Raw genomic sequence first — 41,323 nt, forward strand, 5'->3', positions numbered from 1 at the left:
AAGAAACGGACGCTTCCTTTGTACTCACCCTCTCGGGCTTTCCTCCGGGCGCTTCCCTTTCGGTGTCTCCGACTCTATCAGATCCGTTTCCCGGCCGTTTCCGGCCGAAATCCGATTCCGACTTTCCCCTGTCGGCGGGGCCGCTTCTCTTTCGAATTCCCGGAGAACCGAGTCTCGTTTTTCCGAAGCGATGAAGAGACTAACTGTTGCTTGCGAGTTCGTCCAACTCGGGGCAACCGTTCGAATCTACTGCCCTGAAATCCCGCTGTCAACGCTTTTCCAGGGCGGCGAGAACAGTAACAGGTCCGCACGGGTGCATGCACATCAAGCCGCCGTAGGCACCTCGGCAGCGCGGTCCGCAGCACCCACATCACCCGTCTCTCCCGCCTTCGCCGCCCGTCCTCCGAGCACGTACACGTAGGCCAGGAAGGCGAGTTCGGCGACGACGCCGATGGTGACGCGGGCCCACGTAGGAAGGCCCGAAGGGGTCACGAAGCCCTCGATGACGCCGGAGACGAAGAGGACGGCGGCAAGGCCGATGGCCATGCCGATGGCGGCGCGGCCCTCCTCGGCCAGGGCGGTGCGGCGGCTCCGGGGGCCCGGGTCGATGACCGTCCAGCCGAGTCGCAGGCCCGTACCCGCCGCGACGAAGACTGCCGTCAGCTCCAGCAGACCGTGCGGGAGGAGCAGGCCGAGGAAGATGTCCAGGCGTCCCGCGGACTCCATCAGGCCGATGCCGATGCCGAGGTTGAGCAGATTCTGGAACAGCACCCACAGCACCGGGATGCCGAGAAAGGCGCCGAAGGCGAGGCAGATGGCGGTGGCCTGGGCGTTGTTCGTCCAGACCTGGGCCGCGAAGGACGAGGCGGGGTGGCTGGAGTAGTACGACTCGTACTGGCCGCCGGGGCGGGTCATCTCGCGCAGCTCGTCAGGGGCGCCGATCGACGCCTGGACTTCGGGGTGGGTGCCTATCCACCAGGCGATGAGCGCGGTTATGACGACCGAGAGGAGCGTCGTCGGCACCCACCAGTGGCGGCTGCGGTAGACGGCCGCGGGGAAGCCCGCGACGAAGAAGCGCCCCGCGTCGCGCCAGGAGGCCGTACGAGGGCCCGTCACGGCGCTGCGGGCGCGCGCGACCAGAGCGGTGAGGCGGCCGGTGAGGGCCGGGTCGGGGGCGCTCGACTGGACCTGGGAGAGGTGGGTGGCGGTGCGCTGGTAGAGGGTGACCAGCTCGTCGGCCTCGGCGCCCGTCAGTCGGCGGCGCCGGTGCAGCAGTTCTTCCAGCCGGTCCCACTCCGCGCGGTGGGCGGAGACGAAGACATCCAGGTCCATGGGGAGAGCTTGGCAGACAGCAGCGGGCTGGCGGCAGACTGTTCATGGTGCGCTTCAGCGCCAGAGGCACGGATCTGTGGGGCGGGGCCATCAAACAGCGGGGCCGCGAAAGGCCATGAGGGAGGACGCGCCGGTGAGTGAACTTGTGACGGGGGACGCGGTCGTACTGGGGCTGCGCCCCGCTCGGCTGCCGTCCAGGGCTCTGGCCGTCTTTCTCGACCTGCTGCTGGCCTGGACCCTCTACGTGCTGCTGTCCCTCGTGCTGCTCGCCGCTACGGCCTCGCTCGACGCGGCTGCTGTGGCCGCCGTCCAGGTCGCGCTGTTTCTGCTGGTGCTGGTCGGAGTGCCGATAGCCGTGGAGACGCTGAGCCGGGGGCGTTCCGTGGGGAAACTGGTGTGCGGGATGCGGGTGGTGCGCGAGGACGGAGGGCCGGTGCGGTTCCGGCACGCGTTGGTACGCGGCGCGATCGGGGTCGTCGAGATCCAGCTCTCCTTCGGTGTATTGGCCTGTGCCGCGTCGCTGGTGTCCGCGCGTGGCCGTCGGGTGGGCGATGTCTTCGCGGGGACCCTGGTCGTGCGGGAGCGCGTGCCCGTCGCGCAGGGGGCGCCGGTGCCGCCTCCGCCGCCGTGGCTGGCGGGCCGGTTCGGGGAACTGGATCTGTCGCGCGTGCCGGACGGGCTGTGGCTGGCCGTACGGCAGTACCTGATGCGGGCCGGGCAGCTCGATGAGGCGGTGAGCCTGTCGATGGCCCAGCGGCTCGCCTCGGACGTCGCCGCCTGGACCGGGGCTCCGGTGCCCGAGGGGGTGCCGCCGACCGCTTATCTGGCCGGTGTGGTCGCTGAGCGGCAGACGCGGGAGTCGCAGCGTGCCTTCGGCGCGGGGGCCGCTGCCGCGCCTCCTGGCGCGCCGGGCGGCTACGCAGCGCCGTCGGAGCCCGCCCCGGGTTCCGGTGCCGCGACGGGCTGGGTGACGGAGCCGGGGGACGGTGCGGCGACGACCGGTTCGCAGGCTGTGCCCGGGGCCGCCTCCGCGGAGATCGCGGGCGGACAGGGGCAGGTGCCCGCGGAGCCTCCGCGGGCGCCCGCGTCCGAGCGGCCGGGTACCGGGTTCGTGCCGCCGACCTGAGTGGCCGCGGCCCGGCGCGTACGGGGTGCCCTGAGCGGGTGCGGGCGCTGAGGGCTCAGCCGAACGTCGAGGGCGGGGATTCGAGGTCTTCCAGCTCGATTCCCGGGGCCGCGAGGACGACGTCGCCGGCGAGGTGGACGTCGTGCGTCTCCCCCGTCTCCAGGTCGCTGACCTGGTAATTCTCCACCGTCAGAGGGCCGTTGTCAGTGGCGTGTGCTTCAGTTTTCAGCAGCGCCCAGGACTGGTCGAGAGTGCGGGGAGCGAGGACGGGGGGTGTGAGGGCGACGAGGCGGACGCGGGTGGCCGGGGCTCCGGGGGCCGGTCGCAGCAGCCGTGAGGTCGCGATGAGAAACGCCGGGGACGCGCCCGTGAAGGAGTGCGCGGGGACGTTGCCCTCTTGAGCGAACTCGCCCGTGGGGTCGCTACGGACCCAGGTGACGCCGTCCAGCGCCGCACCGCGGACCTGCCAGCTGGCGGCGTGGAGTTCGAGCCTGATGGGGCGGCCGAGATCGTCGAGGGTGAGGTCGACGGAGCCCGCGTGGTCGCCGGAGGGGGTGGTGATCTGGGAGACGTAACGCCAGCCGGAGGGGCCGGTGGCGCAGTGGAAGTGTTCTTCTCCGAGGGGGGTGTGGTCGTGCGGATCATGGAGCGAATACCGGCCGCGGGGCATGGGGCGACTCTACGTGCGGGGGCGCGGCGGTAAGCCGAAGACCCCCCGCCACGGGGGCGGGGGGCCTTCTTCCGCGAGCTGTCGGCTCAGCGCTCGCCGGTCACGGGGCCATCAGGCCGCAGGGGCGGGCGAGCGGGGTGCCGCTCAGTAGCGGTAGTGGTCCGGCTTGTACGGGCCCTCGACGGGGACACCGATGTAGTCGGCCTGGTCCTGGCGCAGCGTGGTCAGCTTGACCCCGAGTGCGTCCAGGTGGAGGCGGGCGACCTTCTCGTCGAGGTGCTTCGGAAGCACGTAGACGTCGGTCGGGTACGACTCCGGCTTCGTGAACAGCTCGATCTGGGCGATGGTCTGGTTCGCGAAGCTGTTGGACATCACGAACGACGGGTGCCCGGTGGCGTTGCCGAGGTTCAGCAGACGGCCCTCGGACAGGACGATGAGGGTCTTGCCGTCCTTGAAGGTCCAGGTGTGGACCTGCGGCTTGACCTCGTCCTTGACGATGCCGGGGATCTCGGCGAGACCGGCCATGTCGATCTCGTTGTCGAAGTGACCGATGTTCCCGACGATCGCCTGGTGCTTCATCTTGGCCATGTCCGAGGCCATGATGATGTCCTTGTTGCCCGTGGTGGTGACGAAGATGTCGGCGGTCTCGACGACATCGTCCAGCGTCACGACCTGGTAGCCGTCCATGGCCGCCTGGAGGGCGCAGATCGGGTCGATCTCCGTGATCAGGACGCGGGCGCCCTGGCCGCGGAGGGACTCGGCGCAGCCCTTGCCGACGTCGCCGTAGCCGAAGACGACCGCGACCTTGCCGCCGATCAGGACGTCGGTGGCGCGGTTGATGCCGTCGATCAGCGAGTGGCGGCAGCCGTACTTGTTGTCGAACTTCGACTTGGTGACGGAGTCGTTGACGTTGATCGCCGGGAAGAGGAGGGAGCCCGCCTGCTGCATCTCGTACAGCCGGTGGACGCCGGTCGTGGTCTCCTCGGTGACGCCGCGGATCTCGGACGCGAGCTGCGTCCACTTCTGCGGGCTCTCGCTGAGGGTGCGGTTGAGGAGCTGGAGGATGACGCGGTGCTCGTCGTTCTCGGCGGTGTCGACCGAGGGCGCCGCACCCGCCTTCTCGTACTCCACGCCCTTGTGGACGAGGAGGGTGGCGTCACCGCCGTCGTCCAGGATCATGTTCGGGCCGCCGGTGGGGGTGTTCGGCCAGGTCAGAGCCTGCTCCGTGCACCACCAGTACTCCTCCAGGGTCTCGCCCTTCCAGGCGAAGACCGGGACGCCCTGCGGGCTGTCCGGGGTGCCGTTCGGGCCGACGGCCACCGCGGCGGCGGCGTGGTCCTGGGTGGAGAAGATGTTGCAGGAGGCCCAGCGGACCTCCGCACCGAGGGCGACGAGGGTCTCGATCAGCACGGCCGTCTGCACGGTCATGTGGAGCGAGCCGGTGACGCGGGCGCCGGTGAGGGGCTTGGCGGCCGCGTACTCCTCACGGATCGCCATCAGGCCGGGCATCTCGTGCTCGGCGAGCTTGATTTCCTTGCGTCCGAAGGCTGCCAGAGAGAGGTCCGCGACCTTGAAGTCCTGGCCGTTGGAGGTCGTGGAGGTCGTCGTCATGCGAGCTGCTCTCCTCGAGGGGTTGTGGCTTCTGGTCCGTGCTGCGGCGCATGGGCACTCGTATGCGAAGCGATGCGCGAGTGGCAAATACCGCCGCCCTCGCGCACCCGCATGGACATACGGGTCCCCGGGTCGCAGCCCAGTCCGTCGGAGGCCCTCTCTCCCTCGGTGGCCCGTCGTGCGGGCCAGCCGACCGCCATCAGCAGCGACGTCTGTGCTCTACGAATCTACACCGCCCGTCCAGTCGAGCGGATTGCTTAGGGTGTGGGCAAGGGTGACACTGGGTCGGTTTTCGGCCGCCCGAGAGGTCGGCTGGGGAGGTCCGGTTCGCGCCAATCCCCGTATGTCCCCCACATCCCCCCACGCAAAGCTGGACAAGCAAGGAGAAACGACGTGACCAGTTCTGCCGACCCCCGCGACGAGGCGGGGAAGGCGGCCGAGTCGGGGCTGAAACTGCTCGCCGTGACCGCGTGCCCCACGGGCATCGCCCATACGTACATGGCCGCCGAGAAGCTGACGCAGGCCGCGGAGGCGCGCGGCATCGGCATGAAGGTGGAGACCCAGGGATCCATCGGGGCCGAGAACGTCTTGACCGACAACGATGTCAACCAGGCGGACGGGATCATCATCGCCGCCGACAAGGACGTCGACCGCAGCCGTTTCACCGGCAAGAGAGTGCTGGCCGTCGGGGTGTCCGAGGGGATCAGCGATCCGGACGGGCTGATCGACAGGGTGCGCGAGGCACCCGTGCACGGGGGCGAAGCGGACGGCGACGGTCCGGGCTCCGGGGCCGGGTCCGCCGGTGCCGGGGCCGGGGCCGGTGGAGGCGGGGGCGGGGGCAAGGAGCGCAGCGCCGTGTACAAGGCGCTGATGAACGGGGTCTCGTACATGATTCCGTTCGTCGTGGTCGGCGGGCTGCTGATCGCGGTGTCGCTCGCGCTCGGCGGTACGCCGCAGGCCGACGGCGGCCTCGTCATCCCCGACGGCTCCTTCTGGAAGCACGTCAACGACGTCGGCACCATCGGCTTCACGCTCATGGTGCCGATCCTGTCCGGCTATATCGCCTACGCGCTCGGGGACCGGCCCGCGCTCGTGCCCGGCATGATCGGCGGCTGGATCGCGAACACCGGTGAGCTGTACGACTCCAAGTCGGGCGCGGGCTTCATCGGGGCCATCGTGACCGGTTTCCTGGCGGGCTATCTGGTCCAGTGGATCAAGAAGGTCCGGGTACCGAAGTTCGTCCAGCCGATCATGCCGATCATCGTGATTCCGATCCTGTCGACGACGGTGCTCGGGCTGTTCTTCATCTACGTCATCGGGCGGCCCATCTCCTGGCTCTTCGAGAACCTCACCGAGTGGCTGGGCGGCATGACCGGGGCCAGTGCGGCGGGGCTCGGCATCATCCTCGGGCTGATGATCGCCTTCGACATGGGCGGGCCCGTCAACAAGACCGCGTTCCTGTTCGGCACCGGCCTCGTCTCCAAGAACCCCGAGGTCATGGGCATGTGCGCCGCGGCCATCCCCGTACCGCCGCTCGGTCAGGGGCTGGCCACGCTCATCCGGCGGCGGTTCTTCAGCGAGCAGGAGCGGGAGACGGGCTACGCGGCGCTGTTCATGGGCTTCTTCGGCATCACGGAGGGCGCGATCCCGTTCGCCGCGGCCCGTCCGGCGCGGGTGATCCCCGCGAACATGCTGGGCGGCGCCGTCGCCGGTGCCGTCGCCGGGCTCGCGGCGGTCAAGGACAACGTGCCGCACGGCGGGCCGATCGTGGCCGTGCTGGGCGCGGTCGACGGGGTGGCGATGTTCTTCGTCGCCGTGGTGATCGGTACGGCCGTGACGGGGCTGGCGACCGTCGCGCTGCTGTCGCTGGGCAAGGGTGCGGGCGCGGGCGCGAAGGCCCCCGCCCCCGCCTCGGCTGCGGCTGCCGCTCCCGCGAAGGCCGAGCCCGCGCTCGTGGGTGCGGGTGCTGGTGCTGGTGCTGATACGGGTGCCGGTACGGGTGCGGGCGCGGGGCCCGTCGGCGCTGCGTCTCCGTCTCCGTCCGTGTCTCCGTCGGACTCCGTCGGCGCGCCGGACGGGGAGCCCGAGGTGCTCTCCGGCTACCTCACCGGGCAGACCGTCAAGGAGCGGCTGAACGCGGACGGGAGGGCGGACGAGGACGGGAAGGTGGCGGCCATCCGGGAGATGGCGGAACTCCTCGCCGGCACCGGCAAGGTGACCGACACCGACGAGCTGGTCCGTGTCGCGCTCGCCCGCGAGGAGCAGGGCACCACGGGGCTCGGTGAGGAGATCGCGATCCCGCACGCCAAGACGGACGCGGTGTCCGCGCCGGTCGTGGGCTTCGCGCGGGCGCCCGAGGGCATCGAGTGGGGCGCGCTGGACGGTACGAAGGCCAAGCTGGTCTTCATGATCTCCGTGCCCGAGGCGGCGGCGGGCGACGAGCATCTGCGCATCCTCGCGCTGCTGTCCAGGAAGCTGATGGACCCCGGCTTCCGGCAGCGGCTCCAGGACGCCGAGGGCAAGGCCGCGATCCTGGAGATCCTCGCCGAGATCCAGTGACCCGGTGACCCGGTGACCGGTGCGACACCGCAACGCGAGAGGGGCCCGCCGTCCGGTCGGACGGCGGGCCCCCTCGTCGGTCACAGCTCCGGTGTCCCCGGACCGGACCTCAGTCCCGCTTCTCCGACGGACCCGACGGACCCGACGGCACGGCCGTGGACCCCGGAGGCGTGCGGAGGATGTCCGGCTCCAGGTAGATCGCGCGGGCGATCGGCACCGCCGCGCGGATGCGGTCCTCCGCCGCGTCGATCGCGCGGGCGACCTCCCCGGCCGTGTCGTCGTGCTGGACGGCCACCTTCGCGGCGACGAGCAGTTCCTCGGGCCCGAGGTGCAGCGTCCGCATGTGGATGATGCCCGTCACCGTCTCACCGTCGACGAGCGCGGAGCGGATCTTGTCCCGCTCGGCGGGGTCGGCCGACTCGCCCAGGAGCAGCGACTTCGTCTCGGCCGCGAGCACGATCGCGATCAGCACCAGCAGTACGCCGATGCAGAGGGTGCCGATGCCGTCCCAGACGCCGTCGCCCGTCGCCAGCGCCATGCCGACGCCGCCGAGCGCCAGGATGAGGCCGACCAGCGCGCCCAGGTCCTCCAGGAGGACGACGGGCAGCTCGGGCGCCTTCGCGCGGCGGATGAACTGGCCCCAGCTCAGCTTGCCGCGTACCTCGTTGGACTCCTTTATCGCGGTACGGAACGAGAACGCCTCCGCGATGATCGCGAAGACGAGCACGCCCACCGGCCAGTACCAGTGCTCCAGCGAGTGCGGGTGCTTGATCTTCTCGTAGCCCTCGTAGAGCGCGAAGACGCCGCCGATGGTGAAGAGGACGATGGAGACGAGGAAGCCGTAGATGTAGCGCTCACGGCCGTAGCCGAAGGGGTGCTCCTCGCTCGCCTCCTTCTTGGCCTTCTTGCCGCCGAGCAGCAGCAGTCCCTGGTTGCCCGAGTCGGCGAGCGAGTGGACGCCCTCCGCCAGCATCGAGGACGAGCCACTGAAGGCGAAGGCCACGAACTTGGCCACCGCGATGGCCAGATTGGCTCCGAGCGCGGCGACGATCGCCTTGGTTCCCCCTGATGCACTCACTGACGAAACACTCCTCCGTTGTCCGTGGGGCGGGCGCCCCGTACCGCCCTGTCAGACGGCCACTGTGGCGCGGAAGAGCGTACCGTCACCCGAGACCCGGACCTGCTCCCCGGCCGGTACGAACACGGACTGCCCCTTCTCCAGGACGAGTTGCCCGGCCTCCTCCCCCGTAGGCGCGGCCAGCACGCTGCCCTCCGTACAGAGGAGGATCTGGGGCGTGCGGGCACCGAGCGCGCGGGGCTCGGCGCCGGGGGCGAGGACATAGCGGGAGAGCGCGAACTCGTCGGTCGGCGTCTCGTAGCGCTCGGCGCCGTCCGGGCCCGCCTCCGGGCGCAGCACGGCGGGCGGCGTGGCCTCGAAGCGGACGACGCGCAGCAGTTCGGGCACGTCGACGTGCTTCGGGGTGAGGCCGCAGCGCAGCACGTTGTCGGAGTTGGCCATGATCTCGACGCCGAGGCCGTCGAGGTAGGCGTGCGGGACGCCCGCGCCGAGGTAGAGGGCCTCGCCCGGCTGGAGCCGCACGTAGTTGAGGAGCATGGCGGCGATGACGCCGGGGTCGCCGGGGTAGTGGCGGGCGACGGAGGCGTAGGCGGCGTACGCGCGCGCATGCGGGTTGCCCTGACCAGGCTCGCGGCCGTCGGCCGCGCCGCCGTCAGCGAGCTTCGACGCCGCGGCGGCGGCCTCCGCGACCGTGCGGGCCATCTCCTCGCGCTCGGCGGTGAGCACCGCCGTCAGCACCTCGCGCAGCGCCTCGCCCTCCGGGCGGGCGCGCAGGATGTCGACGAACGGCTTCAGGCCGTTCACCTCCAGCCCCGCGAGCAGGTCAGCGGCCTCCTCGGCCGGGCGGAAGCCGCACAGGCCGTCGAAGGGGGTGAGGGCGCAGAGGAGTTCGGGCTTGTGGTTGGCGTCCTTGTAGTTGCGGTGCGGTGCGTCGGCCGGGACGCCGCGTGCCTCCTCGTCCGCGTAGCCCTCCTTCGCCTGCGACAGGTCCGGGTGCACCTGGAGCGAGAGGGGCGAGGCGGCGGCGAGCACCTTCAGCAGGAAGGGCAGCCGGGGGCCGAAGGCGCGTACCGACTCGGGGCCCAGCTCGCCCTCCGGATCGGCCCCGATGACGTCCGACAGCGCGACGTACGCGCCGCCGCCCGACCGGTCCGCGACGCGCGAGGGCGCGCCGGGGTGGGCGCCCATCCACATCTCGGCCTGCGGCTCGCCCGTGGGCTCGGTGCCGAGCAGTTCCGGGATGGCGGTGGTGGATCCCCAGGCGTAGGGACGGACGGTGTTGGTGAGGCGGTCCATAGGGTGCTGCTTCGCTTCCTCGGGGTCTGCGGGGCCTGCTGGGTCTGCGGGGCCTGCGGGTCAGCAGGGTCAGGATCAGGTCAGGATCAGGTCAGGCCCATGATGACTCGCCGCCGGCGAGCGCGAGGTAAACGGCCGCGAAATCGGTGGTGGCGATCAGCTCGGCCGCCGTCTCCAGCGGCCCGCTCCCCTCCGTCGCCTCCAGCTCGCTGAGGGGCGCGTCGTGCGCGTACGCGAGGTCCCGTGCCGCGACGAGCGCGGAGTCACCCGTCAGGCCCTGTTCGCGGAGCAGGACGACGCGCACGTGCAGCGCTTCCGGATCCTCGACGCGGTCCCGGAAGAAGTCGTCGGGGTCGGCACCGGCCGAGAACGTGCCCTTGAGCAGCGCCCCGTGCGCCGTCATCGCCTCCGGCAGTTCGGCGGCGAGTGCCGGGCGGCCGGCGAGCGCGGTCAGCGCGGTCGAGGCGTGCCGTGCCACGGCTCCCGCGACCGCGCCCTCGCTCCACAGCAGCGGGAGCGCGCCCGCCAGTTCGGCGGCGAGCGTCTTCGCGGTGTTGCCGAACGTCTCGACGGCGGGCCCGCAGCGCTCGGCGACGCGGTCGAGGCGGTCGGCGACCTCCGACAGCGCGGCGTGGTCGGCGGCGACGAGCCCGAGCCTGTCGGTGAGGACGAGCAGCGGGGTGAGCAGTCCCCACAGGGTGCTGGGCGCCATGGGGAGGGGCGCGCGGGGTGCCGGAGCGGCCGGAATGTCCAGCTCGTGCTCCGAAGGCGGCCCGGAGAGGCCGGCGAGCCCGGGGCCGAGCCCGTCGGCGGGCTTTTCGGGGTGGGCGAGGGGCGCGGGCAGCGACTCCTCGACGGTCTCGTACGCGTCGTAGGGGCCGGGCGCGAGCGGGACGGACAGGCCGCGGGTCTCCCCCACGGCCGCGCCGAGCGGCGTGGCGGGCGGCGCGACCGCGACGACGGTGCAGCCGCGCCGGTACGCCTGCTCGACGAGCAGGGAGAGCCCGGCCTCGGCGCCGTCGGGCGTCACGAGGAGGAGCAGGTCGAGCGGTCCCGCCCAGCCGGGCAGCGACCAGCTCAGCGCGCCGGGCGCGGCGAGCGGCCCCGTGGGGCGGAGCGCGGTGACGGGGGCCGCGCCGTTGCCGAGCGCGCCGAGCAGGTCGGCGACGCAGGCGGCGACGGGTCCAGGGCCCGCGACGAGGACCGCGCGGGGACGTCCGTCGGGGCGCAGTTCCGTCAGGCCCGAATCGGCGGCCTGCCGCAGTCCCGTGCGGACCCGCGCGCCCGCTCCGGCCGCGCCGCGCAGCAGGCCGCGGGCGTCGGCGCGTGCGAGTGCGTCGGGAGCGTCGAGGAGTGACTCGTCGAGCATCTTCCGGAGCCTCCGATCGGAGCTGCTGCTGCCGTGGCGATGGGTGGTGCGGTGCGGCTGTGGCTCGGGATGCGGGCTTGCCGGCTCAGCGGCCTCGGCCGGGGCGGGAGCGGGCGCCGGGGCGAGGGCGAGGGAGGGGCCCGGTCAGGCGGGGCGGCGTGCCTCGTCGACGAGGAGGACGGGGATGCCGTCGCGCACGGGGTACGCGAGGCCGCACTCCTTGCCGCCGGTGCAGATCAGCTCCTCGCCCTCCTCGCGGAGCGGCGAGTGGCACGCCGGGCAGGCGAGAATCTCCAGGAGACCGGCTTCGAGCGGCATTGACGTCCCTTTCAGACTTCCAGATCCAGGCTTTCAGCGGCAGGCGCGGCTGTGCGGTCAGCGTACCGCCGGGTGCGGCGCGCCGGACGGCCGAGGCCGCGCGCCCCGCCGCATGCGCCGCGACGGGGCACGGCTCGACGGGCACGGCTCGACGGACGCGGCGGCGGCCAGGGCACCGGAGCCGGGGCGCCCGTCCCAGGGCCGCGCCCAGCGCACCCGTGTCCCGAGAGCCCCGCGCCCCGCGCCCCCGCCCCCGCGCCGAACCGGACCCGGACCCAGGCCGGGACCAGAGCCGGGACCCGGGCCCGGGCCCGGCCCAGAACCAGTACCGGGGCCAAGCGCCCCGCTACCCCCGCACCAGCGCGAGCACCTCGTCCCGCACCCGCTCCATCGTCGCCGTGTCGCGGGCCTCGACGTTCAGCCGCAGCAGGGGCTCGGTGTTGGAGGCGCGGAGGTTGAACCACCAGTCGGCAGCGGTGACCGTCAGGCCGTCCAGTTCGTCGAGTTCCACGTCGTCGCGGCCCTCGTAGGCGGCCCTGACGGCGGCGGCGCGCGCGGTCTGGTCGTCGACGGTGCTGTTGATCTCGCCCGAGGCGGCGTAGCGGTCGTACTGCGCGACCAGCGACGAGAGCGGCCCGTCCTGGCCGCCGAGGGCCGCGAGGACGTGGAGCGCGGCCAGCATGCCGGTGTCGGCGTTCCAGAAGTCGCGGAAGTAGTAGTGCGCCGAGTGCTCGCCGCCGAAGATCGCGCCGGTCCTGGCCATCTCGGCCTTGATGAAGGAGTGGCCCACGCGGGTGCGGACGGGCGTGCCGCCGTTCTCCTTGACGACCTCGGGCACGGACCAGGAGGTGATGCAGTTGTGGATGACGGTGGCGCCGGGGTCCTTGGCCAGCTCGCGGGCCGCGACGAGCGCGGTGATCGCCGACGGGGCGACCGGCTCGCCCTTCTCGTCGACGACGAAGCAGCGGTCGGCGTCGCCGTCGAAGGCCAGGCCGATGTCGGCGCCCGTCTCCTTGACCCGCTTCTGGAGGTCCACGATGTTCTTCGGGTCGAGCGGGTTGGCCTCGTGGTTCGGGAAGGTGCCGTCCAGCTCGAAGTACATGGGGTCCAGCTCGACGGGCAGCCCCTCGAAGACCGTGGGCACGGTGTGGCCGCCCATGCCGTTGCCCGCGTCGACGACGGCCTTCAGCGGCCTGATGGACGTGAGGTCGACGAGGGAGCGCAGGTGGGCCGCGTAGTCGGTGAGGACGTCGCGCCGGGTGAGGGTGCCTTCGGGCGCGTCCGTCGCGGGCGGCGCGCCCGCCGGGCTCCACTCCTCGGCCAGGGCGCGGATCTCGGCGAGCCCGGTGTCCTGGCCGACGGGCGCGGCGCCCGCGCGGCACATCTTGATGCCGTTGTACCGGGCGGGGTTGTGGCTCGCGGTGAACATCGCGCCCGGCATGTCCAGGTCGCCGCTGGCGAAGTAGAGCTGGTCCGTCGAGCACAGCCCGATCTCGGTGACGTCGGCGCCGCGCCCGGCCGCGCCCCGCCCGAAGGCCCGCGCGAGTCCCGGCGACGAGGGCCGCATGTCGTGCCCGATCACGATGGCGCTCGCGCCGGTGACCTGGACGAAGGCGGCGCCGAACAGCTCGGCCAGCGCTTCGTCCCACTGGTCAGGTACGACGCCGCGCACGTCGTACGCCTTCACGATCTCCGACAGATCAGCCACGGCCAGCCCTCTCATGGAGTCCTTGGGGTCCTCGGGGTCCTCATCGGCCCGATGGGGCCCCAAATCTACCCGCCGAGCCTGGCAGGACTCTTGGCGGACGCTGTGTCTCGCGGAGTGGCGGGGAGAGAGGGCAGGAGGAGAGAGCAGAGGGAGGGAGCGGGGAGGGCCGGGGCCGGGGCTCAGGACTCGGGCGAGCGGAGGACCCGCAGATGGCCGCGCCTGGCGACCTCCATCGGATCGGCGTCCCGCCCGTTCGGCCCGCCGACGGCGTCCGAGGGCGCGGGGGACGACGGGTCCTGACGGCGCCGCTGGGGTGTACGGGCCGCCTCGCGCACGGCGTTGGCCAGTGCCTCCAGATCGTCCCCGCTGGGACGGGCAGGACCCGTGTCCACGGCGAGCCGGACGACCTCCCAGCCCCGGGGGGCCGTCAGCCGCTCCGAGTGCTCGGAGCACAGGTCGTAGCAGTGGGGCTCGGCGTAGGTGGCGAGGGGTCCGAGAACGGCGGTGGAGTCCGCGTAGACGTACGTCAGCGTCGCGACGGCGGGACGGCCGCATGCGGTGCGCGAACAGCGACGTACAGGGCTCACGACGTTGGACCGTACCGCACTCTTGAGCGGGCTGCGACGACTCGCCCTGACGTCACTCAGTCGTGTCGTCCCGGTTCGCCGGGAACGCCTGATCTGCGGGAAGACCGGTATGCCCTCACTCGTCCGCGTGCGGCGTGTGGCGGAACCGGTGAAAAGCGGTCCTCGGGCCGGTCATACACGGTCAGGGAGAGCGTGTCCGGCGGTCCTCGCCTGGTCAGGAACGAACAGGAAGCCAATCGGATCCACATCGGAAGCCGTCGGCACCGATCATCCGGCGACATCGCGGGGAATGCCCGGCAGCCGCATGCGGAGGCCGCGCGGCGGCTACGCTCAGAGGTGATGAGCACCCCCGTACCGCCTCGCCGGACCGACCAGGCCGCCGAGCCCGAACGGTCCGACGCGCGGCCACGACGCCGCGACCGGCACGGCCGCGGCATGCGCGGCCCCGTGGCACCGCCGCAGGTGCCGCTCGCCGTGAGCAGGGCCGATGCCTTCGACGACCTGGTGCGCGATTCCGTCAGCCGCCTGGAGCGGCACTGGCCGCAGCTCACGGCGGTCGATTTCGCCGTCCAGGAGGTCCCCCGCGCGGACAGCGGCGAACTGGACGGCGAGGACGCCGTCGTACCGCTGGGCCGGGTGGCCTACGCGGAGGGCTCCGGGCACGACCGCGTCATCGTCTACCGGCGCCCGGTCGAGATCCGCACACGCAACCGCGACGAACGGGCACTGCTCGTGCACGAGGTCGTGGTGGAGCAGGTCGCCGAACTTCTCGGGCTCGCTCCGGAGTCGGTCGATCCGCGCTACGGGCAGGACTGACGGGGCGGGACGGCCATCGCGTCGGACCGAAACCGCCCGGCTGGCCTGTTACGGACGGGTACGCGCTGACGGGCGGCCAGGCAGGCAGGCGCCCACCCGACCGCCCGTCAGCGGCTCAGCGGATCAGCGGATCAGCGCTTGTCCGTCAGCACCGACAGGTCCTGGCCCGACTGCGGCACGGGCACCGTGCCCCGGTCGTCAGGGAGCGTCTGGACGGTGAAGGCGGGCACCCCGTCCTGCTTCTCGTCCAGCATCCGCGACCCGTACACCGGGCCGCCCGAGATCCGCTCGACGGTCACCGCGTACGTGCCCTTGACGCCCTCCGGTTGCGGCGGCGCGAAGGAGCTGGTCGTGCCGCCCTTGACCGTGTACGTCTCGCTCTTGGGGCTGCCGCCCTCGCTGCCGGCCGACGAGGTCACCCGGACCTTCGCGCTCTTGCCGGGCGCGGTCAGGGAGAGGGTGGAGCCCTTGGTGCTGTTGTCGGCGGCGGTCGCGCGCTCGTCGATGGGCGCGGTGGACGGGATGAACGCCGTCTCCTGGTCGGCGCCCTTGCCGCGCGTGACGCGGACGGCGGCGACCACGGGGGTGGCGTCGGAGCCGCCCTCGGACGGGGAGAGGACGAGCGAGCCCGCCTCGCCCTTGGTGAGGTCCTTCAGGTCGACGGCCGTGGTCATGCCGCCGCGCACGTGCAGGGTCTCGTAACCGGCAGGCGTGATCTGGCCCGACTTGCCCGCGAGCCTGACCTTGAGGTCCGCGTCGTTCTCGCCGGGCGCGAAGACGACGAGGCGCACCGAGGTCGCGTCGGCGGGGATGCCGGGCAGCACGGCGCTCGCGTTGGCGTCGGCCGCCGACCGCAGCCAGTCGCCGCCCAGTTCCTTGTCGACGGCCTGCACCTGCGCGCCCACCCTGCCCGTGCGGGCGAGGACGTGCAGCGCCACGTTGGCCGTCGGCTCGGTGGCCAGGGTGGAGAGCAGCACGGGGACCGTGGAGCGGGGCGGGATGGTGATGCCCTCTCCGGCGCCGGACTTCTCGCGGCCGTCCTTGCCGTACATCTCCAGGTCGACGACGGCCGTGGTGCTGTCGGGGTTGGTCAGGTGGACGTAGTCCTGGCGGTCCTCCGACGTGCTGGCGCCGGGGAACCAGAAGCTGGTGTCGGCAGCGCCGCAGGACGTGCCCTGGAGGCCGCGTCCAGCGCCCGCGCTCACCGTCGTGGTCTGCTGCACGGTCCAGCCGGGCGCGAACTTCCCGTCGGCCGAACCGAACAGGGCCGGTGCGTCGCTGCGTTCCGTGCTCTCCGTGACGGGCTTCCCGGGCTCGTCGAGCGGGAGGAAGGGCTTGGCGTCCTTCTCCGCGCCCTCCTCGTCCCCGGCGTCCTTGTCCTTCTCCTTGTCCTTGGCCTCTTCGTCCTTCTTCTCCTTGTCGCCTTCCCCGGCGCCCTTGGTGTCCTCCTCCGCCGGGTACAGCGCGGCGCTGCCCTTGCCGCCCTTGCCGCTGTCCTCGCCCTTCGGCGTGAAGGCGGTGTAGTCGGTCTCGGCCACGTCGGAGACGGTCGGGCGCGGGCAGACGAGCGTGGAGCGCTCGACGGGCTTCCTGGCGGCGGCCGTCGCGCTCCGGGAGGCGTCCTCGCCCGGCGCCGCCACGGCGGCGACACCGGTCACGGCGGCCAGCGCGGTGACGGCTCCGATCAGGGTCAGGGTGCTGCGGTTCACTGCTCGCTCCTGTTGCCGTACGGGGCGCCGCCCGGCTCCGTGCCGGTCGTGCCGCCCGTTCCGCCCGTGCCGTCGTAGCCGTACGGATCGGCGGGCCCGGTGTACTGGCCGTACTCGTCGTACTGGCCGTACTGCTGCGGGTACCCCTGCTGTTGCGGCGGCTGCTGCTGTTGTTGCTGCTGCTGCGCGTTCCAGTCCGCGTACGGGTCGGCGGCGTACGGGTCACCGCCGTAGGTCTCGCCGTACTGCTGGGGGTCGTAGGGCTGGCCGCCGTACGGGTCCTGGGCCTGGTACGGGTCCTGCGGGTACTGCTGCCCCTGCCCGTACCCCACCGCCGCCGCGTCGTACTGCGGCTGCGGCTGCGGCTGCGGCTGCGGTTCGTACCCCGGCTCGTACGAGGGCTGCCCCGGCACCTCCGGAGCAGGCGGCGGAGCCGCGCCCTCGGGGTCCTCCGCGTCCCCCGCGTCACCGGCCGAAGCCGAGGCAGCCGCCTCGGCCTCCGCCGCGGCACGCAGCCTGCGCGCCCTGCGCCCCTCGCCCTCGACGGGCTGCGCGGGGACCGTCGCGGCCTCCGGCAGGTCGTCGTCGATCTCGCGGCGGCGGCCCGGCAGCGCGAGCACGACCACCACGAGCCCGAGGAAGCCCTGCACCCACACCCACGCGGTGTGCGCCACGCTCGTCCCGTACGTCAGCTCCAGACGGCCGCCGCTGGTGGGCAGTTCGAAGCCCTGGGCCCAGCCGTCGACGGTGACCGGGGTCAGCGGTTCGCCGTCCAGCGTCGCCTCCCAGCCGTCGCTCGCCGCGTCCGCGACGCGCAGCAGGCGCCCCGACGGGCCCGAGGGGAGGTCCGTGTGGGCCTCGACGGGCCCGGCGGCCACCGGGACGGGCGCGGTCACGGCACCCGCGGCGCCGTTCTCCTCGCCGCCCGGCACGATGCTGACCCGCGAGACCTGCCGGTCCACGCGCCACAGCGCGCTGCCGTCCTCCTGGCTGAGCCGGGTCAGCCCCGGCGTCGCGTCCAGCACCCGGCTCATCTGGCGCGGGGCACCGTCGCGTACGAGGACGTAGCGCACCGCGTAGTCGCCGAGCTGGGCCGTCTGGTCGGCGCCCGAGCCCGCGACGAGGTTGGCGACCACGCCGCCGAGCCTGGTGTTCTCGCCGCCCGTCGCCGCGAGGTCGGCGTCGCCCAGGCGGGCGCCCGAGCCGCGCACCAGGGAGTACGAGACTCCGGTGGCCGACTCCGAGCTGCCGTCCGTCTCCCCCGCGAGGACGAGGGTGCGGGCCTGGTCCCGGGTGCTGGACTCCTCGGCGACGAACGCGGGCACCTGGACGGGGTCGCGCCGCGAGAGCGGCCCGTCGGCGCCGCCGATCATCCAGCCGAAGGCCGCGAAGAGGGGCGCCACGACGGCCGCCACCGCGATGAGCGCGGCGACGGGCTGCCGCCAGCCGAAGCTCTGCGCGGCGACCCGCTCCTTCGCCCCCTCCGCGCCCACGGCCGCCGCGCTCAGCAGCGCGATCCCGTAGACGAGGGTGGCGGGGCCCGCCCACGCCGAGCCGTTGGACAGCGCGGCGAAGAGCAGCCCGGACAGCGCCACGACCCACGCCGCGCGGATGGGCAGTTGCCGCTCCCCGCGCAGCAGCGCCGCCAGCGCGGCGAGTACGACGCCCGCGAGCAGCAGCCCGCCGGTGGCACCCGGACCGCCCGGGTTGAGGGTGAGCAGGTCGAGCGGGGTGGCCGAGCCCTCCCCGTAGGAGAGGCCGACCTCCTTGAGGAAGGCGTCGGGGCTCGTCAGCAGCGACAGCGACCAGGGCGCCAGCAGCACCATCGGGGTCACCAGCGCGATGCCGCCGCGCGCGGCGGCCGACCGGAAGAACTCGCCCTGCCGCCAGCGCAGCACGAGCAGCGCGAGGGTCAGCAGCAGCGCCAGCGGCCACACCACGGGCGTGAAGGCGGTCGTCAGGGTGAGCAGCAGCGCGCAGGCCCACGCGGCGCGCCAGCTCGGCTTGGAGCGCAGCCCGCTCGCCGCGACGGCGGCGCGGGCCAGCAGCGGCAGCACGATGGCCAGCACGGCGGTGCCGATGCGCCCGCCCGCGAGCGCGCCCGTTGCGGCGGGCAGGAAGGCGTAGGCGACGCTCGCCCAGGCGCGCAGCAGCCGGGACTCGACGAGCGGCCTGGAGCAGAAGTACGCGGTCAGCCCGGCCAGCGGCACGGAGCAGACCAGCAGCAGCGTCAGCGCGAAGCCCGTGCTGCCGAGGAAGACGGTGGCCACCAGCGCGACGAGCGCCAGGTAGGGCGGCGCGGTCTGGGTGCCGCCGGTGCCGACGGGGTGCCAGCTGTCGAAGTAGCGCGCCCACAGGTCTGAGACGTCGGCGGGCGCGGGCAGCAGCGCGCCGCCCGCCAGCGCGCCGCCGCCCAGCAGGGCGCGGCAGGCGATGAGCGAGACGACGAGGAGGACGGCGAAGAGGACGGGCCCCGGCTTCTGGGCGATCTGCTTCAGCCGCGCGAACTGCTCGACCTGGAGAAAGTCGGCGTCATCGTCCCCGGGCCCGGACTCGACGGCGCCGTGCCTGCCGCCCGCGGACAGCTCGGGCTCTGAGCGCCCGCCGAAGTTGCTGGTGACCTGCTCGAAGGTGGCACGCAACGTGGCGCCGGGGGGCGGGAAGAGGGGCCGCAGATCGCTGTACGCGACGACCGGTCTGCCGCGTCCGCGCCGTGCGGCGGCGATGCGCCCCGGGCGCAGCAGCGTCGCGAAGAGCCCGGCGATCTCGTCGAGCGCCTGTCCTGGGACCTTGCCGACGAGGTAGGCGAGGGTGCGCAGCAGGGTGCCGACGACCATGCGCGCCAGGACCCACGGCAGTTTGCCCGTGGGCACGTTGGCCAGCAGCGTGTAGACGGCGCCCGCCTTGTCGACGCGGTGCGGGCTGGCGCCCCCGCGTCCGGCGCGCCCCACGCAGTCGACGGGGCGCCGCTCGCGCGATGCGGCCTCCGCGTGCCGCATGGACGCGTCGGGTGCCACCAGCACGCGGTGGCCCGCCGCCTGGGCCCGCCAGCACAGGTCCACGTCGTCGCGCATCAGGGGCAGCCGGCGGTCGAAGCCGCCGAGCTGCTCGAAGACGTCGCGGCGGATGAGCATGCCGGCGGTGGAGACGGACAGCACGGGCCGCACCTGGTCGTGCTGGCCCTGGTCCTGCTCGCGGCGCTCCACGCCGGTCCAGCGGCGCCCGCTGTTGGCGATGGAGACGCCCGCTTCGAGCAGTTGCCTGCGGTCGTACCAACTGCGCAGCTTGGGGCCGACGATGGTGACGGAGGGGTCGGCGTCGACGATCCGCAGGAGCTGCGCCAGCGCGTCGGCCTCGGGCGCGCAGTCGTCGTGCAGCAGCCACAGCCAGTGCACGGGCTCGCCGTGCGGCAGCTCCGGCATGTCGTACGCCTCGTCGCGCCAGGTGCGGCTGACGGGGTCCCAGCCGCTGGGGCGCTTCAGATACGGGAGGTCGTCGGGGGTGAGGACGCGCGCGGTGCGCGCCGCCTCGTCGACGGCCGCGCCGAAGCCGGAGCGCCGCGCCATGTGCAGCACGCGCTCGGCGCCGAGGGCTTCGGTGACCAGTCGGGCGGATTCGTCTGCGCTGCCGGTGTCGGCCGCGATGACGTCCTGTACGGGGCGTTCCTGCCCGAGCAGGCCCGACAGTGCCTCGGGGAGCCACCGCGCGCCGTCATGGGAGACGAGCACGGCGGTGACGACGTGCCGAGGGAACTCTGGTGCGGCCGCCTCGTATGGGGCCGCCGAATGACTGTGCACGGACATCGAGGTACGGGCCCTCCCCGGGGGTACGGGGGCGTCCCCCGGAAGATGCTGTGTAGGACTGCGGTGGACGCACGCGCCTCATGCGAGGGGTGATGCGTCTCGGACGGCAGCCCACACTAACGGCTCGACACGCGCCGCTTACCGGGTCCGTACAAGTGCGGGCCTCAACTGCCCTGGGAGTGCCTCATACCGCGGCCTTCTTCAGTCGTCGCCGCTCACGCTCGGACAGTCCGCCCCAAATACCGAAACGCTCGTCATTCGCGAGGGCGTATTCGAGGCATTCGGAGCGAACCTCGCAGGCAAGACAGACCTTCTTCGCCTCGCGCGTGGATCCACCCTTCTCGGGGAAGAACGACTCGGGATCGGTCTGCGCGCATAGAGCGCGCTCCTGCCAGCCGAGCTCTTCGTCCGCCTCTTCGACCAGCAGTTGTTGGAACAGCTCGGTCATGTGCGCGCCCCTCGTCCGTCTTTGCGTCCCCGTGATGCCGTCGTTATCGATCCCGCATGAACGACACGGGTGAAATTACAAGTGTGCCGATCCGGGGCAGTCAAGCCGAGATCTGCTATTGAGCCCGTTATTCACTCTGCGGAACCAAGCTCGCACAGAAAGTGTTCAAATCAGCACAAACCACTACAGACACTCTCGGTAACTGTCCGCTTCGCGCATTCCCGCGAAAAGATCGCGCACACCACCGATCACTCACCCCGCGCACGCCGGAGCATCGGTGATCACGTTCCGATCACAGATGCACAACGGCGTTTGCGTGCGCGGCTGGTGCGCCACTTGTCCTGTGCGGCCTGTGCACAAACCTTTCGACTCGGGGCGTAACCGGATGTGGTGAAACATTACGACCAAACGCGACAAGCAGTTGACAGCGGGGCAGCTCTATGGGTTCCTTGACCGCATGCCACTGACCTCCCAGCTGCGTCAGGCCCGCGTCGACGGGTCCCTTCGAGCTGCCTCGGGTCACTGTCGCTGTCGCTGCTGTTGAGGCTCACCCTCTTCACCTGTTGTTTCCGGTCTTTTTCCCTCCGGCAGCCCCGGGCCGCTCCGGCCCCGCGCGGCGCTCACCGGGCCTCTTCCGTTCCTCCAGCGCGAAAGCACACCTCTGACGTGAACAGCGACGTCGAGATCGCGGGCGACCCGCTCGCGATCCCCCATCTCCTTCCGCCGGTCCCCGCGCACCCCGACACCGTCGCGGGCTTCGCCGCACTGGCCGCCACCCTCGCCGGTGACCGCTCCACGTGGGAACCGCTCGTGCGCTACGACGCGACGACCCGCTGGTACCACCGGCTGCGCACCGGACCCGGCTACGAGGTCTGGCTGCTGAGCTGGCTCCCGGGCCAGGGCAGCGGCCTCCACGACCACGGCCCCTCCTCAGGCGTCCTCACCGTCCTCGACGGCGAACTGACCGAGCACAGCGACAGCGGCGGGCGCGACGGGCGCGACGGGCGCGACGGGCGCGCGCGGCGCCTCCTCGCGCCGGGCGCGCAGCGGGTCTTCGCACCCGGCTACGCGCACGAAGTCGTCAACGACGGTCTCGAACCCGCCGTGAGCCTCCACGTGTACTTCCCCGGGCTGACCGAGATGCCCATGCACGCGCCCCACTGCGTGCCGGGGGCCCGGCAGCCGACAGCGGTCTGACGCGGACGGTGCGCGGCCCAGGGACCCGGGGGCGCGGCGGCGCGCGGCGCGTCCCGCGCGCCGGACCGTCACCCACCTCCCGCGCGCACCGTCACCCCCACCCGTGCGCCGTCACTCTCCCCACCCGCTCACCCGGCGGCCTCCGGCTGACATGCTTATGGGCATGCAGCGCATTGTGGTTCTGGCCGGGGGCATCGGCGGTGCCCGCTTTCTTCGCGGACTGAAGTCCGCCGTACCCGACGCGGAGATCACCGTGATCGGCAACACCGGCGACGACATCCACCTCTTCGGGCTCAAGGTCTGCCCTGACCTCGACACCGTGATGTACACCCTCGGCGGTGGCATCCACGAGGAGCAGGGGTGGGGCCGGAAGGACGAGTCCTTCGCGGTCAAGGAGGAGCTGGCGGCGTACGGGGTCGGGCCCGAGTGGTTCGGGCTCGGCGACCGCGACTTCGCCACCCACATCGTCCGCACGCAGATGATCGCCGCCGGCTACTCGCTCAGCGACGTCACCGAGGCGCTGTGCGCGCGCTGGCAGCCGGGCGTGCGGCTGCTGCCGATGACCGACGACCGGGTCGAGACCCACGTCCTCATCGACGACCCGGACAGCAAGGAGGGCCGCAGGGCCGTGCACTTCCAGGAGTACTGGGTGCGGCTGCGGGCCTCCGTCGACGCGCAGGCCGTGGTGCCCGTCGGCGCCGACAGCGCGAAGCCCGCGCCCGGCGTGCTCGACGCCATCTCCGAGGCCGACGTCATCCTCTTCCCGCCGTCCAACCCCGTGGTCAGCGTGGGCACCATCCTCGCCGTGCCCGGCATGAGGGAGGCCATCGCGGAGGCCGGAGTGCCCGTGGTCGGCCTCTCCCCCATCGTCGGGGACGCGCCCGTGCGCGGCATGGCGGACAAGGTGCTCGCGGCCGTCGGCGTGGAGTCCACCGCCGCCGCCGTCGCACAGCACTACGGCTCGGGGCTGCTCGACGGCTGGCTCGTGGACACCGTCGACGCGGACTCCGTGCGGGCCGTCGAGGAGGCGGGCATCCGCTGCCGGGCCGTGCCGCTGATGATGACCGGCACCGAGGCCACCGCCGCGATGGCGCGCGAGGCGCTCGCGCTCGCCGGGGAGGTCCAGGCGTGACGCTCTTCCCCCACCCGGAACCCTCGTCGCCCGCGCCCTCCTCGTACCAGGTGTGGGCGCTGCCCGGCATCCCCGAGGTGCGCCCCGGCGACGATCTCGTGAAGCTCGTCGCGGACGGCGCCACCGTGCCCGGCATGCCGGGGCTGGCCGACGGCGACGTGCTCATCGTGACGTCGAAGATCGTCAGCAAGGCCGAGGGCCGCGTCCTGGAGGCCGACGACCGCGAGGCCGCGATCGAGGCCGAGACCGTGCGCGTCGTCGCGCGGCGCGGGCCCGCGCGGATCGTCGAGAGCAGGCACGGCTTCGTCATGGCGGCGGCCGGGGTGGACGCCTCGAACACGCCCAAGGGCACCGTGCTGCTGCTGCCCGAGGACCCCGACGCCTCGGCCCGCGCCCTGCGCCTGGGGCTCAGGGAGGCGCTGGGCGTGGACGTCGGCGTCATCGTCACGGACACCTTCGGGCGGCCCTGGCGCACGGGGCAGACCGATGTGGCCATCGGCGCCTCCGGCGTACGGGTGCTCAACGACCTGCGCGGCGGCGTGGACAGCCACGGCAATTCCCTCGGCGTGACGGTCACCGCCGTCGGGGACGAGCTGGCCGCCGCCGGTGAGCTGGTCAAGGGCAAGGCCGACGGGCTGCCCGTCGCCGTGATCCGGGGGCTGCCGCAGCACGTGCTGGAGGGGCCCGTCGAGGCACCGGGGACGCCCCAGGCGCGGCCCGAGGAGTCCGCGCGCGCCCTGGTGCGCGACGCGGCCAGCGACATGTTCCGGCTGGGCACCTCGGAGGCCGTGCGCGAGGCCGTCACGCTGCGCCGCACGGTGCGCGAGTTCACCGCTGAGCCCGTGGACGGCGCCGCCGTGCGACGGGCCGTCGACGCCGCGGTGACGGCGCCCGCGCCGCACCACACGACGCCGTGGCGCTTCGTGCTCCTGGAGACCGAGGAGAGCAGGCTGCGGCTCCTGGACGCCATGCGGGAGAAGTGGATCGCCGATCTGCGCGCCGACGGCAAGTCCGAGGAGAGCATCGCCAAGCGCGTGCGGCGCGGCGACGTGCTGCGCGACGCGCCCTATCTCGTCGTGCCCTGCCTGGTCATGGACGGCTCCCACACCTATCCGGACGCGCGGCGCAACGCGGCCGAGCGGGAGATGTTCGTCGTCGCTGGCGGCGCGGGCATCCAGAACTTCCTCGTCGCGCTCGCCGGTGAGCGCCTGGGCTCCGCCTGGGTCTCGTCCACCATGTTCTGCCGCGACGTCGTACGGGACGTGCTCGCGCTCCCCGGCGACTGGGACCCGATGGGCGCCGTCGCCGTCGGCCACGCGGCAGCGCCGCCCCGGGAGCGTCCGCCGCGCGACGGGGACGACTTCGTGGTGGTGCGCTGACCACGCGGCTGTGACCGCGCGCCCTCACAGTCGCGCGATGTCCCCCACGGGGAAGCGGGGCTGGCGGCGCGCGGGCTTGCGCCCGGTCAGCAGGATGAGCCGGGCAGCGCGGTGCCGCTGGCCCTCGTACGGCGCCAGCAGCTCCAGCATGCCCGCGTCGTCCGTGTCCCTGGCGCCCGTCAGCGCGTAGCCGATGATGCGCGGCAGGTGGAGATCGCCGACGGTGAGCGCGTCCGGGGCGCCGTTGCTGCGCTGGAGGGTCTCGGCCGCCGTCCAGGGGCCGATGCCCGGGATCGCCTGGAGGCGGGCCATCGCGTCCGGCAGCTCCATGGCCGCGGCCTCCTCCATCCTGCGGGCGCGCCGCACCGCGTGGACGATCGCGGCCGAGCGCTTGCCGTCGACGCCCGCGCGGTGCCACTCCCAGGACGGTATCCGGCACCAGGTGTGCGCGTCGGGCATGACGTGCAGGTTCTCGTGCGGCCCCGGCGCGCGCTCTCCGTGGCGCCGCACCAGCAGCCGCCAGGCGCGGTACGCCTCCTCCGTCGTGACCTTCTGCTCCAGGACCGAGGGGATCAGCGATTCGAGCACCAGCCCCGTGCGGCCCAGCCGCAGCCCGGGGTGGCGGCGGTGCGACTCCTGGGTGAGGCGGTGGTGCGCGGTGAAGGCGGAGGGATCGTCTTCGGCGCCGAGCAGCGCGGGCAGCCCGTCGAGCGCCCACTCGGCGCCCGCGCCCCACGCCTCGGCCCGCACACCCCCGTCGCCGCTCTGCGTCAGCCGGAGCGTGGCGGGCCCCTGCGGGGTGCGGGTCCCGCGCCAGACGGCGCAGCCCTCGACGCGGTGGCAGGGGTCGTACGGGCCGCGCCGCAGCACGCTCAGATGGCCCCGCAGGTCGTACGACGGCGGCGGGGTCCAGCTTCGGGTGAGGGGCGCGGGCTCGGGCACGCCCGAAAGCGTAAGGGCCACGACTGACAGCGCCCGCCGCCGGTCCCCTCGCGCGCGGGGCGCGGCTCCCTGGCGCGGGCACGCCCGGCATCGGCGTGGAACGCACCGGTGCCCCCGTCACGGCCCCGGCGCCCCGCGCAACACCCCCATCAACCGCGCTGACACGGGCCGGAGGCCCCGGCGAGACGCACGGTCAAAAACCAGGGTCCGGCACCGGCACCGACACCGAGCGCAGGACCCGACGGCACCCACATCACGGCCCCGGCGCCCCGCGCAACACCTCCACCGACCGGGCCGAAGGCCCCGGCGAAACGCACGGTCAAAAACCAGCGCGGGACCCTACAGTGCGCACCGCACGGGCCAACCGTCCCGCGCAACACCCCCACCGACCGCGCTGACACGGGCCGAAGGCCGCGTGCCCCGCGCGAGCAGGCGCCCCCCGACCCCGCGCGAGCGGGCCCCGCACGGGGCGTGTGCCCACGACGGCGGGGAACCCGCTACTGGTCGGAAGAGAACCGCACCGCGCCCGCCGGGATGCGCGCGTCGCACCACACGCGGATGCCGTCCCGCAGCTCGTTGCCCTCACCGACGTGCGCGCCGTCACCGATCACCGCGCCGTCGAGCACCGCACCGGCCCCGATGCGGGCCTCCGCGCCGATCAGCGAGTCCCGGATCTCGGCGCCGGACTCCACGACGGCGCCGTCCAGCACCGTCGAGCCGTCGATCCTGGCACCGGAGCCGACCACCGCGCGGGCGCCCACCACGGTGCCGCCCGTCAGCTTGGCGTCGGGCGCGACGTCGGCGGTGCCCAGGACGAGTCTGTCGCCGCATCTGCCGGGCACGGCAGGGGAGGGCGCGCGGCCGAGGACGAGGTCGGCGGAGCCGCGCACGAACGCCTGCGGGGTGCCGAGGTCGAGCCAGTACGTGGAGTCGACCATGCCCTGGAGGTGGGCGCCGTCCGACAGCAGCCCGGGGAAGGTCTCGCGCTCGACCGACACGGGGCGGCCCAGCGGGATGGAGTCGATCACGGCGCGGTCGAAGACGTAGGCGCCCGCGTTGATCTGGTCGGTGACGATCTCCTCCGGCGTCTGCGGCTTCTCCAGGAAGGCCGTCACCCGGCCGTCGTCGTCCGTGGGCACGAGCCCGTAGGCGCGCGGGTCGTCCACCCGGGTGAGGTGCAGGGAGACGTCGGCGCCCGAGCCTGTGTGGGTGTCGACGAGGGCGCGGATGTCGAGCCCGGTGAGGATGTCCCCGTTGAAGATGAGCACCGGGTCGCCGGGCGCCGAGTGCAGGCGGGAGGCGACGTTCCGGATGGCGCCGCCCGTGCCGAGCGGCTCGTCCTCCGTCACGTACTCCAGGTGCAGACCGAGTTGGGAACCGTCGCCGAAGTACGGCTCGAAGACCTCGGCGAGGTAGGAGGTGGCCATCACCACGTGCTCGACACCTGCCGCGCGGGCCCGCGCCAACTGGTGGGTGAGAAAGGGCACACCCGCCGCCGGGACCATCGGCTTCGGCGTGTTCACGGTCAGCGGACGCAGCCGGGTGCCCTTGCCCCCGACCAGGAGAATCGCTTCTGTCACCTGTTTCTCTGCTTCCTGACGGGGCCTTGGCCGGGTGGCCGGTCGGCCAGTGTATGCAGACGCGCGCACACTGCCCGGCGGCCCACCCGGCCCGCCCATCAGGGGACGCCCGAGGAGCGCTCGCTGAGCGGCGTCAGCGGCCCTGGAGCCGCGCCGCCGCGGCGCGTACGGCGCCCAGCTTGCGGTAGAGCTGGGCGCCTGGGCACGAGGTGACGAAACCGTCGCGGTGCCCGGCAATGGCGTTGAACGTGACCTTCGTGCCCTTCTTGTGCTTGGTGCCGCCCCCCGAGGTCATGACGGTCGTGCCGAGCGGGTTCGCCCCGTGCAGCCCGAGCTTCCAGGCCGCCACCTGCGCCACCCCGTCCACGGCGGGCTCGGGCGGCGGTGACTTGTCGAAGGAACCGATGACGGCGATGCCCGTGCTGTTGGAGTTGAAACCGTAAGTGTGAGCGCCCATGACGGGCTTGGCCACACCCCCGGCACGGCCTTCGTAGACGGTGCCGCACTTGTCGACAAGGAAGTTGTAGCCGATGTCGCGCCACTTGCTGCTCTTGACGTGGTAGCGGTAGATGCCCCGGATGATGGAGGGCACCTGGGAGCAGCTGTAGGCGTTGCTCATGGCGGTGTGGTGCACGAACGCCGTCTTCACCGTGTCCGTGTAGGAGAAGCCCTTCTCCCGCAGGTTCTCGTCGGCCCCCCACTCCTGGCGCTCGACGATGCGCGGCTGGGACGCCGCACGCCCCTTCCCCGCCGTCTCGGCCCTGCCGCCCTTGCCCGAGCCCTTGTGCGCCGTGCGCCCCTGCGACGTGTCCGGGGGCTTCGGGCCCGGGTCGACGAGTTCCAGGCGCAGGCCCTCGGGGAGCCCCGACTCGGGATCGGGGTCGCCCTGTCCGGCAGCCGCCTCGGGCAGCACCCGCACCTCTACTCCGTCCGAGGCGCCGACCCACAGGGGAGCGGAGGCGCCACGCGCGGGGGCGGCCCCTTGCTCGGGCGTCCCCTTCCCGGCGGCCCCCTTTCCGGGCGTGCCCGCCTCGGGCGCCTCGGGCGCTTCGGGGCCGTCGCCGTGCGCCTCCAGGTCCCGCCAGTCGGTCCATCTGCCGCTCGCCTCGGCGCGCGTACGGACCTGGATGTCGCCGTGCAGGTCGGTGGCCGCGTCGTCCCAGACGACGCCGACCAGCGAGAACGGCTCGACCTTCTTGGGTGCCAGACCCTCCCCGCCGGGAGGGCTGCCGCTGGGTGCCGAGAGCGCCCTGGAGTTGTCGCGGGGCGCGGAGGAGAGGGCTGAGAGGGGAGCGAGCCGCAGCGACTGGGTGCTGCCGGGGAGTTGGCCGTCGCGCCCGGCCGAGGCCGGGGAGCCGTGCGCGGCACGGTCGGCGCGGGCGGCGGGCGCGCCCGCCGCGGGCACGTCGGCTGACGCCGCGTCGGCCGCCACCGGCGCACCGGCGGCGCCCTGGACGGAGAGGCCGGAGGCGGAGGTGGGGGCGGCTGGTACGGAGGGCGCCGAGGGCGCGAAGGGCAGCAGCAGGGCTGCCGCGCATGCGACGCCGATCGAGGAGGCAACAGATGCACGCATAACAATGATCCTGGACATAAGTGGGGAAATCTGTCTATTCGTCATCTGACGCCACGTCGGCCACACCGCCGCCTCCACCGGCACCTCCCCGGTACCGCTCCGCGCCTCCGACGCCTCCTCGGCACCCCGCGCGCGTACCCTTGCGCGGATGAACGCTTCCGATCGCACCCCCGCCGACCTGCTGCGTTCCGCGCTCGCCGCGGACCCCGCGCGGCCCCTGCTGACCTTCTACGACGACGCGACGGGCGAGCGCGTCGAACTCTCGGCCGCCACCCTCGCCAATTGGGTGGCGAAGACGGCGAACCTGCTCCAGGACGACCTCTCCGCCGAACCGGGCGACCGGCTCGCTCTGCTGCTGCCCGCGCACTGGCAGACGGCCGTATGGCTGCTCGCCGCCTCCTCCACCGGCGTCGTCGCCGAGCTGGGCGGCGACCCGGCACGGGCCGACCTCGCCGTCAGCGGACCGGAGCCCGAGGACCTGGAGGCCGCGCGCGCGTGCGGCGGCGAGCGCGTGGCGCTCGCCCTCCGGCCGCTCGGCGGGCGCTTCCCGCAGCCGCCGCCCGGCTTCCTCGACTACGCCGTCGAGGTGCCGAGCCAGGGCGACCGCTTCACGCCGTACGCGCCCGTCGAGCCCTCGGAGACCTTCCTCGTGCTGCCGGGGGGCGAGGAGTTGACGGGCGAGGCGGCCGTGGCGCGGGCCCGCGAGGACGCGGCGGCGCGCGGGCTCGGGCCCGGGTCCCGGCTGCTGTCGGCCCTCCCGTACGACAACTGGGAGGGCGTCAGCGCCGGGCTGCTCGCGCCGCTGGCGGCGGGCGGTTCCGTGGTCCTGTGCAGGAACCTCGACCGGCTCGACACCGCGTCCATCGACAAGCGGAAGGAGAGCGAGCGCGTCACCCACACCGCCACCCGCACCGCCACCTGACGGTGCCGGTGCGTCCTGACAGTCCGATGATCGGCAAAGCGAGCACGTCCGCGTACAACCCTGTACGCGGTTGAGGCGTCTGCCTACGTAACCGGCGCCCGCACGCCTGTACGCGCGCAGAACGCGCCGCCGACCATCGAGGGATGACGCAGACGTGACCGACGACCCCGGAACACCCGGCACAGGAGCCACCTCCGGCACCGCACCCGCCACGGCGGAGACGGCGGACGCCAGAGGCTCCTCCGGGACTCCGGGGTCCGCCGCCCCGGGGGCCACCACTCCCGGATCCGCCACTCCGGGGGCCGCCGGTCCCCACTCCCGCCCACGCGCCAGGAAGCGGCGCCGCTGGCTGCGGGTGCTGGCGCTGACCGCCTCGGTCGCCGTGCTGGCCGCCGCCGGTGTGGGCTATTCCCTCTACAAGAAGCTCGACGGCAACATCCGCACCGACGTCAGCACCGAGAACGAACTGCGACGGCACGAGGCGGACCGGCCCGTCAAACCCGCCCCCTCGGAGGACTCCGAGGAGGCGCCCGCCGAGGTGCAGAACATCCTGCTGCTGGGCTCGGACTCGCGCAGCGGCAGCAACGGCAAGTACGGGCGCGACGGCGGCGGCCAGCGCTCCGACACCGCGATCCTGCTGCACATCGCCGCCGACCGCTCCAGCGCCACAGGCGTCTCCATCCCGCGCGACCTGATGACGGACATCCCGGCCTGCGAGAAGCGCGGCGGCGGGCGGACCGAAGCGCGGTTCGCGCAGTTCAACTCGGCGTTCCAGACCGGCGGCGCTGCCTGCACCATCCGCACCGTCGAGAAGATGACGGGGATACGGATCGACCACCACCTCATCGTCGACTTCAGCGGCTTCAAGAAGCTGGTGGACGCGGTGGAGGGCGTGGAGGTCTGCCTCCCCGAGGCCGTCAAGGACACCGACGCCAAGCTGGACCTCCCGGCCGGACGCCAGACCCTGTTCGGCGAGGACGCGCTCGGCTACGTCCGCGCGCGGCACGCTCTCGGGAACGGCAGCGACACCCAGCGGATGGATCGTCAGCAGCAGTTCCTCGGATCCCTTGTGAAGAAAATGCGCAGCAATGGTGTCCTGCTCAATCCCGCAAAGCTCTATCCGGTTCTGGACTCCGCGACCTCCGCACTGACAGCGGACTCGGGGCTGGATTCCCTGACGGAGCTGTACGAACTCGTGCGCAGCGTTCGGAATATCCCCGAGGGCGACGTGCGATTTCTTACGGTGCCCCGACAGTCGTACGAACTCGATATCAACCGCGACGAACTGGTGCAGCCGGAAGCGGACCGGCTCTTCGAGCAGTTGCGCCAGGATCGTCCTGTCCGCGTCAAGGGTGACGGGGACGGCGGGGGCGACAAGGCCGATATCGCGGACGCCAAGCCCGGAGAACAGAGCGAGAACGGGAATGAGAAGGCGTCACCCTCCGAGAGCGGTTCGGGTCATATGAGTGACGCGAGCGGCGAACCGTCGGATGACGATGCGCCAACGTACAGAGGAACAACAGCGGCTCGGGACATCTGTGCAGCGGACACCGCAGGGAATGGGGTGAATTGACCGCTTCTGAGTTCGTGGAATTTGTCACCGACGTCGCTCCGCCTCGAACCTGCCGGATAGTGTGAACGCTCCGGTCCGCCCCGATGGGGCGACGCCAGGCGGCAAATGGAGGACTTACGCAATCGTGAACGCGCAAGGCCGTGGGCACGCGGGCGATATCGATCCCGCGGATCAGTGGGTGTTCAACCCGAACACCGGCAGCTACGAGCTGCGGCTGAACCCCGTTGCCGACGACGCCTCCTCCGGGGGCCCGTACGGCAACAGCCGACCGACCGCTCCGCGCCAGAGAAGACCGGCCTCGGAGTCCTCCGCTCCGTCCGCTCCGCCCTCCTCCCCGTCGGCCTCGTCGTCCTCCGCCGCCGAGGACCACGACGGCCCTCCCCCGGGCACGACGCGGCTCCCCTCGCAGCGGCGGCGCGGCAAGCAGGCCGCGGCCACGGCCGCCTCGGGGCACCGGGCGGGCGGCGCCGGTGGTGGCGGCAGGGGCAGCAACCGCCGCCGTGCGAAGCAGGGGCTGTCGCGGAAACAGAAGGTGCTGCGCTGGGGCGGCGGCACGCTGGGGCTGCTGCTGGTCGCGGGCTGCACGAGCGGCTATTTCCTGTACCAGCACTTCAACGGCAACATCAACAAGGTCGACGTCGGGATGCACAACGACGCGGTCTCCGACGGCCCCGTCAACATCCTCGTCATCGGTACGGACGCGCGTGAGGGCAAGGGCAACGAGGGCTACGGCGACGCGGGGAGCGTCGGCCACGCCGACACCACGTTCCTCTTCCACGTCTCGGCCGACCGCTCCAACGCCACCGCGCTCTCCATCCCGCGCGACATGATCACCGACATCCCCTCCTGCCCGACGAAGCAGAAGGACGGCTCGACGAAGACCGTCCCCGGGGAGCGGCAGGCGCGCTTCAACACCAGCCTCGGGCAGTCGGGGCGCGACCCCGGCTGCACCTGGCGCACGGTGGAGGAGCTGACGGGCGTCAAGATCAACCACTTCATGATGGCCGACTTCAACGCCGTCAAGGAGCTGTCCACAGCGGTCGGCGGTGTCGAGGTCTGCGCGGCCAAGGACATAGACGACCCCAAGTCCCATCTGAAGCTCAAGGCGGGCAAGCACGTCCTCAAGGGCGAGCAGGCCCTCGCGTTCGTGCGCACCCGGCACACCATCGGCTTCGGCAGCGACCTGAGCCGGATCGAGTTGCAGCAGCAGTTCCTCAGCTCGATGATCCGCAAGATGAAGTCCGGTGACACCCTCACCAACCCGTCGAAGCTCTACGACCTCGGCAACGCCGCCACCAAGGCGCTGACCGTCGACACCGGCATCGGCACCGTGGGCAAGCTGACCGACCTGGCCCAGGACCTCAAGCGGGTGGATACAAAGAACATCACCTTCGCCACCGTGCCCGTCGTCGACAACCCCGACGACCCGGCCACCGTCGTGCTCGACGAGGCCAAGGCCACGCCGCTGTTCAAGATGGTGCAGGCGGACAAGTCGCTGACGAAGACCAAGAAGGACAAGAAGGAAAAGTCGGAAGAGGCGTCCAAGGCCAAGAAGGTTCCGGCCTCCGAGGTGCGCGTCTCCGTGACCAACGGCGGCGGTCCCGCCGGTGCGGCACAGGAGACCGCGAACTGGCTCGCGAACGAGAAGGGCGTCGGCGCCGCCACGAACGACGGCAACGCGCCGGAGCAACTCGACAAGACCAAGCTGGAGTTCAGCCCCTCCCAGGCGGGACAGGCGGCGACGCTCGCGGACATGCTGGGCCTGCCGAAGTCGGCGCTCAAGGAGCAGTCCACCGGCGGCAGTTCGATGACGCTGACACTCGGCAAGGACTTCACCACCCCGGGCGATCCCGTCGACGCGCCGGCGAAGGCGCCGGACGGCGTGCAGAACGTCCACGCGGACAAGAACGTCTGCGCAAAATGACACATTGACTACAACCCCCCGGCCGCCCCGCCAGGCGGCCGGGGTCGCTTGACATGAGGAACGGGGAGGTCCCGTGCGGCACAACAGCATCCGAGGTCAGTGGGAGCGGCCCCCCACGGCCCGTGACAGGGGCTGGGACGACTCCCTGTACGAGGACCAGGGGCAGCGGTCACCACGGCAGCGGAGGGCTGAGCCGGACGGCGCGGCGCAGAACGCGGCCCAGGGCCCCGCTCAGGGCCCTGCTCAGGGCCAGGGCCAAGGGGCGGCTCAGGCCGCCGCCGCCCAGAGCCCGGCACAGGGGGCGGCGCAGAGCCCGGCCCAGGGCGCTGCCCAGGCGGCCGGCAACGGCGCCCAGGGCGGCGCGCACGCCACGACCGCCGGTCCGGGTCCCGGCGCCGGGGGCGGCGAGGGCGACGGCGACGGCAGCGCCGACGGCGGGCGCGGCGGAGGCGGCGGCCGGAGCGGAGGCCCGGGCGGCGGCGGGCGCGGCAAGCGAAAACCCCAGCGCAGGAAGAGACGCGCACTGCGCTGGTTCGTCCTGTGCCTGTCCCTGCTGATACTCGTCACCGCGGGAGCGGGCTTCCTCTACTACCAGCACCTCAACGGGAACCTCAGCAAGGACGACCTCAACCTCGGCGACAGCAAGCTCGACAAGACCGACCCGAACGCGCACGGCCAGACCCCGCTGAACATCCTGCTGCTGGGCTCCGACTCGCGTAACTCCAAGGAGAACGTGAAGCTCGGCGGCGCCCGCGCCGAACAGGGCCGCGAACCGCTCGCCGACGTCCAGATGCTGCTGCACGTCTCGGCCGACCGCAGCAACATGTCGGTCATCTCCATCCCCCGGGACACCAAGGCGACGATCCCCAAGTGCACCGACCCGGACGACGGGAAGGTCTACGCGGAGATGACGGGGAAGATCAACACCAGCCTCCAGAACGGCGGTCCCGGCTGCACCGTGGCCACCTGGGAAGAGCTGACGGGCATTCCGGTCGACCACTTCATGATGATCGACTTCGCCGGTGTGGTCTCGATGGCCGACGCGGTGGGCGGCGTCCCCGTCTGCGTCGACAAGAACGTCTACGACCCCAAGTCGAAGCTGCGCCTGGAGAAGGGCGAGTCGGTCGTCAAGGGCGAGCAGGCGCTGCACTGGCTGCGTACCCGGCACGGCTTCGGCGACGGCACCGACATCGGCCGCGCCCGCGCCCAGCACATGTACATGAACTCGATGGTCCGTCAGCTCAAGTCCGGTACCAAGCTCACCGACCCGGGCAAGCTGCGCGACCTCGCGGAGGCGGCGACGCAGGCCCTCACCGTCGACGAGGGCCTCGGCACCGTCAAGAAGCTCTACGACCTGGGCAACGACCTCAAGCGGGTGCCGACCGGGCGCATCACCATGGCGACGATGCCCTGGGAGTACGCGGAGGGCGGCTACGTCGTCCCCAAGGAGGGCGACGCCGACCAGACGTTCTCCATGGTGCGCAACGACATCGCGCTGGACGGCAAGGACAAGAAGAAAAAAGAGAAGGAGAAGTCCCCCGAGCCCACGGAGCCCTCACGCCCCGAGGCCGAGATCCCCGTACGGGTCATGAACGGCACGGGCACGGCGCTCCAGAGCCCCGTCACGGGCCGGGCGGCGTCCATCGCGCAGACCCTCGTCGGCGAGGGCTTCACCCAGGCGACGGCGGACCAGACGCCCAAGTCGCAGGCCGACACGACCATCAGCTACCCGAGCGAGAGCAGGCGAGGCGACGCGCTCGCCGTCGCGAAGGCCCTCGGCGTCCCGGAGCGCTCCGTGCGGCACTCCAGCGCGGTGCAGGACGTGACCCTGGTCATCGGCACCGACTGGCGCGAGGGCTCCAGCTACCCGAAGCAGGCGGACGGCGGCGGAGGCGGCGGCAAGGGCGGCGGCGAGAGCGGCGGGGGCGGCGAGGAGAAGGCCCCGGACAGCGCGGACGCGCTCAACGGCGACGACAAGAAGGCGTGCATGGAGGTCAACCCGACGTACACGTGGTGACGCCCGGCAAGAAGCGACGAGGAGGGGCGGTCCGCACCGTGCGTACGGTGTGGACCGCCCCTCCTCGTGGTCCTCGTCCGGCCTGATCCGGCCTGGTCCGCTCAGCCCTCGGCCGGGGCCGTCGGCGTCAGCACCGGCTCGCGGCGGCTGGCGATGACCTTGCGCGCCAGCTTCCGCGGGCTCGTCAGAAAGCCCCAGCCCCACGACATGTGCATGGTGGCCAGCGCGAGGGGAATCCGCACCCGCGCCCCGGCGGGCAGGCCCTTGCCGGCGGGCAGCGAGCCCGCGGTGATGGCGGCCAGATAGGCGGCGGGTGCGAGGAAGCCCCACGGGGTCAGCACGATGCCGACGACCGCGCCCGCCGCGACGAAGCACACGGCGGTCGGCGGCGCCAGATAGCGCAGGTTGATCGATCCTGAGTGGTAGCGCGCGACGACGTGGCGCCAACGTCCGTAGTTCTTGTACTGCTTGGCGAGCGCGCGGACGCTCGGCCGCGGCCGGTAGGAGACGCGCAGGTCGGGCGAGAACCAGACGAGGCCGCCCGCCTCGCGGATGCGGTAGTTCAGCTCCCAGTCCTGGGCGCGGATGAACTCCTCGTTGTAGCCGCCCTGCCGCTCCAGCACCTCGCGGCGGAAGACGCCGAGATACACGGTGTCGGCCTTCTGCGCGGCGCCGCCCGTGTGGAAGGCGGCGTTGCCGACCCCGATCTTCGAGGTCATGGCGGCGGCGACGGCGTGCTCCCAGTCGTTCTCGCCCTCGGCGTGCATGATGCCGCCGACGTTGGCCGCGCCGGTCTCCTCCAGCAGCCGCACCGCCGTCGAGATGTAGTCGGGCGAGAGCATCCCGTGCCCGTCCACGCGCACCACGACCGGGTGCCGGGACGCCTTGATCGCGGCGTTCAGCGCGGCGGGCGTGCGGCCCGTCGGGTTGGGCACCGTGCGCACCCGGGGGTCCTCGCGCACCAGCTCGGCGGCGATCTCGTCCGTGCGGTCCTCGGACGGGCCGAGGGCGATCACGATCTCCAGCTCGCCGTCGTACTCCTGCTCCAGGATGTGCCTGACGGAGCTTCGCAGGTGCCTCTCCTCATTGAGCACCGGCATGATCACAGAGACGGCGGGGGGCTTGGTATCAGTCACCCGCTCACGTTATCGCGTGCGCGGAGGGCCCCCGCACGGCAGCCGGGTGCGTGCGGGGAGGGCCAGCGGCGTGTGACCGCGAGCATCAGATCATATGGGATTACTGTGCTTGTACGTACTCAAAGCGCGCGTTACGACACATACGGTCATCCTGGAATCCGGAACCCCGACCCCGGCCCCCGTTCCCGGGCCCCGAACCCGCGATCCGTCCCCCTCACACGCCGCGAGGTGTCACTTGCCCGCACCGGCCCGTCGTACCCCGTCGCCCGACCGGACCTCCCCCTCCTCCCCCGCCCCCGACGACGCGTGCTCCGACGACGCGTGCTCCGACGACGCGCGCTCCGGGGAATCCGGGGGTGAGGACTCCGCGCGGCCGAGGCGCCGGAAGCGGTTCCGGTGGGGGCTGACCGCGGCGGCGGGGGTCTCGGCGCTGGTGCTGGCGGCGAGCGGGGCCGGGCACGTGCTGCTCTCCGGGCTGGACTCCGGCGTACGGCGGGTGGACCCGTTCCACGGGCTCGGTGACCGCCCGAACACGACCAGCGGGGTGAACTTCCTGGTCGTCGGCACCGACGGGCGCGACAAGCTGTCGGCGTCGGAGAAGCGGAAGTACCAGCTCGGCGGCTCGGCCTGCGACTGCACCGACACCCTGCTGATGGTCCACCTTTCGGCCGACCGGCAGCGCGCGAGTGTGGTGAGCCTCCCGCGCGACTCGTACGCGCGCCTGCCCGCGCACACCGACTCCGGCACGGGCGAGCGGCACGAGGAGCAGCCCGCGAAGCTGAACTCGGCCTACGCGCACGGCGGCCCCCAGCTCACCGTGCGGACCGTCGAGGCCATGACAGGCATCCATATGGACCATTACCTGGAGGTCGATTTCAGCAGCTTCATGAAGACCGTGGACGTGCTGGGCGGGGTCCCGATCTGCACGGACAAGCCCCTCAAGGACGACCACTCAGGGCTCGACCTGCCCGCGGGCACGTCCCGGCTGAACGGGGGCCAGGCGCTCCAGTACGTACGCGCCCGCCATCTGGACGCCGCAGCCGACCTCGGCCGGATGCAGCGCCAGCAGCGCTTCCTGGCCTCCGTCATCTCCCGGGCGACGCACAGCGGGGTGCTGATGAACCCGGTGAAGTTCGACCGCGTCGCCAGGACGATCCTCGGCTCCATGCGCGCCGACCCCGGTTTCGGCATCGACGAGATGATGGCGCTCGGCCAGGCGATGAAGGGCTTCACCCCGGCCTCGTCCGAGTTCGCGCAGGTCCCCATCGCCAACGCGAACCGGATCGTGCCCGGGCTCGGCTCGACGGTGCAGTGGGACGCGGAGAAGGCGGGGAAGCTGTTCCGGTCGCTGCGCGAGGACCGGCCGCTGTCTCCGGAGGCGAAGAAGCGGGAGGCCAAGAAGGCGGAGAAGGACGGCAAGGCGCCCGCCGGAGGACCGGAGAGCAGCACCACGACCGTCGAGGTCGCGCCGAACAGCATCCGCGTCCAGGTCGAGAACGGCACGGACAGACAGGGCCTCGCCCTCCGGACCGACCAAGCGCTGCGCGCGACGGGCTTCGCCACCACGGGGGGCGCCCGCAACGCCGCCTCCGACGACGTGGCGCACACCACCATCGCCTACGACCCGCGCTGGGACCGCTCGGCCCGCTCCCTGGCCAAGGCGCTGCCGGGCGCGAAGCTGCGCGAGGAGAAGGGACGCGGCCCGGTGATGGGGGTCGTCCTCGGCGCGGACCACGACAAGGTGCGCAAGGTGACCGGGGGCGCCCCCGCGGGCTCCCCCGGCTCCGGGACCGACGGCGGCGCGGTCACGGGGGACAGGGTGGCCTGCAAGTAGGGCGCTCTGGCGGTACGGGTCCGGGCCGGGCGGTACGGAGCGGGCCTTGCGGTACGGGTGCGGTGCTTGGCTACCCCGCCTGGCGCCGGGCCCCCGCGCCCGTGCCGGTACCGGTACCGGTACCGGTACCGGTACCCGCGCCGTCCCCCGGCGCGGCGTCGGCCCACTCCCCCTGCTTGCGCTCCCGCAGCTCCCTGATGGCGCGGCGCCGCGCGAGCCGGTGCGTACGGCGGATCTGGGCCTCCTGATAGCGCCGCTCGTCCTGCTCGGTCTCCGGGATCACGGGCGGTACGGGGCGCGGCTTGCCGTCCTCGTCGACGGCCGCGAAGACGAGGTAGGCGGTGCCGACCTGCGTCGCCGGCGTGGACTCGTTCCAGCGCTCGGCCAGCACCCGCACGCCGACCTCCATCGAGGAGCGCCCCGTCCAGTTCACCTGAGCCTTCACATGCACCAGGTCACCCACCCGCACGGGCTCCAGGAAGACCATCTCGTCCATGGAGGCCGTCACCGCTGGTCCGCCCGAGTGCCTGCCCGCGACGGCGCCCGCCGCGTCGTCGGCCAGCTTCATGATCACGCCGCCGTGCACGGTGCCGAGAAGGTTGGTGTCACTGCCCGTCATGATGTGCGACAGGGTGGTTCGGGAGGCGGCGGTCGGCTTGCCCGGTAGGGCATCTTCCGCCGTAAGGGCCTGGTCGGTCATGCCCTCCACCATATGCGGCGACATGGCCGACGCCCGACGCGCGCCTTTGCATCAGATCTGCTACAGGAAAGGCTCGAACCAGCACCCGGGCTGTGTTCAGGCACCACCGGGCAGGCAAACTGCCGTGCATGAATCAGTGGCCCGATGGATGGAACAACAACTCCGGAGACCGGTACGGACGCGGCAGCGCAGCGCCCGGTCCGGAGCAGGCCCGTGTCATGCCGCAGACGCGGCGGCCGGGGGTCCCGGGCCAGTCCAGAGCGAACCAGAGCGCCGGATACGACAGCGGCGGCGGGCACGACGCCTACGACTCCGGCTACAGCGATGGCCAGGTCTACGGCGGCGGCGGGCGCGGCGGCCGTGACGACTACGACGGCTACGGCGACTACGACACCCGCCCGCGCCCCGACTGGGGGCGCCGGTTCAAGTGGGGCCTGATCACGCTGGTGGTCGTGGTGCTCGCCTGGTCCGTCGGCACCTACTTCTGGGCCGACTCCAAGCTGCGCCGCGAGGTCGACCTCAGCATCGTCGAGGACCGCCCCGAGGCGGGCGACGGCACCAACTACCTGATCGTCGGCTCCGACAGCCGCGAGGGCATGTCCGACCAGGAGAAGCAGGACCTCCACACGGGCTCGGCCGAGGGCAAGCGCACCGACTCGATGATGATCCTGCACGTCGGCAGCGACGGGCCCACCATGGTGTCGCTGCCGCGCGACTCCTGGGTCGAGATCCCGTCGTTCACGGGCTCCGAGTCCGGCAAGCACTTCGACAACGTCCAGCACACCAAGCTCAACGCCGCCTACGCGCAGGACGGCGCCCCGCTGCTGGTCCGTACCGTCGAGCACAACACCGGGCTGAAGATCGACCACTACGCGGAGATCGGCTTCGGCGGCTTCGCGAAGATCGTCGACGCGGTCGGCGGCGTCGAGATGGACATCCCGCAGGACATCAAGGACAAGAACTCCGGCGCCGACTTCAAGAAGGGCAAGCAGGTCCTCGACGGGAAGCAGGCCCTCTCCTTCGTCCGCAACCGGCACGCGGGCACCGGCGACAGCGACCTCGGCCGCACCAAGAACCAGCAGAAGTTCCTGGCCGCGCTCGCCAGCCAGACGGCGACCCCCTCGACGGTCCTCAACCCGTTCCGCCTCTACCCGACCATGGGCGCGGGCCTGGACACCCTGATCGTCGACAAGGACATGAGCCTGTGGAACCTGGGCTCGATGTTCTTCGCGATGAAGGACGTCTCCAGCGGCGAGGGCAAGTCCATGAACATGCCCATCTCCGGCACGGCGCCGCAGGGCTCGCTCCAGTGGGACATGCCGAAGGTGAAGCAGCTCGTGCAGCAGTTGAAGGACGACGAGAAGGTCACCGTCACCTCGGACCAGTGACCCCGTCCCCTCTCTTGTCGTAACGGCGCCGCGCTCGGCCCGGCCGGACCACTGACCGGCCGGGCCGAGCGCTGTCCGGACCCGGTGCTGTGCCCCGAGCCTTGTCAGCGGGCGCAGAAGCAGAAGGGGTGCCCGACGGGGTCGAGGTAGACGCGGAAGTTCCGCTTGCCGCCGTCGTCGCCCTGCGCCAGCACCGCACCGAGCGCGAGCACCTCGCGCTCGGCCTCGTCCATCTTCTCCCTGGGCACGTCCAGATCCAGGTGGAGCTGCTGCGCGTGCTCCAGGCTGGGCCACTGCGGCGGTACGTAGCCCGGCGACTCCTGGAAGGCCAGCCGCCGCCCCTCGGGGCTCGCGACCTCGACCCAGTCCTCCTCGCTCTCGCTCGGGTCGACCTTCCAGCCGAGCACGGCCGCGTAGAACTCCGCGAGCCGCTGCGGGTCCGGACAGTCCAGGACGACGACACCCATCGTGGCGATAGCCATGGTTACCCCTTGAAGCTCGTTACTGGTAACGCTTCGGTTACCCCATGATGGCGTCCTACCAGTAACCTGGCAAGGTGACGGACAGGACAGCGCCCGCCTCACTCGTCCTGGTGCAGGAACTGGTGAACACCCTCGACGTGGAGACCGGCGAGGACGCGCTCGCGGCGCCGGACGGCCTCGGCCTGTTCGCCCGCCGCCACGGCCTGACAGGCCTCGCCCTGACCGGGGACGACCTGCCCGCCGTCACCGAACTGAGGGAGGGGCTGCGGAGCGCGTGCATGGCGCACACGGGCGCTCCGATGGACCCCGGTGCGGCGCGGGTACTGGAGCGGCGCCTCGGGGCCGCGCCGCTCGTGCTCGGGCTCGACGGGGCCGGCGCGGCGGCCTTGCGGCCCGCCGACGGGCTTCTCGGGGTCGACGGGCTCGCCGCGCGCGTCGCGGCGGGGATCGCGGCGGCGGACGCGGGCGGCCAGTGGCAGCGGCTCAAGGCGTGCGAGGCCGAGGACTGCCTCTGGGTCTTCTACGACCGCAGCCCGGCGGCGCGTGGCCGCTGGTGCACCATGGCGGTCTGCGGCAGCCGCGCCAAAATGCGAACTTATCGGGCCCGACGCCCCTCCCCCTGACGGCCCCTTCGCGGGGTGCGGAAGGAAACGGGGGGTCTGGTTGTCCGGGGGTGTTGCGCGGGACGGTTCGCCGGTGTGGTGGGTGCCGCAGGGTCCCGCGCTGATTTTTGTGCGGCTTCACGGGGTGCGGGGCGCTGCGCTGGGCTGGGCGCCATTTCCGGGTGCGGGCCGGTGGCTGCGGCGCGGCGTGTGGTTGCGGTGCGACGCGGCTTGCGCCGCGTGGTTCTTGGCTTGCGCCGGTGGCCGTGTGGGGTTGCTGTGTGGTGGGGGTCGGTGCCGTGCCGGGGTGTCTCCTCGGGCGGCGACAAGTGCGGGTCGGCTTTTCGGCTGTCTGTACATGGTCGCGGCCAGCTTCCGGTCCGCTCCAATTGGCCCGGTGGAGTGGGGACCGGAGGTCCCGCGCTGGGGTGTGGGCGTCAGCCGACCCGGAGCTGGATAGCGGGCCACCGGCGGGACGGGGACGGGGTGGGGTGTCCCCGCAGGTCGAGAAA

General features: G+C 72.3%; 31 protein-coding genes. 13 read left to right on the plus strand and 18 right to left on the minus strand.

Annotation, left to right across the window (positions count from 1 at the left end):
• Positions 1-324: 324 nt before the first annotated feature.
• Positions 325-1,332 (minus strand): stage II sporulation protein M, encoded by a 1,008-nt coding sequence (locus ACYVOO_RS04700; protein WP_461014372.1) that lies wholly within the window; start codon positions 1,330-1,332, stop codon positions 325-327.
• A 133-nt stretch (positions 1,333-1,465) separates the two neighbouring features.
• Between ACYVOO_RS04700 and ACYVOO_RS04705 the strand changes: the two genes are divergently transcribed.
• Positions 1,466-2,458, plus strand: coding sequence for an RDD family protein (locus ACYVOO_RS04705; RefSeq protein WP_461014373.1), 993 nt, complete (start codon positions 1,466-1,468; stop codon positions 2,456-2,458).
• A 55-nt stretch (positions 2,459-2,513) separates the two neighbouring features.
• On the opposite strand, the gene ACYVOO_RS04710 is transcribed toward ACYVOO_RS04705, so the two are convergent.
• Positions 2,514-3,128, minus strand: a complete 615-nt coding sequence (locus ACYVOO_RS04710; protein WP_461014374.1) for a hypothetical protein — start codon at positions 3,126-3,128, stop codon at positions 2,514-2,516.
• A 144-nt stretch (positions 3,129-3,272) separates the two neighbouring features.
• A complete protein-coding gene (gene ahcY / locus ACYVOO_RS04715; RefSeq protein ID WP_453351292.1) occupies positions 3,273-4,739 on the minus strand; it encodes an adenosylhomocysteinase in 1,467 nt (488 codons plus the stop codon).
• Between the two features lie 393 nt (positions 4,740-5,132).
• On the opposite strand from ahcY, the gene ACYVOO_RS04720 reads away from it, so the two are divergent.
• Entirely contained in the window at positions 5,133-7,298 is a 2,166-nt protein-coding gene (locus tag ACYVOO_RS04720; protein WP_461014375.1) for a fructose-specific PTS transporter subunit EIIC, read from the plus strand.
• Between the two features lie 109 nt (positions 7,299-7,407).
• Here ACYVOO_RS04720 and ACYVOO_RS04725 read toward each other — a convergent pair whose 3' ends face one another.
• The 6 genes from ACYVOO_RS04725 to ACYVOO_RS04750 all read right to left on the minus strand — a co-directional run bounded on the left by ACYVOO_RS04725 (position 7,408) and on the right by ACYVOO_RS04750 (position 13,714).
• Positions 7,408-8,376 (minus strand): cation diffusion facilitator family transporter, encoded by a 969-nt coding sequence (locus ACYVOO_RS04725; RefSeq protein WP_461014376.1) that lies wholly within the window; start codon positions 8,374-8,376, stop codon positions 7,408-7,410.
• 51 nt (positions 8,377-8,427) lie between these two features.
• Complete coding sequence (gene manA / locus ACYVOO_RS04730) at positions 8,428-9,672, minus strand: mannose-6-phosphate isomerase, class I (protein ID WP_461014377.1); 1,245 nt, start codon at positions 9,670-9,672, stop codon at positions 8,428-8,430.
• A 91-nt stretch (positions 9,673-9,763) separates the two neighbouring features.
• A complete protein-coding gene (locus ACYVOO_RS04735) occupies positions 9,764-11,041 on the minus strand; it encodes an SIS domain-containing protein (protein WP_461014378.1) in 1,278 nt (425 codons plus the stop codon).
• 144 nt (positions 11,042-11,185) lie between these two features.
• Positions 11,186-11,359, minus strand: coding sequence for a Trm112 family protein (locus ACYVOO_RS04740; protein WP_453350822.1), 174 nt, complete (start codon positions 11,357-11,359; stop codon positions 11,186-11,188).
• Between the two features lie 346 nt (positions 11,360-11,705).
• The gene (locus ACYVOO_RS04745; protein ID WP_461014379.1) at positions 11,706-13,067 is read right to left on the minus strand and encodes a phosphomannomutase/phosphoglucomutase; all 1,362 of its coding nucleotides are present in this window, start codon (positions 13,065-13,067) and stop codon (positions 11,706-11,708) included.
• A gap of 179 nt (positions 13,068-13,246) precedes the next feature.
• Positions 13,247-13,714 carry a DUF3499 domain-containing protein gene (locus ACYVOO_RS04750; protein WP_461014399.1) on the minus strand — a complete coding sequence of 156 codons (468 nt, stop codon included), beginning with the start codon at positions 13,712-13,714 and terminating at the stop codon, positions 13,247-13,249.
• A gap of 279 nt (positions 13,715-13,993) precedes the next feature.
• Here ACYVOO_RS04750 and ACYVOO_RS04755 point away from each other — a divergent pair, with 279 nt between their 5' ends.
• Positions 13,994-14,470, plus strand: a complete 477-nt coding sequence (locus ACYVOO_RS04755; protein ID WP_461014380.1) for a metallopeptidase family protein — start codon at positions 13,994-13,996, stop codon at positions 14,468-14,470.
• A 131-nt stretch (positions 14,471-14,601) separates the two neighbouring features.
• On the opposite strand, the gene ACYVOO_RS04760 is transcribed toward ACYVOO_RS04755, so the two are convergent.
• The 3 genes from ACYVOO_RS04760 to ACYVOO_RS04770 all read right to left on the minus strand — a co-directional run bounded on the left by ACYVOO_RS04760 (position 14,602) and on the right by ACYVOO_RS04770 (position 20,430).
• Entirely contained in the window at positions 14,602-16,179 is a 1,578-nt protein-coding gene (locus ACYVOO_RS04760) for a DUF5719 family protein (protein ID WP_461014381.1), read from the minus strand.
• Entirely contained in the window at positions 16,176-19,982 is a 3,807-nt protein-coding gene (locus ACYVOO_RS04765) for a glycosyltransferase family 2 protein (RefSeq protein ID WP_461014382.1), read from the minus strand. Before ACYVOO_RS04765 ends, ACYVOO_RS04760 begins: the two co-directional genes overlap by 4 nt.
• 184 nt (positions 19,983-20,166) lie before the next feature.
• Positions 20,167-20,430 (minus strand): WhiB family transcriptional regulator, encoded by a 264-nt coding sequence (locus tag ACYVOO_RS04770; RefSeq protein ID WP_004952403.1) that lies wholly within the window; start codon positions 20,428-20,430, stop codon positions 20,167-20,169.
• Between the two features lie 666 nt (positions 20,431-21,096).
• Here ACYVOO_RS04770 and ACYVOO_RS04775 point away from each other — a divergent pair.
• From ACYVOO_RS04775 to ACYVOO_RS04785, 3 genes are all read left to right on the plus strand, one after another.
• Entirely contained in the window at positions 21,097-21,627 is a 531-nt protein-coding gene (locus ACYVOO_RS04775; RefSeq protein WP_461014383.1) for a cysteine dioxygenase, read from the plus strand.
• Between the two features lie 163 nt (positions 21,628-21,790).
• Positions 21,791-22,759, plus strand: a complete 969-nt coding sequence (cofD, locus tag ACYVOO_RS04780; protein WP_461014384.1) for a 2-phospho-L-lactate transferase — start codon at positions 21,791-21,793, stop codon at positions 22,757-22,759.
• Entirely contained in the window at positions 22,756-24,138 is a 1,383-nt protein-coding gene (locus tag ACYVOO_RS04785; protein WP_461014385.1) for a coenzyme F420-0:L-glutamate ligase, read from the plus strand. Before cofD ends, ACYVOO_RS04785 begins: the two co-directional genes overlap by 4 nt.
• A gap of 24 nt (positions 24,139-24,162) precedes the next feature.
• On the opposite strand, the gene ACYVOO_RS04790 is transcribed toward ACYVOO_RS04785, so the two are convergent.
• The 3 genes from ACYVOO_RS04790 to ACYVOO_RS04800 all read right to left on the minus strand — a co-directional run bounded on the left by ACYVOO_RS04790 (position 24,163) and on the right by ACYVOO_RS04800 (position 28,233).
• Positions 24,163-25,101, minus strand: coding sequence for a DNA-3-methyladenine glycosylase family protein (locus ACYVOO_RS04790; RefSeq protein ID WP_461014386.1), 939 nt, complete (start codon positions 25,099-25,101; stop codon positions 24,163-24,165).
• 476 nt (positions 25,102-25,577) lie between these two features.
• The gene (gene manB / locus ACYVOO_RS04795) at positions 25,578-26,660 is read right to left on the minus strand and encodes a mannose-1-phosphate guanylyltransferase (protein ID WP_461014387.1); all 1,083 of its coding nucleotides are present in this window, start codon (positions 26,658-26,660) and stop codon (positions 25,578-25,580) included.
• A 133-nt stretch (positions 26,661-26,793) separates the two neighbouring features.
• A complete protein-coding gene (locus tag ACYVOO_RS04800) occupies positions 26,794-28,233 on the minus strand; it encodes a peptidoglycan recognition protein family protein (RefSeq protein ID WP_461014388.1) in 1,440 nt (479 codons plus the stop codon).
• A 148-nt stretch (positions 28,234-28,381) separates the two neighbouring features.
• Between ACYVOO_RS04800 and ACYVOO_RS04805 the strand changes: the two genes are divergently transcribed.
• From ACYVOO_RS04805 to ACYVOO_RS04820, 4 genes are all read left to right on the plus strand, one after another.
• Positions 28,382-29,155: a TIGR03089 family protein gene (locus ACYVOO_RS04805; RefSeq protein ID WP_461014389.1), complete on the plus strand. Its 774-nt coding sequence runs from the start codon at positions 28,382-28,384 to the stop codon at positions 29,153-29,155.
• A gap of 154 nt (positions 29,156-29,309) precedes the next feature.
• Complete coding sequence (locus tag ACYVOO_RS04810; protein WP_461014390.1) at positions 29,310-30,728, plus strand: LCP family protein; 1,419 nt, start codon at positions 29,310-29,312, stop codon at positions 30,726-30,728.
• A 124-nt stretch (positions 30,729-30,852) separates the two neighbouring features.
• The gene (locus ACYVOO_RS04815; RefSeq protein WP_461014391.1) at positions 30,853-32,652 is read left to right on the plus strand and encodes an LCP family protein; all 1,800 of its coding nucleotides are present in this window, start codon (positions 30,853-30,855) and stop codon (positions 32,650-32,652) included.
• Between the two features lie 73 nt (positions 32,653-32,725).
• Positions 32,726-34,669, plus strand: coding sequence for an LCP family protein (locus ACYVOO_RS04820; protein ID WP_461014392.1), 1,944 nt, complete (start codon positions 32,726-32,728; stop codon positions 34,667-34,669).
• Positions 34,670-34,770: 101 nt separating this feature from the next.
• On the opposite strand, the gene ACYVOO_RS04825 is transcribed toward ACYVOO_RS04820, so the two are convergent.
• Positions 34,771-35,805 (minus strand): glycosyltransferase family 2 protein, encoded by a 1,035-nt coding sequence (locus tag ACYVOO_RS04825; protein ID WP_461014393.1) that lies wholly within the window; start codon positions 35,803-35,805, stop codon positions 34,771-34,773.
• Positions 35,806-36,040: 235 nt separating this feature from the next.
• Here ACYVOO_RS04825 and ACYVOO_RS04830 point away from each other — a divergent pair, with 235 nt between their 5' ends.
• Positions 36,041-37,639, plus strand: coding sequence for an LCP family protein (locus tag ACYVOO_RS04830; protein ID WP_461014394.1), 1,599 nt, complete (start codon positions 36,041-36,043; stop codon positions 37,637-37,639).
• 70 nt (positions 37,640-37,709) lie between these two features.
• On the opposite strand, the gene ACYVOO_RS04835 is transcribed toward ACYVOO_RS04830, so the two are convergent.
• Positions 37,710-38,339 carry an acyl-CoA thioesterase gene (locus ACYVOO_RS04835; RefSeq protein WP_461014395.1) on the minus strand — a complete coding sequence of 210 codons (630 nt, stop codon included), beginning with the start codon at positions 38,337-38,339 and terminating at the stop codon, positions 37,710-37,712.
• Positions 38,340-38,467: 128 nt separating this feature from the next.
• Between ACYVOO_RS04835 and ACYVOO_RS04840 the strand changes: the two genes are divergently transcribed.
• Positions 38,468-39,727, plus strand: coding sequence for an LCP family protein (locus ACYVOO_RS04840; RefSeq protein ID WP_461014396.1), 1,260 nt, complete (start codon positions 38,468-38,470; stop codon positions 39,725-39,727).
• Between the two features lie 104 nt (positions 39,728-39,831).
• Here the strand turns inward: ACYVOO_RS04840 and ACYVOO_RS04845 are convergent, their stop codons facing one another.
• On the minus strand, positions 39,832-40,209 hold the full coding sequence (locus ACYVOO_RS04845) for a VOC family protein (RefSeq protein ID WP_461014397.1): 378 nt from the start codon (positions 40,207-40,209) through the stop codon (positions 39,832-39,834).
• 74 nt (positions 40,210-40,283) lie between these two features.
• Between ACYVOO_RS04845 and ACYVOO_RS04850 the strand changes: the two genes are divergently transcribed.
• Positions 40,284-40,832, plus strand: a complete 549-nt coding sequence (locus ACYVOO_RS04850) for a CGNR zinc finger domain-containing protein (RefSeq protein WP_461014398.1) — start codon at positions 40,284-40,286, stop codon at positions 40,830-40,832.
• Positions 40,833-41,323 lie beyond the last annotated feature (491 nt).

Source organism: Streptomyces daliensis, from assembly GCF_054782395.1.

Excerpts from the sequence above, each read along its gene's own strand:
- ACYVOO_RS04700 (WP_461014372.1), bottom strand. The coding sequence starts at position 1,332 with ATGGACCTGGATGTCTTCGTCTCCGCCCACCGCGCGGAGTGGGACCGG.
- ACYVOO_RS04710 (WP_461014374.1), bottom strand. The coding sequence starts at position 3,128 with ATGCCCCGCGGCCGGTATTCGCTCCATGATCCGCACGACCACACCCCC.
- ahcY (WP_453351292.1), bottom strand. The coding sequence starts at position 4,739 with ATGACGACGACCTCCACGACCTCCAACGGCCAGGACTTCAAGGTCGCG.
- manA (WP_461014377.1), bottom strand. The coding sequence starts at position 9,672 with ATGGACCGCCTCACCAACACCGTCCGTCCCTACGCCTGGGGATCCACC.
- ACYVOO_RS04735 (WP_461014378.1), bottom strand. The coding sequence starts at position 11,041 with ATGCTCGACGAGTCACTCCTCGACGCTCCCGACGCACTCGCACGCGCC.
- ACYVOO_RS04740 (WP_453350822.1), bottom strand. The coding sequence starts at position 11,359 with ATGCCGCTCGAAGCCGGTCTCCTGGAGATTCTCGCCTGCCCGGCGTGC.
- ACYVOO_RS04755 (WP_461014380.1), top strand. The coding sequence starts at position 13,994 with ATGAGCACCCCCGTACCGCCTCGCCGGACCGACCAGGCCGCCGAGCCC.
- ACYVOO_RS04765 (WP_461014382.1), bottom strand. The coding sequence starts at position 19,982 with ATGTCCGTGCACAGTCATTCGGCGGCCCCATACGAGGCGGCCGCACCA.
- ACYVOO_RS04770 (WP_004952403.1), bottom strand. The coding sequence starts at position 20,430 with ATGACCGAGCTGTTCCAACAACTGCTGGTCGAAGAGGCGGACGAAGAG.
- cofD (WP_461014384.1), top strand. The coding sequence starts at position 21,791 with ATGCAGCGCATTGTGGTTCTGGCCGGGGGCATCGGCGGTGCCCGCTTT.
- ACYVOO_RS04800 (WP_461014388.1), bottom strand. The coding sequence starts at position 28,233 with ATGCGTGCATCTGTTGCCTCCTCGATCGGCGTCGCATGCGCGGCAGCC.
- ACYVOO_RS04805 (WP_461014389.1), top strand. The coding sequence starts at position 28,382 with ATGAACGCTTCCGATCGCACCCCCGCCGACCTGCTGCGTTCCGCGCTC.
- ACYVOO_RS04835 (WP_461014395.1), bottom strand. The coding sequence starts at position 38,339 with ATGACCGACCAGGCCCTTACGGCGGAAGATGCCCTACCGGGCAAGCCG.
- ACYVOO_RS04840 (WP_461014396.1), top strand. The coding sequence starts at position 38,468 with ATGAATCAGTGGCCCGATGGATGGAACAACAACTCCGGAGACCGGTAC.
- ACYVOO_RS04845 (WP_461014397.1), bottom strand. The coding sequence starts at position 40,209 with ATGGCTATCGCCACGATGGGTGTCGTCGTCCTGGACTGTCCGGACCCG.